The sequence below is a fragment of the Tautonia marina genome (assembly GCF_009177065.1).
Classification (GTDB): Bacteria; Planctomycetota; Planctomycetia; order Isosphaerales; family Isosphaeraceae; genus Tautonia; species Tautonia marina.
The window spans coordinates 57,672-115,202 of record NZ_WEZF01000008.1 but is presented as its reverse complement, the minus strand read 5'-3'; the positions used below and the strand labels follow the sequence as shown (position 1 = coordinate 115,202).

At 65.4% G+C, this 57,531-nt stretch carries 47 protein-coding genes (2 of these 47 running past the window's edge); 28 read left to right on the top strand and 19 right to left on the bottom strand.

Going from position 1 to position 57,531, the window contains the following annotated elements; translation table 11 throughout:
* The 9 genes from GA615_RS11630 to GA615_RS11590 all read left to right on the top strand — a co-directional run.
* Positions 1 to 339: the final stretch of a type I polyketide synthase gene (locus GA615_RS11630; protein WP_152051466.1), read on the top strand. Its footprint begins 4,641 nt before the window's first position; 339 of the gene's 4,980 nt are visible here — the last part of the coding sequence; its start codon lies beyond the left edge, outside the window; it ends in the stop codon at positions 337 to 339.
* On the top strand, positions 336 to 608 hold the full coding sequence (locus GA615_RS11625; protein WP_152051465.1) for an acyl carrier protein: 273 nt from the start codon (positions 336 to 338) through the stop codon (positions 606 to 608). The genes GA615_RS11630 and GA615_RS11625 overlap by 4 nt, the downstream gene beginning before the upstream one ends.
* 15 nt (positions 609 to 623) lie before the next feature.
* Positions 624 to 1,478 carry an alpha/beta fold hydrolase gene (locus GA615_RS11620; protein ID WP_152051464.1) on the top strand — a complete coding sequence of 285 codons (855 nt, stop codon included), beginning with the start codon at positions 624 to 626 and terminating at the stop codon, positions 1,476 to 1,478.
* Positions 1,475 to 2,263, top strand: a complete 789-nt coding sequence (locus GA615_RS11615) for an SDR family NAD(P)-dependent oxidoreductase (protein WP_152051463.1) — start codon at positions 1,475 to 1,477, stop codon at positions 2,261 to 2,263. Before GA615_RS11620 ends, GA615_RS11615 begins: the two co-directional genes overlap by 4 nt.
* Positions 2,264 to 2,297: 34 nt before the next feature.
* Positions 2,298 to 3,119, top strand: a complete 822-nt coding sequence (locus GA615_RS11610; RefSeq protein ID WP_152051462.1) for a class I SAM-dependent methyltransferase — start codon at positions 2,298 to 2,300, stop codon at positions 3,117 to 3,119.
* Positions 3,120 to 3,165: 46 nt separating this feature from the next.
* Positions 3,166 to 4,011 (top strand): methyltransferase domain-containing protein, encoded by an 846-nt coding sequence (locus tag GA615_RS11605; RefSeq protein ID WP_152051461.1) that lies wholly within the window; start codon positions 3,166 to 3,168, stop codon positions 4,009 to 4,011.
* Positions 4,012 to 4,056: 45 nt separating this feature from the next.
* The gene (locus tag GA615_RS11600; protein WP_152051460.1) at positions 4,057 to 5,175 is read left to right on the top strand and encodes an ABC transporter permease; all 1,119 of its coding nucleotides are present in this window, start codon (positions 4,057 to 4,059) and stop codon (positions 5,173 to 5,175) included.
* The gene (locus tag GA615_RS11595; RefSeq protein WP_152051459.1) at positions 5,168 to 5,860 is read left to right on the top strand and encodes an ABC transporter ATP-binding protein; all 693 of its coding nucleotides are present in this window, start codon (positions 5,168 to 5,170) and stop codon (positions 5,858 to 5,860) included. Before GA615_RS11600 ends, GA615_RS11595 begins: the two co-directional genes overlap by 8 nt.
* A gap of 389 nt (positions 5,861 to 6,249) precedes the next feature.
* Positions 6,250 to 6,552, top strand: a complete 303-nt coding sequence (locus GA615_RS11590) for a hypothetical protein (protein ID WP_152051458.1) — start codon at positions 6,250 to 6,252, stop codon at positions 6,550 to 6,552.
* 302 nt (positions 6,553 to 6,854) lie between these two features.
* Here GA615_RS11590 and GA615_RS11585 read toward each other — a convergent pair whose 3' ends face one another.
* The 7 genes from GA615_RS11585 to GA615_RS11555 all read right to left on the bottom strand — a co-directional run bounded on the left by GA615_RS11585 (position 6,855) and on the right by GA615_RS11555 (position 15,280).
* Positions 6,855 to 9,905, bottom strand: a complete 3,051-nt coding sequence (locus GA615_RS11585) for a PQQ-dependent sugar dehydrogenase (RefSeq protein ID WP_152051457.1) — start codon at positions 9,903 to 9,905, stop codon at positions 6,855 to 6,857.
* A 178-nt stretch (positions 9,906 to 10,083) separates the two neighbouring features.
* A complete protein-coding gene (locus GA615_RS11580; protein WP_152051456.1) occupies positions 10,084 to 11,634 on the bottom strand; it encodes a glycerol-3-phosphate dehydrogenase/oxidase in 1,551 nt (516 codons plus the stop codon).
* Between the two features lie 55 nt (positions 11,635 to 11,689).
* Entirely contained in the window at positions 11,690 to 12,646 is a 957-nt protein-coding gene (locus GA615_RS11575; RefSeq protein WP_152051455.1) for an SDR family NAD(P)-dependent oxidoreductase, read from the bottom strand.
* 95 nt (positions 12,647 to 12,741) lie between these two features.
* The gene (gene holB, locus GA615_RS11570) at positions 12,742 to 13,773 is read right to left on the bottom strand and encodes a DNA polymerase III subunit delta' (protein ID WP_152051454.1); all 1,032 of its coding nucleotides are present in this window, start codon (positions 13,771 to 13,773) and stop codon (positions 12,742 to 12,744) included.
* Positions 13,745 to 14,428 carry a dTMP kinase gene (gene tmk / locus GA615_RS11565; RefSeq protein ID WP_201750166.1) on the bottom strand — a complete coding sequence of 228 codons (684 nt, stop codon included), beginning with the start codon at positions 14,426 to 14,428 and terminating at the stop codon, positions 13,745 to 13,747. Before tmk ends, holB begins: the two co-directional genes overlap by 29 nt.
* Before the next feature lie 70 nt (positions 14,429 to 14,498).
* Positions 14,499 to 14,981, bottom strand: coding sequence for a bis(5'-nucleosyl)-tetraphosphatase (locus tag GA615_RS11560; protein WP_152051453.1), 483 nt, complete (start codon positions 14,979 to 14,981; stop codon positions 14,499 to 14,501).
* 2 nt (positions 14,982 to 14,983) lie between these two features.
* Positions 14,984 to 15,280: a biotin/lipoyl-containing protein gene (locus GA615_RS11555; protein ID WP_152051452.1), complete on the bottom strand. Its 297-nt coding sequence runs from the start codon at positions 15,278 to 15,280 to the stop codon at positions 14,984 to 14,986.
* Between the two features lie 572 nt (positions 15,281 to 15,852).
* On the opposite strand from GA615_RS11555, the gene GA615_RS11550 reads away from it, so the two are divergent.
* The 4 genes from GA615_RS11550 (at position 15,853) to GA615_RS11535 (ending at position 22,418) form a co-directional block, all read left to right on the top strand.
* Entirely contained in the window at positions 15,853 to 18,414 is a 2,562-nt protein-coding gene (locus GA615_RS11550; protein ID WP_152051451.1) for a response regulator, read from the top strand.
* A 232-nt stretch (positions 18,415 to 18,646) separates the two neighbouring features.
* Positions 18,647 to 20,623 carry a redoxin domain-containing protein gene (locus GA615_RS11545; protein WP_152051450.1) on the top strand — a complete coding sequence of 659 codons (1,977 nt, stop codon included), beginning with the start codon at positions 18,647 to 18,649 and terminating at the stop codon, positions 20,621 to 20,623.
* Positions 20,624 to 20,794: 171 nt separating this feature from the next.
* On the top strand, positions 20,795 to 21,256 hold the full coding sequence (locus tag GA615_RS11540) for a DUF29 domain-containing protein (RefSeq protein WP_152051449.1): 462 nt from the start codon (positions 20,795 to 20,797) through the stop codon (positions 21,254 to 21,256).
* Positions 21,257 to 21,386: 130 nt separating this feature from the next.
* On the top strand, positions 21,387 to 22,418 hold the full coding sequence (locus tag GA615_RS11535; RefSeq protein WP_152051448.1) for a tetratricopeptide repeat protein: 1,032 nt from the start codon (positions 21,387 to 21,389) through the stop codon (positions 22,416 to 22,418).
* A gap of 42 nt (positions 22,419 to 22,460) precedes the next feature.
* Here GA615_RS11535 and GA615_RS11530 read toward each other — a convergent pair whose 3' ends face one another.
* Positions 22,461 to 23,402 carry a hypothetical protein gene (locus tag GA615_RS11530; protein ID WP_152051447.1) on the bottom strand — a complete coding sequence of 314 codons (942 nt, stop codon included), beginning with the start codon at positions 23,400 to 23,402 and terminating at the stop codon, positions 22,461 to 22,463.
* Between the two features lie 202 nt (positions 23,403 to 23,604).
* On the opposite strand from GA615_RS11530, the gene GA615_RS11525 reads away from it, so the two are divergent.
* Positions 23,605 to 24,306, top strand: a complete 702-nt coding sequence (locus GA615_RS11525; protein WP_152051446.1) for a metallophosphoesterase family protein — start codon at positions 23,605 to 23,607, stop codon at positions 24,304 to 24,306.
* A 30-nt stretch (positions 24,307 to 24,336) separates the two neighbouring features.
* On the opposite strand, the gene GA615_RS11520 is transcribed toward GA615_RS11525, so the two are convergent.
* From GA615_RS11520 to GA615_RS11510, 3 genes are all read right to left on the bottom strand, one after another.
* A complete protein-coding gene (locus tag GA615_RS11520; protein ID WP_152051445.1) occupies positions 24,337 to 24,804 on the bottom strand; it encodes a hypothetical protein in 468 nt (155 codons plus the stop codon).
* 130 nt (positions 24,805 to 24,934) lie between these two features.
* Positions 24,935 to 25,318: a bifunctional nuclease family protein gene (locus tag GA615_RS11515; RefSeq protein ID WP_152051573.1), complete on the bottom strand. Its 384-nt coding sequence runs from the start codon at positions 25,316 to 25,318 to the stop codon at positions 24,935 to 24,937.
* A 152-nt stretch (positions 25,319 to 25,470) separates the two neighbouring features.
* Complete coding sequence (locus GA615_RS11510) at positions 25,471 to 28,371, bottom strand: valine--tRNA ligase (protein ID WP_152051444.1); 2,901 nt, start codon at positions 28,369 to 28,371, stop codon at positions 25,471 to 25,473.
* Positions 28,372 to 29,756: 1,385 nt separating this feature from the next.
* Between GA615_RS11510 and GA615_RS11505 the strand changes: the two genes are divergently transcribed.
* Complete coding sequence (locus GA615_RS11505) at positions 29,757 to 31,154, top strand: DUF1501 domain-containing protein (RefSeq protein ID WP_152051443.1); 1,398 nt, start codon at positions 29,757 to 29,759, stop codon at positions 31,152 to 31,154.
* Between the two features lie 90 nt (positions 31,155 to 31,244).
* Here GA615_RS11505 and GA615_RS11500 read toward each other — a convergent pair whose 3' ends face one another.
* On the bottom strand, positions 31,245 to 34,400 hold the full coding sequence (locus tag GA615_RS11500; protein ID WP_235905356.1) for a sigma 54-interacting transcriptional regulator: 3,156 nt from the start codon (positions 34,398 to 34,400) through the stop codon (positions 31,245 to 31,247).
* Between the two features lie 487 nt (positions 34,401 to 34,887).
* Between GA615_RS11500 and GA615_RS11495 the strand changes: the two genes are divergently transcribed.
* The 5 genes from GA615_RS11495 (at position 34,888) to GA615_RS11475 (ending at position 39,766) form a co-directional block, all read left to right on the top strand.
* The gene (locus GA615_RS11495) at positions 34,888 to 35,748 is read left to right on the top strand and encodes an alpha/beta fold hydrolase (protein WP_152051442.1); all 861 of its coding nucleotides are present in this window, start codon (positions 34,888 to 34,890) and stop codon (positions 35,746 to 35,748) included.
* A gap of 20 nt (positions 35,749 to 35,768) precedes the next feature.
* Positions 35,769 to 36,404, top strand: a complete 636-nt coding sequence (locus tag GA615_RS11490; protein WP_152051441.1) for an HD domain-containing protein — start codon at positions 35,769 to 35,771, stop codon at positions 36,402 to 36,404.
* 957 nt (positions 36,405 to 37,361) lie between these two features.
* Positions 37,362 to 38,375, top strand: a complete 1,014-nt coding sequence (gene aroF / locus GA615_RS11485) for a 3-deoxy-7-phosphoheptulonate synthase (RefSeq protein ID WP_152051440.1) — start codon at positions 37,362 to 37,364, stop codon at positions 38,373 to 38,375.
* A gap of 151 nt (positions 38,376 to 38,526) precedes the next feature.
* On the top strand, positions 38,527 to 39,078 hold the full coding sequence (locus GA615_RS11480; RefSeq protein WP_152051439.1) for a DUF421 domain-containing protein: 552 nt from the start codon (positions 38,527 to 38,529) through the stop codon (positions 39,076 to 39,078).
* A 229-nt stretch (positions 39,079 to 39,307) separates the two neighbouring features.
* On the top strand, positions 39,308 to 39,766 hold the full coding sequence (locus GA615_RS11475; protein WP_161602290.1) for a universal stress protein: 459 nt from the start codon (positions 39,308 to 39,310) through the stop codon (positions 39,764 to 39,766).
* Between the two features lie 139 nt (positions 39,767 to 39,905).
* Here the strand turns inward: GA615_RS11475 and GA615_RS11470 are convergent, their stop codons facing one another.
* Positions 39,906 to 40,262 (bottom strand): cupin domain-containing protein, encoded by a 357-nt coding sequence (locus GA615_RS11470; protein ID WP_152051437.1) that lies wholly within the window; start codon positions 40,260 to 40,262, stop codon positions 39,906 to 39,908.
* 4 nt (positions 40,263 to 40,266) lie between these two features.
* Complete coding sequence (locus tag GA615_RS11465) at positions 40,267 to 41,802, bottom strand: c-type cytochrome domain-containing protein (RefSeq protein WP_152051436.1); 1,536 nt, start codon at positions 41,800 to 41,802, stop codon at positions 40,267 to 40,269.
* A 236-nt stretch (positions 41,803 to 42,038) separates the two neighbouring features.
* On the opposite strand from GA615_RS11465, the gene GA615_RS11460 reads away from it, so the two are divergent.
* The 7 genes from GA615_RS11460 (at position 42,039) to GA615_RS11430 (ending at position 51,068) form a co-directional block, all read left to right on the top strand.
* The gene (locus GA615_RS11460; protein ID WP_152051435.1) at positions 42,039 to 43,037 is read left to right on the top strand and encodes a type I phosphomannose isomerase catalytic subunit; all 999 of its coding nucleotides are present in this window, start codon (positions 42,039 to 42,041) and stop codon (positions 43,035 to 43,037) included.
* 69 nt (positions 43,038 to 43,106) lie between these two features.
* A complete protein-coding gene (locus tag GA615_RS11455; RefSeq protein ID WP_152051434.1) occupies positions 43,107 to 44,279 on the top strand; it encodes a hypothetical protein in 1,173 nt (390 codons plus the stop codon).
* 113 nt (positions 44,280 to 44,392) lie between these two features.
* Complete coding sequence (locus GA615_RS11450; RefSeq protein WP_152051433.1) at positions 44,393 to 45,247, top strand: menaquinone biosynthetic enzyme MqnA/MqnD family protein; 855 nt, start codon at positions 44,393 to 44,395, stop codon at positions 45,245 to 45,247.
* Positions 45,189 to 46,322, top strand: a complete 1,134-nt coding sequence (gene mqnC, locus GA615_RS11445) for a cyclic dehypoxanthinyl futalosine synthase (protein ID WP_152051432.1) — start codon at positions 45,189 to 45,191, stop codon at positions 46,320 to 46,322. Before GA615_RS11450 ends, mqnC begins: the two co-directional genes overlap by 59 nt.
* A gap of 413 nt (positions 46,323 to 46,735) precedes the next feature.
* Positions 46,736 to 47,494 (top strand): ABC transporter ATP-binding protein, encoded by a 759-nt coding sequence (locus tag GA615_RS11440; protein WP_152051431.1) that lies wholly within the window; start codon positions 46,736 to 46,738, stop codon positions 47,492 to 47,494.
* A gap of 50 nt (positions 47,495 to 47,544) precedes the next feature.
* Positions 47,545 to 49,773 carry an ABC transporter permease subunit/CPBP intramembrane protease gene (locus GA615_RS11435; protein ID WP_152051430.1) on the top strand — a complete coding sequence of 743 codons (2,229 nt, stop codon included), beginning with the start codon at positions 47,545 to 47,547 and terminating at the stop codon, positions 49,771 to 49,773.
* Positions 49,770 to 51,068: an amidohydrolase family protein gene (locus GA615_RS11430; protein ID WP_152051429.1), complete on the top strand. Its 1,299-nt coding sequence runs from the start codon at positions 49,770 to 49,772 to the stop codon at positions 51,066 to 51,068. The genes GA615_RS11435 and GA615_RS11430 overlap by 4 nt, the downstream gene beginning before the upstream one ends.
* Positions 51,069 to 51,504: 436 nt before the next feature.
* Here the strand turns inward: GA615_RS11430 and GA615_RS11425 are convergent, their stop codons facing one another.
* The 4 genes from GA615_RS11425 to GA615_RS11410 all read right to left on the bottom strand — a co-directional run bounded on the left by GA615_RS11425 (position 51,505) and on the right by GA615_RS11410 (position 55,292).
* Entirely contained in the window at positions 51,505 to 51,636 is a 132-nt protein-coding gene (locus tag GA615_RS11425) for a 30S ribosomal protein THX (protein ID WP_152051428.1), read from the bottom strand.
* A gap of 184 nt (positions 51,637 to 51,820) precedes the next feature.
* Positions 51,821 to 53,533 (bottom strand): putative ABC transporter permease subunit, encoded by a 1,713-nt coding sequence (locus GA615_RS11420; protein WP_152051571.1) that lies wholly within the window; start codon positions 53,531 to 53,533, stop codon positions 51,821 to 51,823.
* 50 nt (positions 53,534 to 53,583) lie between these two features.
* Positions 53,584 to 54,411, bottom strand: coding sequence for an ABC transporter ATP-binding protein (locus tag GA615_RS11415; protein ID WP_152051427.1), 828 nt, complete (start codon positions 54,409 to 54,411; stop codon positions 53,584 to 53,586).
* Positions 54,411 to 55,292 carry a hypothetical protein gene (locus tag GA615_RS11410; protein WP_152051426.1) on the bottom strand — a complete coding sequence of 294 codons (882 nt, stop codon included), beginning with the start codon at positions 55,290 to 55,292 and terminating at the stop codon, positions 54,411 to 54,413. The genes GA615_RS11415 and GA615_RS11410 overlap by 1 nt, the downstream gene beginning before the upstream one ends.
* 415 nt (positions 55,293 to 55,707) lie before the next feature.
* Between GA615_RS11410 and GA615_RS11405 the strand changes: the two genes are divergently transcribed.
* Positions 55,708 to 56,922, top strand: coding sequence for a PEP-CTERM sorting domain-containing protein (locus GA615_RS11405; protein ID WP_161602289.1), 1,215 nt, complete (start codon positions 55,708 to 55,710; stop codon positions 56,920 to 56,922).
* Here the strand turns inward: GA615_RS11405 and dprA are convergent.
* On the bottom strand, positions 56,909 to 57,531 hold the 3' portion of the coding sequence (gene dprA, locus GA615_RS11400; protein ID WP_235905353.1) for a DNA-processing protein DprA. Its footprint extends 511 nt past the window's final position; 623 of the gene's 1,134 nt are visible here — the last part of the coding sequence; the start codon falls outside the window, past its right edge — the gene reads right to left on this strand; its stop codon occupies positions 56,909 to 56,911. The two genes, GA615_RS11405 and dprA, sit on opposite strands and share 14 nt — an antisense overlap.

Here is a 57,531-nt window from a genome sequence, read left to right as displayed (position 1 = left end):
GTTGTCCCCCGATCGGCGTCGTTCGAGGAGCTGGCCTTCACCGACCAGGAACGAAGGCTGCTCGACCAGATCGGTCGAGACGGCCGTTCGGCCTGGATCGCTCGGTTCTGGTGCGCGAAGGAAGCCGTGGGCAAGGTGACGGGGCGAGGAATGGTTGCCGGCCCCTCAAGTGCCGAGGTGGTGGCGGTAGATGCCCAAAACGGTTGGATCACCGTGCGTCTCAATACCGACCTGGCAGAGCTTCGACCGGACCTCGCAGACGAACCGTTCAGGGTCGGAACGGCAATTCGAGATAATTATGCCATCGCATGGTTTTCCAGGGCGGAGTGTCGCCGATGAATGAATCCGAGATCCTTGATGATCTGGCTCGTGTCCTCTCAGATTTCCAGGGACGAGAATACTCCGATCCCATTGGTTCCGAAACTCGGTTTTTCGCCGACCTCGGCCTCGCGTCGATCGACGCGGTGGTTCTCGGGGAAACACTCCAGGCACACTATGGCCGACCACTTCCGTTCGGAGAATTGATGGCCGAGCTTGGCCGACGCGAGAATCGCGATCTGTCGATGGGTGAACTTGCCGCGTTCCTGGCCCGATACCTCCACGATTGAGCGGAGTCCGATCCGATGCCACACCGAGCGGTCAATGGGCTCAGGCTTCACGTTCAGCAGGCCGGTGAAGGGCCTGATGTGATTCTGATTCACGGGGTCACGGGTGATCTTTCGATCTGGTTCCTTTGCCGGGCCATGCAGGCGCTTGCCGCCGATTATCGCGTCACCGCCTTTGACCTGAGAGGGCATGGCTACAGCGAGGTCACACCCTCGGGGTACACATCGGCCGATCATGCGGCCGATGTCCTCGCGCTGATGGATGAGATCGGGGCCGATCGTGCCCGGATCGTGGGGCATAGCTTCGGAGCGGTCATCGCCGCCCATACGGCCGTACTTGCGCCAGATCGAGTGGAGGCCGTGGTCCTGTCCGACCCGTATTTTCCGGCTCTGCGTCATCTGGAAGACGTGAGCCGCTGGGGCCACTGGCAAAATTTTCGTCGCGAGGCGGAAGATGCGGGAGTCATTCTTTCTGATGAACATTGGTACGATCTCGGTCAATTTTTTGATCAAGTTTTGCATTTGAGTGACGATGACATGCTGAAGTTCCGTCGGGCTGTCGGCTTGCCAGGAACGGAACGTTTGCTTCGCCTTTGTCAAACGACCTGTGGCGAGGATACGAAGGTGGAGGCAGGATTGACCGTTGACCGGATCGGTTCGATTCATGTTCCGGTGCTCGCGCTGTATGGGGAAGCCTCTCCGTTTCTGGCAACGGCCGATTATCTGGTGGAGCACTTACCCGACTGTCGGCGGGCTCTCGTACCCGGCGCGCGGCATCGGGCACCGGAAGAGAACCCCGAGGCGTTTCTGGCGGCCTTGACGAGCTTTCTGGAGTCGGTCGATTCCGCCCGGGCGATGGGAGACGCTCAATGAGCCATCGCCTGGCCGAGACGATCTATCTCACGGGAGCGGGCCGAGGAATCGGCCGAGCGACGGCGTTGGCACTTGCTGCGCGGGGATATCGTCTGGGTTTGATCGATCGGGACGCAGAAGGTCTCCGAGAGGTGGCCGAGCGGCTCGATTCGTCCGGGTGCCATCATGCGGTTCGATGTGCCGACGTCACTGATTTGGCTTCGGTCCGCGCGGCAACGGCGGAACTCGATTCCAAAGTTGGGCCGCCCGACGTGCTGGTCGCCTGCGCGGGCGTTGGGGGGCTGACCTTACTGCCCGACCTTCAGCCCGAGGCTTTGCGGACCATGCTGGATGTCAACGTGGTGGGGGTTGCTCATGCAATTGACGCGGTTCTTCCTGGTATGATCGCACGAAAACGTGGGCATTTGGTCGGAATTTCCAGCGTTGCCGGCTACCGCGGTATGCCCTGGATGGCGGCATACTCGGCTTCGAAAGCTGCGCTGACGACCTATCTTGAAGGACTCCGGCCTGCCTTGAAACGTCGAGGAGTGACCATCACCACGGTCTATCCAGGCTTCGTCCGCACGGCGATGACAGAGGGAACACCGTTTCGCCGCCCGATCCGGATGATGGAGCCTGAGCAGGCGGCAGCCTATCTCGTTCGGGCGATCGAACGGAGGCCTCGTGATGCGGTGTTCCCGTTCGGGACCGCGCTGGGCATGGGGTTCCTTCGACGAATGCCCGGTCGGGTTTACGACTGGATGATGGATCGTGCTGGTCCCGAAGCGTTGACGGTTGAGTTCTGAGCCGATCAAGACTCTCGGAAGCGAGTGCTGTTTCATGTTGCATGCGTCTCCGCCATCCTCCAACTCGGTGTCGAGCCTGGCGGGATTGCTGCGCTGTCTTGAGTGTCGATCGCCGCTCAACAGTCGGGAATCCTGCCCGACGTGTGGGCGTTCGTTTCCGGAACGGGAAGGGCTGATCGAGGCCATTGGACCACTGTCGGGACGAAATGCGATTACGGAAGCCTTTTACGGAGGGCAAGGCTGGCAACGATTTCGCCCGTGGGAACGGGCTTTCCTCGGTTTGCAAGGGGGAAACCATCGGGCCCGTAAACCGATCATTGCGCACCTGCCGCATGATGCCTCGATTCGCCTTCTGGAGGTCGGAATCGGCGACGGCGACAACCTGAAATTGCTTCCGAACACCTGGGAGGTCCTGGGGGTCGATCATACGAAGTCCCGGCTGGAGGCCTGCCTCCGAAGGTTCCCGAACATGTCGGGTCGACTCGTCCTGGCCGAGGCCGAGGCATTGCCGATCGTCGATGCAAGCGTTGATGCGACTCTTTGCGTGGGAGGCTTTACCATGTTCAGCGACCATGCCGCCGCGCTCCGAGAAATGCGCCGAGTGACCAAACCTGGTGGGCCGGTGGTGGTGGCCGACGAGGTCCCCTGGCTCTGCCGGTTTGGCATTGGGCACCTGATCGGGATTCCTCGAATCGATGCGGCGTGGCTTCGGTGGCTCGGGCTGGAGGATGCCTTTATCGACATGGTTTTTTCGCTTCCTCAGGACCTTGGCTCAATCGCCGAGGCCGCGCTTCCGGGAGTCGAACGGCATCGGATCTGGGGTGGCCTGGGGTACTGCTTTGTTCATCGAGGGTGACGATCGGCCCGGCGTGATCGGCTTTGACGAGGGGGGGGAGAGAGTGATGTCGACCGTGGTTTCCAGTCCAAAAACCGATTGGCATGCGCACGTGTGGCGATGCGTTTCCTGTGGGGCCGACGCCACCGATCCCGGAGACGGTGGCCCGATCGTCTGCCCCTCCTGTGGACATCAGTATCCGATCCGAGACGGGATCGTGGTGGTCAGGGAATCGGTCACGGCCAATAACGAGGTCGCTCAGTCGTTTTACAACAGTCCACTCTGGCCCAAGTTCCGCTTCTGGGAGTGGTTCACGTTTATCAATCTTGGTGGGGAACGACGGGCGCGTTCTCGCGTGTTGAAGCACTTGCCTCAGGGAGAGAATCTCAAACTTCTCGATATTGCGATCGGAGACGGTGTCTATCTCCCCTGGCTCCCCGAAAGCTGGTCGGTTGTCGGAGTCGACGTCTCGGACGTCCAGCTTGACGCTTGCCTGAAGAAGAACGCGGTCGGACGCGATGTCACCCTCGTTTTGGGAGAAGCCGAGGATCTGCCTGTCCGGGACAATCAGTTTGACGCCGCGTTAAGCATCGGGGCGTTCAACTATTTTAACGATCCCGAACAGGCCCTCCGGGAAATGGTTCGGGCCGTGAAGCCGGGGGGCTTGATCGTCGTTTCCGACGAGGTGCCCGACCTGACCGATTATCTTCCGTTCCGCAAGATCGGTCTGGCGGGCGTGGAGCGTTGGTTGGTTTCTCGTTTCATGAACCTCGGAGATGAATTCACCGAGATGGTCGAGCGGCACCGGGAACTCGACGTCGAGGCGATTGCCCGCCGCGTCCTGACCGATTGTCAGTTCGAGCGCATCTGGCGAGGGGTTGGTTATGTGTTCGTCGGTCGTGCGCCCGAATGATTCGGGGAACGAGGCCATCCGACATCGTGGTGTGAGGGCTCGTCGATGGGATACTTGCGGTTGATTGTCCGCAACTTGCGAGGCCGCCCGGCCCGGACGGTCTTGACGGTCCTCGGCCTGGCGGTCGCGGTTTCGGCGGTGATGCTGCTGACGGGCATTTCGTGGGGGTTTGAGCAGTCGTTCCTGGCGATTTATCGAGCGCGAGAAATCGACCTGATCGTCGTCCGCGCCGGGATCAGCGATCAACTTTCGAGCAACCTGGACCAGACACTGCAGCAGGAGATCCGCAAGATCCCCGGCGTGGCCTCGGTGGCTCCCTCGCTTATGGACGCTGTCTCCTTCGAAGAGGCGAATCTCGTCAGCGTCCTGGCCAACGGCTGGGAGCCGGGCGGATTACTGATCGAGGGTCTGAGGATTCTCGAAGGGCGGCCGCTCGATCCGTCCGATGGTCGGCAGGTTCTCCTCGGTCGGGTCCTGGCCTTGAACCTGAGCAAAGGCGTGGGAGACTCGGTCGACATCGCCGGAGAAACGTTTCAGGTGATCGGGATTTACGAAAGCGATAGTTTGTTCGAGTCGGGTGGTCTGGTCATGCCCTTGCCCGAGCTTCAGCGCATGATGGGGCGTGAAGGCCAGGTGACGGGGTTTGTCATTGTGGCCGACCCCAAGACCGACCCACGTGCCCTGGGCCGTGAGGTCGAGCGCCGGGTGCCTGGCGTGGCGGCGATCCCGGCCCGAGACTACGTGCAGGGGAATCTACAACTCCGGCTTGCCCGAGCGATGGCCAGCGCCACGACCATCATCGCCCTGGTGCTCGGGTCGATTGGCCTGTTGAACACGATGGCGATGGCCGTCACCGAGCGCACGGGAGAGATCGGCCTTTTGCGGGCCCTGGGCTGGCGACGGAGCCGGATCATTCTGCTCCTGATGGGAGAAGCGGCGGGGCTTGGCCTGCTCGGGGTGATGGGGGGAACCGTCCTTGCGATTGCGGGAGCCAGGGCCCTGGTGCTTTCGCCCACGTCCCGGGGCTTCATCGAGCCGAACCTGTCGCCAATGATCCTGGGGATCGGCGTGGCGCTCGGCATCGGATTGACCTTGCTCGGCGGCCTCTATCCGGCTGTCCGGGCTTCTCGGCTGGAACCGACCGAGGCGCTTCGCCATGACTGAGCACGATTCGAACGGCCAGACTGTCCCCCCCTTGCTCCGGGGCGATTCCTTGGTCAAGACCTACCCCGATGGTGACGTCCAGGCGCTTCGAGGGGTCTCGGTTGCGGTGGGATCGGGAGAGTTCGTGGCGATCACCGGGCCTTCGGGATGCGGCAAGAGCACCTTGCTGCATGTGCTTGGTGGGCTCGATCGGCCAACTTCGGGCACGGTCTATTACAAGGGGACCCCTCTTTCGGGGATCGACCTCGATCGGTATCGGGCGTGCGAGGTCGGCTTCGTCTTCCAGGCGTTTCATCTGATCTCGACCCTAACGGCCCTGGAAAACGTGCAGGTGCCCATGTTCCCTGGGGGCCGCCCCCGCTCCCAGCGCCCCGAAGTGGCTCGCAAGCTCCTGGACGAGGTGGGCTTGCCGCATCGGATGGGGCATCTGCCCCGAAGTCTTTCCATCGGAGAACGGCAACGGGTGGCGATCGCCCGAGCCCTGGCGAACGAGCCCGCTCTCCTCCTGGCCGACGAGCCGACCGGGAACCTCGACTCACGATCTCAGCAAGAAATCCTCGACCTGCTGGCAAGACTCCGGGCCGAGCGGTCGATTACCCTCCTGATCGTGACGCATAGTCCCGAGGTCGCCGCCGCGGCCGATCGTGAAGTTCGGATGAGAGACGGACAGATCGTCGAATCCTGATCGGATGGCCGATTCCGGTCACGCGAGACGAGCCGGTTCCCCCCCCTTCGAAGAAGTTCGTCGGGAACGTGTCGCCGGCGCTCGTCTGATTGCGAGTGACGAGGAAGACACCTTCAAGGAACTGCGTTCGTTCTGAGCGCCTGGCGTCGTAATTTTTTCAATGAGGGGCTTTTTGAACGGTGCGATCGAACAAATTCTTCGCACCGACGTAAAAAGCTCCAAAAGATTCACCCGTGCCGAGCGTATACACTGAGGGTGATCGACCTCAGCCGTTTCGAAACGCGTCTGAGAACCTGACGGCCCGTTGGAGTGTCTCTTGTTTCGAGCCAAGCGGCTTGCCCCATGTCGGGTGGTGTCGGCAAGGCTGAATCGTGTGAAGGACTGTTCCCATGCCAAAACAATCTTCTTTCAAAAACGAGGCTGATGCCCCCGCAGCCGCATTACGGAAGCTCGCTTCCCAGGCGTATCGGGTCTTGCGAGACGAGGCACCGCAAGACCGGTGCGAAGTCCTGTCCTTGCTCGACCAGATCGGCGAGGTCCGGCAGGTGTTCGAGTCCGAAGCCAACGCTCAGCTGCTCCACTGGTTCGACCAACTGGAAGTCCAGGTGGGCGGCTTGCTTGACGACAGCGATTCGGACGTGATGTATCCCTCGGCCGATCCCTCGCACTGTCATGGGGTTGGCGTCGCCTGACGCCCGGAGTCGGTGCCGATTCGATCGGCCTGACTCCGAAGCCCTTGCCACTGCGACAGCCCTGCCTTTGCCTTGCCTTGCCTTGCTCGTTTGCCTCGCCTTGCTCGCCCGCCTCAAGCTCCTTCCTCTCGGGTCGAACACGCCGGACACAATCCTTTGGACGGGTCGTTTTGAGTGGACCTGCGACCTCGGACCGCGCTCGGGAAGCAAGTGCGGTCCTCGGGGCCTTTCCCGTTGGCACATGCGATGCGGGATTGAGCGCTGGATCGGCTGAGTTGCTCGCCCCGGCCCTCGTCCGCGTGTCAGGGAGCCGGGCGCGTTTGCTCGGCGAGGAAGGCCAGCAGGTCGGCGGCTTGCTGAGGGGTGAGCGGGGCCAGCAGTCCCTCGGGCATCAGCGACTGTGGGACCGCGTTCAGCGCCTCCACCTCGGCGGCATCGACCCGAACCGTCTTGCCCTGGGCATCTTTCAACACCACGCCGAGGCGGGTGTTCTCGACGAGCATGCCCGTCTGCAGCAACCCGGCGGTCGTTTCTAGCAGGTAACTGACATAGGGCGGGTCGATCGTCACGGAGGGTTGCACGATGTGGTGCAACAGTTCCGGACGCGAATACTTGGCGCCGATGCCATCGAGATCGGGGCCGACCACTGTGCCCTCGCCGCCGATCCGGTGGCAGGTTCGGCACTGGGCGACGTTTCCTTCGACGAACAGGAGACGGCCGCGATCGGCGTCGCCGGTCAGGGCCAGCAGGGCGTTCGTATCGAACGACTCCCCGAGCCGCTCCAATCGCTCCGAGGCGGGGATGAACCGCTCGAACAGGTCGCGGACCTCGGCCGAGGGGGAATGATGGGCCATCGCCACCAGTTCCTCGACGACCGGAGGAGCGATCGCTCCCTCGTCAATCCGCCGAAGCAGTGCCAGGGCTCCGCGAATGCTCCCGGTGGCTTGCTCGAAGGCGGCGGCTCGGGCCTCGGGGTTGGTTCCTTCGGCCTGGCCAAGGATGGCGATGGCCTCGGTCACCTCGGCGGAAAGGGTGCGGAAGGGATCGGCGGGAGCGTTGACCTGGCCCTCGTCGTTCAGGCCGGCGATCCAGCGGTGCATCAGGTCGAGTGCCTGGACGTCCACCTCCGACGACCCAACACGGGGCATCCGCCCCGCTCCCAGCTTGGCCATGCGGAACAGCACGATCGACCCGAACGGGTCGCCCGGCGCCAGAATTCGGGCGTCGTCGAGGCCGAAGGTCCCCTGCACCGGCGTCATCCCGAGCAGCCCCGTCTCTGCAAGCGAACGATCGAAGACCAGATTCAGATTGGCCGATCCCCCGGCTCCGAAGCGGTGGCAATGGGCGCAATTGACCTGAAGGTACGAGCGCGCCCGAGTGTCGAGGTCATGCGTCTCGTCGTACGGGTTGGCCAGTCTCGGGAGTGCTTCGGGAGGTTCGGGGAGCGGTTCGTGAAACAGGCCAAGCTGTTCGAACGCGCGAAGCTGCTCCCTGGTCTGGCCCTCGTCGGAACCGATCGTGTTCAGTTGCAGCGTGTTGGCCGTCAAGGGGGTGGCCGATTGTCGACCGAACAGAAGCCCCTCGCCAGCCCAGGGATTATGGCAGAGCAGGCATTCCGACCTCGGGGCGATCCGGTGGGTGATCGTCCGGGAGTCGTCGAGCGGGATCGCCACCGTTGCCCCCTCGGGCTCGACAAGGGTGGCATCGGTCTGTTCCGCGTTCCATTGGTAGGAATAGGCCCGCCAGCGCCCCTCTTCGAGGTGAAGCACCTGGGTTTCCAGGCGCCTTGCCGGGGCTTTGGCGAGTCCAGAGTCCGTCTCCCCGTCGAACAGGACCGTCCGGGCGAAGACCGAGCCGTCGGGATACGCCCACAGGCCGTCTCGGGTCCAGGAGATGCGGTCGAGGTTGGGAACGGCCATCAGGCGGTCGGCGTCGAGCCCATCGCTCCAGCCTGGGGCATTGATCCGGTAGCGAAGCACGCCGGGGGCCGGTTCCAGATCGGCGACCGAGGTAAACAGCCCGGTGTCGCTCAATCGCCGGGGGAATTGCACGTTCGGCGCGGTGGCGTCGGGGTTCGGGACGAGGCGGTAGATGCGGTTCGTCTGCTCGTAATCGAGCAGGTAAAGCTCCCCCGATCGGTCCTCGCCGAAGGCAACAAGCCGCAACGGTGTCTCGGCCAGGACCTCGTGCCAGGTCACGACCCCGCCATCGACGCGAAGACCCCAGAGGGTGCCGGTCTGGAAGTCGCCGTAGATGTACGCCCCCCGAAGCTTGGCCAGGCGATCCCCTCGGTAAACAAATCCGCCGGTGACCGACGCCGCCTCGGAGTGCGGGTGATCGACGACCGGAGGAGAGATCGGGGTCGGGCCTCTCGGCGCGTCGGGCAGCACGGCCTGACGGCCTTCCATCACGCTCCAGCCATAGTTGCCCCCCCGCTCGATCCGGTGGACCAGTTCCCACAGTTCCCAGCCCACGTCACCGAGCCAGAGGTCGCCCCCCTCGCGGTCAAAACTCATCCGCCAGGGATTCCGGAAGCCATAGGCCCAGATCTCCGGCCGGGCGCCGGGCAGGTCCACGAACGGATTGTCCGGAGGGATCCGATAGGCGAGCCCCGGGTCCTGAGCATCCACGTCAATCCGCAAGACTTTTGACAGCAGGGTTGTCATGTCCTGCCCCGCCTGGAACGGATCGGGAGGACTCGGCGCCGCCCCGTCTCCGCTGGAGATGTACAGGTAACCGTCGACCGGGCTGAACTTCAGCGAGCCGCCGTTGTGGCCTCCCGAATACCAGGTGATGAGAATGCGCTCACTCGTCGGATCGATGCGAAAGGGATCGTTTGGGTTGACCCGGAACTCGGAGACGCGGGTGCCGTCCTCCTCACCGTGGCCGATTGTGTAGCAGACGAACAGGCGGCCGTTCTGTTCGAACTTCGGGTGAAAAGCCAGGCCGTAGAGGTTCGTGAACCTCGGATGACGTGGTTTCAGATCGAACATCAAGGCAGTTTCGACCGCCTTCGCCGGGTCGTCCGGGAAGGTCAGGATCTTGCCTCCCAGCTCTGCGATGGCCAGGCGATCGGTCCCCGGCACGACGACCAGCTCGACCGGCCGATCGAAGACCAGGTGCGGAAAGGCCACATCCACCACGTACGGTCGCGGGGGATCGGGCGACCCGACCATGCGGGAGGTCGTCCACGGAACCCGGTCTCCGGGAGGCTCGTCGATCGGAGCCGTCCGAGGGGCGTTCTCGATCTTGCCGGCAGGTTCGTTTTGAGCTTGAGGCGCGTCCCCCGCTCCGAGCAAACCGAGCGCAAACCAGAGGGGGACGATTCCAATCGGCCAGGTCCATCGTCGCATGGGGCTGGTCTCGCTCGGCCTCTGGATTCCCGGTGTCTCGGGAACGATCGACGACCGATTGGGAGGATGATGATCGGGGCGAGGACAGGCCCTCAATCGTACGAGGCGGCGCCCACCGCGTCGAGGCGGTGCAACCCGAAGCCCTTCATCTTGTTCGGGCGTCCCTTTCCCTGCCCGATCAGGGCAAGAGATACCCTTCGGCCAGGGATCGAAACGCCCGGACCTGATCGGCCTGCCAGGTTTCGTCGTGGCCGAGTTCCTCGGCCAGCACGGCGGCGACCTTCGGGGCGGCGTCGAGACTCGCTCGGGCGTCGAGCAGCAGGCAGCGGGATCGGCGGGCGAGCACGTCCTCGACCTTCCTGGCCATCTCGAAGCGGGCCGCCCAGGCCACCTCGCCGAGTCGGGTCGAAAGGCTCGGGTGAAAGGGCTTGTCCCAACCGGGTTTCGAGCGGAGCAAGGCCCGCAGTTCGGGGGCATCCGAACCGTACTCACCCAGCGAGTCCTCGGCCGGTGCGTCTGTCGCCCCTCGGAGCCGGAGCGAGGCCGTCTTGCACGGCCGATCCGGCAACTTGCCGACCTTCGCGGCCCGATCGACTGCGTTCGACGCCATCACGCGGTAGGTCGTCCACTTGCCGCCGGTGATCGTCACCAGCCCTGATTCGGAGACCAGCACCGAGTGTTCCCGGGAGAGCTTGGCCGTCGATTTGACCCCGGCGTGATCGATCAAAGGCCGAAGTCCGGCGAAGACACTCCGTACCTCCTCCCGCTCGGGAGGCTTCGCCAGGTAGCGCCCGGCGTGATCGAGCATGTAGGCCACTTCCTCGGCCGAGGGTTTCGGCTCGATCGGCAATCCCTCGACCGGCGTGTCGGTCGTGCCGAGGATTACCCGGTCGAGCCACGGAATCAGGAACAAGACCCGCCCGTCGTCGGTCTTCGGCACCATCACGGCGGTTGTTCCCGGCAAGACCGAGCGGTCCAGCACCAGGTGAGACCCTCGGCTCGCCCGGATCATCGGTCGGGCGTCGGGCTGGTCGAGGTGTCGGATTGTGTCGGCGAAGACCCCTCCGGCATTGACGACCACCCGAGCCGCGATGCGCAAGATCTCGCCGGTTTCCTCGTCCCGCGCCTCGACCCCCGCGACCCGACCGTGTTCGTGAACGATCTTCGTCACGGGAGCCCAGTTCAGGGCGATCCCCCCCTGATCAAGAACCGTCCGCATCAGGGCGATGGCCAGGCGGGCGTCGTCGAACTGACCGTCGTAGTAGAGAATCCCTCCGCGAAGGCCCTGGGTCCGCAACGAGGGGACGCGCTCCTTCGCCTCGCTCGCGCCGACCCACCGCGATCGGCCGAAACTCCGACTCCCGGCGAGCAGGTCGTAAAGCGTCAATCCGGTGCCATACTGCAAGAGGTCGAACCGGGAATAGGTCGGCACCAGGAACGGACTGGCGAAGACCAGGTGCGGGGCATTCTCGCGCAACCGTCCTCGCTCGCGGAGCGCCTCGCGGACGAGCCCCACCTGACCACCGGCCAGGTATCGGACCCCGCCGTGAACGAGTTTCGTGCTCCGGCTGGAGGTGCCCTGCGCGAAGTCTCTGGCTTCCAGAAGCAGGGTTTTGTAGCCGCGAGACGCGGCATCGAGGGCCGTTCCGAGGCCGGTCGAGCCCCCTCCCACGACGACCAGATCCCAGGTCGAGCCGTCTCGGATCGCGTCGAGCATCTGGCGGCGCATAAGGTTGCTCCTCAAGGTCCTGGAAGGCTCGGCCCTCGTCGGGCGAGCTTTCGGATCAAGGGGTTCGATTCCCCGAGTGTGCCCCGTTCCGCGGGCCGCGGCCACCGACTCCTCCCCGAACGGCGGTCAGTGCCGCCGCGGCCCGGGCCTCCTCGCGGTCGATCCGGCGGATCATGGCCGAGATGCCCAGGTCGGCCAGCCCCGGAACAATCCGGAAGAAGGCCCCCATCAGGCGAACCGGCCAGACGACCCGACGACGTAGCGCCAGCCGGGGGCAAGGCTGATCGAGCAATCGGGCGATCCGCCGCGCCGCCTCCTCGACCGGTGCCGAGAGAATCGCGGGGGGCCGATCCCTCATGGCGTTGTAGACGGTTCCGGGAGGCGCGTGATCGACCTGGCTGCCCGCTTCTTCTCCCAGCCGGCCGACCGCGTCGAAGAATTCGGTCTCGACCGGACCCAGCTCGACCAGGCAGACCCGAACTCCCTGCACCGCCAGCTCGCGCCGGAGCGCATCGGACCAGTAGGCCAGCCCTGCCTTGGTCGCCCCGTACGCCCCGAGCATCGGGTTGGGAATTTGCACAATGGCTGAGCCAATGGAGATGACCACCCCTTTGGATGCGATCAGGTGCGGCAAGGCCAGCCTCGTGAGCATCACGGGAGCGATAAAGTTCACCTCAAGCTGGGTCCGAAGGTTCGCCGGATCGGAGCGGCCGAAGTAGTGGGGCAGGCCGATGCCTGCGTTGTTGATCAGCGCGTCGAGGCGTCCGAAGTACTCAGTGGTTTGTGCGACGATCCGACCAGGAGCGTCGGGATCGGCCAGGTCGTCGGTGATCGCCAGGGCCGATCCTCCCCGGTCCTGAACGTCCCGAGCCACCTGCTCCAGCCGATCCGCCCTGCGGGCGACCAGAGCGAGTCGATGCCCTCCCCTGCCCAGCTCCCGAGCCATCGCGGCGCCGAGCCCCGACGAGGCCCCGGTGATCAAGATCGTCCTGGGCCTGTTGGTTGCCGTCATCCTTGACTCCTTGCCAATTGCCTGGCCTGGACCCGACACCGTGCATCATGACTCGACCCGCCCTCGATGGCCGATCGCCGCCGGTCACTGCCGCCTCAGCGAAGCCCGGAAAGCAAGCGTCCCAGGTCTCGCGCCAGGGCATCCACAAGCAAGGGGAGATAGACCCGCCTGCGCAAGTGATAATCGGCTTCCAGGCAGCGTTCGACCAGCAAGTAAACATCCTCGGGTTCGAGCCGATCGGCCAGAGCGGCGGCGGCTCGACGGTCGGACGGGTCGGGGGCCGGCGGATCGAGCCCGGCCCCTTGCCAGAGCACGACCCGGAAAAACCGGGCCAGCTCGCCGAAGATCGCGGCCGCTCGGGTCCGCTGGACGAGGCTCTCCTTCCCCGCGTCCTTGATGAACTCCTCCAGCCGTCGGGCGAGGTCGGGCGCATCAAGCGGCCTGGCGTCGGCCAGCTCGTCGACCAGGCGTCGGCGGAAGCTCGTCAACTCGGGGTCGGCCAGGCTGAGGGCTCGGGAGACACTCCCCTCCCCCAACCGGGCGAGCCGGTCGGCCTCGCTCGGGTCGGCCTCGGGGTCGCGATCGCGGAGGATCGCCGCCAGCTCCGCCTCGGGCAAGGGATCGAACCGCACGACCCGGCAGCGCGAGAGGATCGTATCAAGCTGCAACTCAGACGACGTACCGATCAGGATCAGGACCGCGCCGTCGGGAGGCTCCTCCAGGGTCTTCAGGAAGGCATTGGCCGCTTCTTCGTTGAAGTGGTCGGCGTCGTCGACGATGGCGACCTTGCGGGTGCCTCGCATGGGCTTGAGGCTCAGGTCATGGCAGAGGTCTCGGATGACGGCGATCGGCAGCTCATGCTTGTCCTCGGGGCGGCCGACCTCGTGCAGGTCGGGGTGATCTCCCGAGACGACCTGACGGCACGATGCGCACTCGCCGCAAGGGTCGAGCAACCCCTCGGCCTGTCGCTCGCAGAACAGGGCCTGCGCCAGGCGTCGGGCGAACGTCCGCTTGCCGATCCCCTCCGGCCCGACGAACAGCAGCGCATGCGGGAATCGCCCACTGGAGGCCGCCCTGCGCAGGTCGTCCACCACCCGATCATGACCGCGGACCGATCCCCAGGACACGCAGCACCTCTCCTTCGATCCGGCCGGCGACCTCGTCCGGTGTCCTCGCCCCGTCGATCACGACGATCGGCGCGGGATACGATCGGGCCGCCTCAAGAAATCCGTTGCGAACGCGGGAGCGATAGCCGTCCCCTCGGTCCTCGATCCGGTCCCTCGGCCCTCCGGTCCGGGAGCGAGCCACCGCCTCGGGCACGTCGATCAGGAGGGTCAGGTCGGGCATCACCCCGCCGATGGCCGCCCGGCCGACACTCCAGAGCTCCCCGACCTCCAGGCCCCCCGCATGGCCCTGGTAAACCACGTTGCTGAGCAGGTAGCGATCCGACACGACCACCCGCCCCGCCTCCAGATTCGGGCGAATAACCTGATCGACCATCTGAGCTCTACTGGCCATGTAAAGCAGCATCTCGGCCCGCATGCCCATCGGAACGCTGTCCCGATCGAGCAGGAGGCTCCGGAGCCGGTCGCCGAGCGGCGTGCCGCCGGGATCGCGGCACGAGACGACGGAAAGGCCGAGCCCTTGCAGGGTTTCGACCAGCCGAGCGGCCTGGGTCGACTTCCCCGCGCCGTCGGGGCCTTCGAGGCAGAGGAACATCCCCTTCGCATCGCGGCCGGGGCCGGCAACCGTCAGCGGATCGGGTTGGGCGGGCGTGTTCATGCGGAATTCAAGCTCGCGGCGACCGGGCTGAGGGAGACGAGGTGAAACCGAGGGATCACAGGCCGGGCCATTACCGTCCCGGCCCTCGAACCGGCTCGCCGGTCAGCCACTCGTGGGCGTCGGCAAAGAGCTGACGGATCTTTGCGTGGTAGAGATACCGGGAAATCTCCTCGAAGGTCCCCCAGTGGTGCCAGTGGCCGAACGGGTCGGCCGTATGCTCGGCCGAACAGGCGAGGGTCGAGGCGTCGTGCACCTCGACCATGTAATACACGACCGTCTTGAGAACCTTGCGCCCCTGGCGAAGATAGGTGTACGAGAGGCTCCGTTCGAACCCCTGGCGGAAGCTCCAGTCGGTCAGCGAGGTTTCTTCCTGGAACTCGCGCGCGGCGGTTTGCGTGGTGGTTTCCCCGGGGTCCATGCCCCCTTTGGGAAACTCCCAGCGTGCTCTCGGGTTACGGACGGTGGCCGAGTGGAGCACCAGATAGCGCGGGGTTCCGTCCTCGGCGATCCGGAACGGAATGACGCCGGCGGATCGCTCGAAGAAGGGACTCATGGTCAACGGGATCCGGTCTCATCCGACGGCGGCGCGTCGGGATCAGGGCCGTCATCGCCCACGGCAAGCAGTCCCAGGACCATCCCCGGCCAGACCCGATCGTCTTCATAGCCACGGATCTCGGCCAGGCGGCCGGAGCACGGCGCGGGAACATCAAAGGTGGCCGGGCCAACCAGCACTTCGACCAGCCGGTCCCCTTCCCAGACCTCGGCTCCCCGAGCCGCGAACCAGTGGCTAATAATGATCGGCTCGTCCGGGGCGGTCCCCAGATTGGGCAGGACGACTGCCTCCAGGCGCATTGACGAACCCTGACTGACGGTCTAGACAATTCCGCGAGCCGGGCGGCGACAGCATCGCTCTCCCGGTTCGCGACAGATTCTCTGACTGTACCACCGCCGGGGTCGCCTTGCTAGACATCTATGCCGATCGCCCGATCCGCCCTCCGAGTCGGATCGGCCGTTGACGCTGTTCCGGCAGCCCGATTAAAGTCCTGTTCAACCTCCCGCGTTCTGGACCCGAACCGATCAACCCCCAGGATCGAGACGGCCCCGGTGCTTCCGCTCCCGACCATCCTTCGTGTCCCGGTTCTTCGCTCTCGTACGGCTTCAAAATGCCTGACTTGCTCGAAAATGGTCCGAAAATTGCGAGGGTTTTTCCACCTGTTCGAGTCGATTCTCCGAGGCAGTGTCCCGAGGCCCGTCATGGGGGCACCGGGTGGGGCATGGCGCCCCCGTCGTCTCTCCGCCGAGGCCCAGGCTTCCATCGACCTGAGGTCCGCTCGAACACCCTCTCCGGTCTTCCCAACCCGAGAGGTGGGTTCGAGCCTCCAGTCGCGGTCTCGGACGCGATTTCAAGATCGAGCGTTTGAGGTATGGCCTTGGATCCGGACGCGTCCACTCTTGAAGCGCTGCAAGCAGCCCTCGACGCCGCCAACCAGCGGGCCGATCAGGCCGAGCAGGCCCTGGAAGCCCTCTACAGCGGGGCGGCCGACGCCATCATCATCCCGGGGGGAGGGACTCCCCAGGTCTTCATCCGCGATGGGGCCGATCGGTCGTACCGGGAGATCCTTGAGTTGATGGCCCAGGGCGTGGCGGTCTGCGATCTGCAGGGGCGAATTCTCCGCGCCAATCAAGCCCTGCTCGACCTGCTCGGCGAGCCGACCGACCGGCTCCTTGGTCAACGCCTGACCGACTTTCTTGAGATCGATTCCGTCAGCGATCTCGATGCGCTCATCGCCTCCGCTCGAGGCGGAACCGACCAGGCCGAGCAAGGAAACTTGCGGCTCAAGCAGCGTGGTCGCCCGCCGCTGCCTGTCCACCTCGGCGTCAGCCGTCTGACCGTTGACGATCTGGACGTGATCGTTGTGACCATGACCGATATGTCTCGTCATCAGCGCGACGAGGAGTTGCTGGCCTCCGAGCGTCTGGCCCGATCGATCATTGACCAGGCGGTCGATGCGATTATCGTTTGCGATCCGGCCGGGCTCGTCCTGCGAGCCAGCCGAGAGGCTCACCGCCTCTGTGGCGGTAATCCCTTGCGACAGCGGTTCGACGAAGCCTTCCCCTTGCAGCAGGCCGCGCCGGGTGATGTCGGCGTCTCTCCTGCTGAAGGGACCGATCCCGCTCACGGCTTGCCCCTCTCGATCAACGAGATTTTCGGCGACGTGCCGATCCGAAACCTTGAGGTCACGCTCCGCTGCGGCGATTCCCCCTCGGTTCTTTTGCTCAATTCCGGACCGATCCGCGACGAGGTTGGTCGTCGATTGGCCACGATCGTCACCCTGACCGACGTGACCCCCTTGAAGCAGGCCGAGGCCCGGCTGCTCGATGCCGACCGCCGCAAGGACGAATTCCTCGCCATGCTCGCCCACGAGCTGCGCAACCCGCTCGCGGCGATGGCCTATGGCGTCGCCTTGCTCCACAACAGCGCTCGCCAGGAGCCTCGGGACGAGGACGACGTCCTCCCGATCCTCGAACGCCAGGTCGCCCACATGCGATGGCTCGTCGATGACCTGCTCGACGTGGCCCGGGTCGAACGCGGCCGGATCGTCTTGCGAAGCCGGTCGATCGACCTGGCTCAGGTGGCCGAACAGGCCGTCCGGGTCGTTCAGCCGAGCATCTCCGAGCTTCAGCATCGGCTGGAGCTGACCATCAGCCCCCGGCCCCTCTGGGTCCAGGCCGACCCGATCCGCCTGGAGCAGGTGCTGGTCAACTTGCTGACCAACGCCGCCAAGTATACCCCCTCGGGCGGCCGGATCGTTCTGAACGGAAGGCCCGACCCTGAGCATCCCGGCCAGGTCCGCATCGATGTAATCGACAACGGCGTCGGCCTCGACGCCGAGATGCGAGAGCGGGTCTTCGACCTGTTCGCCCAGGCCGACCGCTCGCTCGACCGCCAGCAAGGCGGGCTCGGCATCGGCCTGACGCTCGTGCGTCGGCTCGTCGAACTGCACTCCGGAACCGTCGAGGTCGCCAGCGAAGGCCCCGGCCAGGGCAGTACCTTCACCGTCCGATTGCCCGCCGCCGAGGCTCCCGAGCCGGTCGAATCGGCCCCCTTGCCGATCGACGCCGACCAGAATCAGCAGCGTCATGTGCTTCTGGTCGAGGACAACCGCGACATGGCCCGCGCCCTGCAACGCCTGCTCGAAGATCATGGGCACCGGGTCGATACGGCCTACGATGGTCCTTCGGGCCTGGAGTCGGCCGAGCGGCTCGAACCCGAGGTCGTGGTCCTCGACATCGGCTTGCCGGGCCTCGACGGCTTCGAACTGGCCAGACGCCTCCGCAAGCTCCCCTCGCTGGCCGAAACGCGCTTGATCGCCCTTTCCGGCTACGGCGAGCGTCGGGACCGTGATCGCGCCATGGCCGCCGGCATCGATCACCACCTGACCAAGCCGATCGACGTGGCCGACCTCGACCGTCTGATCCGGGTGGCACCCTCCTCCCGGTCGGGGGCCGCAACCGAGCATCGTTCCCGGCCCGAGTTCTCCCCTCCCTCGCAATCGTCCGGAGGTTCCCCCGCGTTGCGGGCCATCGCCGAAGAACCGGACTTGACCCCGCCCCCGTCCTACCGAATCTTGCTGGTCGAGGATCAGCGAGCGCTCGCCGTCGTGGCCAAGCGCGTCCTGGAACGAATTGGCCATGTCGTTGAGCTGGCCGCCGACGGCCCGACCGCCCTGGAGCTGGCTCGATCATTTCGGCCCGATCTGGTCCTCTGCGACCTTCACCTCGACGGCCCGATGGACGGGCACGAGATCGCCCGCACCCTCCGAGCCGACCCGGACCTGGCCGACATCCCCTTGATCGCCGTCACCGCCCGCGATGGTGAGACGATCCGCCGTCGAAGCCTCGACTCCGGATTCGACCTCCATCTAGTCAAGCCGGTCGACTACACTGAGGTTCATCGCTACGTGGCCGAGGCCCGCCGCCCGTAAGCAAAATCGGTCTCTCAGGAGCGGCCCGAGCCTTCGAGCTGACCTGATTCGCCTTTTGGGCGAAACCAGGGCCAACACGACCGGGTAATTCTCTAGGGGCCGCTCGGACGCTCTGGGCCGGGTGCGACACCCCCCCATCGGTGGCATCCGGACGTGATGCGGCCGGATTGCCGGAACCAACCGCTGGATTTGATCTTCCGTCCCCTCTCCGCACGATTTCGAGGAGCGCGACGTGAGTCTGCGAGTGCTTCGATGGTCCCTGGTGGCCCTGCTGATCGCCCCGGCAATGACTCCGACCGGCACCGCGACCGCCGCCGAGGAAGTGCTCGGGCGCGGCGTCGGTGATCGCGTCCCCAATTTCACCCTGCCCGACGCCCGCACCGGCGATCCCGTTTCGCTGTACGACTTCCGGGGGAAGAAGGCCGCCGTCCTCATCTTCACCGGCATCGACTGCCCGATCGGCGACCTCTACATGCCCCGCCTGGTGGCCCTGGCCGAGCGCTACGAACCCAAGGAAGTCGTCTTCCTGGCCATCAACTCCAACCGCAGCCAGTCGATCGGCGAGATCGTCGCCCAGTCCGACGAGTTCGGCCTCTCCTTCCCCAGCTTGAAGGACGAAGGGAACGTCGTTGCCGACCAGCTTCTCGCCGAACGGACCTGTGAAGTCCTCGTCCTCGACGAGAAGGCTGTGCTTCGCTACCGAGGAGCGATCGACGACCAGTACGGCCTCGGCTTCGCCCGAGACGAACCGACCCGCGCCTACCTGGCCGATGCGATCGACGCCGTGCTCGACGGCCGACGCCCGGACAACTCGGCCACCTCGGTCGTCGGATGCCCGATCGAACGGGAGGAGGTCCGCGAGCAGGTGACCGACCTGATGAGCCTCGACATCGCCGATCGCGTCACCCGCCTGGTTGCCGCCGCCGACCGTGTCCGCCCCCCTTCGGCCGACCTCGAAGCCGCCTGGGCCGAGATCGCCCCCAACGCCGACGCCCTCATCGACGAGGTCGGGCCGGTCACCTATAGCAAGCACATCGCGCCGATCATCCAGGCCAAGTGCGAAGCCTGCCACCGTCCCGGAGAGGTCGGCCCCTTCTCCTTGACCACTTTCGAGGAGGTCGCCCGCCGCACCAATGGCATTCAGGAGGTCGTTGACCTGCGTCGGATGCCCCCCTGGCACGCTGACCCCCGCTTCCCCGAAGGCAATCACTTCGCTAACGACCGCAGCCTGACTCCCGAGGAACGGGCCACCATCCTCGCCTGGATCGAGCAAGGGGCTCCCGAGGGGGACCCGAGCGACCTGCCTCCTCCCGCCGCTTGGCCCGAGGGCTGGATCATCGGCGAGCCGGACATCGTCATCGAGATGCCCAAGCCGTACACGATCAAGGCCGAAGGCTTCGAGCGCTACCAGCGCTTCCGGGTCCCTTTGAATTTCGAAAAGGATGTCTGGGTCCAGGCCGCCGAGGCCCGACCGACCGACCGCGCGGTCGTTCACCACATCATCGCCTACATCATCCCGCCGAACGGCGATCGAGGGGGCCGCGATCGCATCCACCTTTGCGGCTACGCCCCCGGTGAGATGCCCTCGCGCTACCCGACCGGCACCGCCAAGCGCATTCCGGCGGGGTCCGAGTTGCTGTTCGAGCTGCATTACACGCCCATCGGCAAGGTCCGCATCGACCAGTCAAAGGTCGGCCTCGTGCTGGCCAAAGAGCCGGTCGATCGTGAAGCCGTGACCATCGGCGTGGCCAACCCCCGCTTCGAAATTCCCCCCGGCGCGGGTCCGGACGCGAAGGAGGAAGCCGCCAACTACCCGGTTCCCTCCCGCTTCATCTTCCCCCGAGATGCCGAGCTGATCGCCTTCATGCCGCACATGCACCTGCGCGGCAAGTCGTTCCGCTACTCGGCCACCTACGCCGACGGCACGAGCGAAACCCTGCTCGATGTCCCTGCCTACGACTTCAACTGGCAAAGCTACTACGAGCTTGCCCGGCCCGTGTCCTTCCGCGCCGGCGAACGGCTCGACTGCCTGGCCCACTTCGACAACTCGCCCGGGAACCCCGTCAACCCCGACCCGACCTCTCCCGTCCGCTGGGGAGATCAGACCTGGGAAGAAATGATGATCGGTTACATCGACGTCACCTTCCCCCTCTCCCCTGAGGAACGTCCCCAGATCGGCGACGTGGCGACCCTCGGCTCGTCTGAGTAACCGGCGATTTCGCTTCGATCCTCGGCGAACGATCCTACCGACGACCGGCCGGCCGTAGCCTTTCGCAACGGCCTGAGCCGGTCGTCTTGCGTTGCCCCCTCGTCTCTCGGATCGTACGATTGAGTATAAGGGAACTCTCAAGGCCCGATCGAACCGGAGGCAACCTCGTCCATGTCCACGGCGACCCCGGCCCACCTCTCTGCGCTTTACGAGCAGGATGAAACCGCCTGGCTCGACGCCAACGCTGCCTTGATCCGCGAGGGGAAGCTTGACGAAGTCGATTTCGCCCACCTGGCGGAGTTTCTTGAAGACATGGCTCAACGAGATCGTCGTGAGGTCAAGAGCCGGTTGACCGTCCTGATGATGCATCTCTTGAAATGGCAATTTCAGACGGAATTTCGGTCGAGGAGTTGGTACTCGACGATCATCCTGCAACGTGCGGAACTTGTCGACTTACTCCAGTCGAAGCTCCTTCGTCATCATGCGGAAGCGATCTTGATGGATGCCTATGCTACGGCCACGCTCAAGGCATCGTCCGAGACCGGTTTGCCACGATCAACCTTTCCCGCCTCCTGCCCGTACTCGATCGACGACCTCTTGACCGTTTCGGAACAGGCGGACGACCTCCCGTGAGTTCCCGGCCTAGAGGGACCGTTGCCTCTCACGCTCCGCTCGAAACGCCGGGAATCCCCCTTCGTCGCAACGGAACCAGATCGTCAGGCCCGCCTCCTCCACGACGCAGCCGTATCCGGGAGTCCGATTTATGAGTGTTCGTGTCCTGATGATCTTGGTGTTCGCGTTCATGCTCGTTGATCCGTCGAGGGCCGCAATGCTCCAGGAGGATCGCGCTGCGTCCGAATCCGAAGGGGTTGAGCCGTCGGTCCCGCCGGCCTTCGAGCCGTACGCACCGCTCATCGGACGCTGGAAAGGGCAAGCCGTCCCGGCCGAGAATCCCCTGCGTGGCTGGCGGGAAACACACGAGTGGGCCTACGCCTTTCAAGGCGGCGAGACGGTTGGCCTGACCCTGACCATCGAAGGGGGCAAGGTCCTTGACTCTGCCCGGATCACCTTCGACGAGGCTTCCGAAACCTACCGCCTGGAAGGGACCGATCCCGACGGGTCGCCGGTCGTTTATGTCGGTTCCCGAGATGAGAAGACCAACGCCCTGACGCTCGACCGCTCCAGCCCTGCCGGTGACGATCGCCTGACGATCCGGCCCAACGCCAACGGTATCCGCTCTGACTTCTGGTTCGACCGCAAGGAGCCCGGTTCCCCTCAGTTCGACCGCCTCATTCGAGCCAACCTCGGCAAGGAAGGAGAGAACTTCGCTGGAGGGGCTGCCGTCAAGGGACCTGAGTGCATCGTCACCGGCGGCGCGGCCACGATCACCGTCTCGGCCGGTGGCTCGACCTTCGCCGTCTGCTGCTCCGGATGCCGCGATGAGGTCCTCGCCAACCCCGCGAAGTACGCCCGGAAGCTCCGGGCTTCGCTCACCTCCTCGCGGCCGGCTGACGAACCCGCTCCGTCACCCGAGCCGACCGACTCCCCTCGCCCCGACCGCGCGGAGACTCCTCCGGCGCCGAGGCCGACGCCGCCGACCGACGAGCCTGCTCCCTCCGACCCCGAAGCACGCCGCAAGGCCGCTTCGCTGCTTCGGCTCGGCCAGTCGCTCGAACGCCAGGGGAAGGCCGACGGCGCCCTGACCTTCTATCGGCGAGTCGTCGCCGAGGCCCCCGGCACGCCCGAGGCCGCGACTGCCGCGGCCCGGATCAAGGCCCTCTCGGGTGACGAGTGATTCCAGTGTCTGAAGGCTGCGTTCGAGACTCGGGCGCGGCCTTCAGCTCTCCTTCTTCGTCCTCGATTTTGGCCTCGCCTTTGACTTCGATGTGCCTTTCGAGGATCGGGAGGGTTGGGCTTGGGAGGATGAGTCCTCCTCGGCCTGGGCTTCGGCTTCGGCCTGGACTTCGGCTTCGGCTTCCGCTTCGGCCTGGGCCTCAAGGGCGGCGCGGCGGGCGCGGGCCTTGGCGTGTTCCTTGGCCTCGAGTTCGTCGAGGATGTCCTGGGCGGGGGTGACTCGGATGTCGAGGCCGATCCGGGTGGTCCGGATCTTCCAGTCCCCTCGGTTCCAGCCGTCGATGATGCCGGAGGCTTCGAGCCGGTCGAACATCTGCTCGACGTAGGCCGGCACGCGGTCTTCGTACTCGGTGACGAGGTCGAGCTTGCGGCCGAACAGGTTGAGGATGCCTCGGAGCGTGGCCGGGCCGTTGCTCTGAATCCTTCGCTGGCCTTCGGGGCTGGCCGGGTCGGGGCCGTCGAAGGTCAGTTGCATCGACCGCAAGAGCTTGCCGAACTGGCTGAACCAGGACTTGCCGAAGCCGAAGTACTCCTTGTGAACGATCCGAAGCTCGTCGTCGTAGACGATGGCGGCCTGGTAGACGGCTTCGAGGTAGTTCTCGCCGTAGTCAGTCTGGAAGGCGATATTGACCCCCTTGGCCAGGTGCTGCAAGGCGGCCGGCAGGCCGACGGCTCGGGGATCGACGCTCAGGCCCACGTCGCGCAGGCCGCCGGCCTTGCGGGCGGTGATCGTCCCTCCTCCCGACTCGGCCGACGCGGCAATGGCGACGTTGACCTCGTCGTTGTCTCGGGGGGCGTTGACCGGCGGCGTCGGCGCCATGTCGGTTCGGGACCGCCGCGTCGATCGAGCTGCGGTGGCCCCAGACGAAGGATCGGCCGGTGGTGTGCTGTCGGTTGCGGGATCGTTCGATCGGGTGCGGGCCATGCGTCCGGCTCCGGTCAGCGGGGTTCGGTTCGGGTCGGTTCAAGAGCGTGCTGATGCCGCTCGGGGGCGATTGTCCTAGGCTATGAGAACGGCCACGGGCATTCCAGGGTGCCCCCGGCGTCACCAGCAGTTCGTTGGGCCGTAGGAAGGATTGAGCGTCGATCCGCAATTGCTGCCAGGGACGTGCCAGCCTGAGACACCCATGCCCGGACGCCTTTTCGCCCTCGGAGACATCCACGGCTACCCGGCCCCACTCGACGCCGTGGTCGAGGCCGCTCAGATTGGGCCGGACGATACCCTGGTGACCCTCGGCGATTATGTCGACCGCGGACCCAACAGCCGACGGGTCATCGACCGCCTGATCGCCCTCGAATCCCGCTGTCGGCTGGTCCCGCTGAGGGGAAACCACGACCTGATGTTCATCGAGGCGCTGAACGTCCTCGACGATGACCCGAAGCGGCTCGTCGAGTTCTGGAATGAGCCCTTGCTGCGGGTCTGGGCCCAGTGCGGGGGCCTGGAGACGATCGAGTCGTACGGGGCGCTTGAGGATGTGCCGCCGGAGCACCGGGCGTTTCTGAACCGGCTGGTCAACTGGCACGAAACCGATCAGCTCCTGTTCATGCACGCCAACTACGACCCGCGTCTGCCGATGGCCAGTCAGCCGACGGACCTGCTCTACTGGACCTCGTTGCACCACCATGTCCCCGATCGGCACCACTCGGGAAAGACGGCGATCGTCGGCCACTCCTCGCAGAAGGACGGCGAGGTGCTCGACCTGGGCCATGTGGTTTGCATCGACACCTACTGCTATGGCGGGGGATGGCTGACCTTGCTCGATCTGCACTCGGGCCAGCTCTGGCAGGCCGACCGCCGGGGCCAGCTTCGCTCCGTGCCGGCCACCTGAGCGGGGCGAGGCCAGTCGATCGACGACTGCTTAAATGTGCTCGCCGATGAGCACGGGCATGCGCCGGCTGCGGGTCATGATGTGGTAGTAATGGGTGGCCGGCTCGCAGATCATGTAGGCCACGGCGAACCCGCGCTCGTCGGGGACGAGGATGCCGCGGACCCCCTGGCGGATGCGGAACCAGACCCCTTGCTCCAGGCCGAGCGTGGCGGGGATGTCGATCAGCACCGGCTCGGCGTGCCGCCAGCCGCCGGATTCGACCGTCTCGCGCCAGGTCCAGCCGGTCCGGGGAAGGAAGCGGCTCTGGCCTCGGGAGTTGCCCCAGCGGACGATCTGCAAGCGGCCGTCGCGCCAGATGGGCAAGCGGGGATCGCGGTCGCGGAAGAGGAACTGGACCTCGCGCTCCCCCCCACGCTCGTGGGCTCGACGCTCCAGCCGATGCCGCCCGATCAACTCCGTGGGCAGTTCGCTCCATGCCAGGGCAATCCCGACGCACATCGCCAGTGACGAGGATCCTCGCGGAGTCCTTCCGGGCGGCCCGCATCCACCAGCGGTGCGGGGCCGATCCAATCGACCCCGTGATGATCGCATGAACAGGATGGCGTGTCCAGGGGGTGCCGCCGAAGGCTCAGCGGCCGGCCTCCTCGATCACCTCCTCCGAGACGTAGATCGGCGCATCGACGGTCACGGCCACGGCGATCGCGTCGCTCGGGCGGCTATCGACCTCGATCAGCTCCCCCTCGTGGCGGATGCGGAGCTGGGCGAAATACGTGTGATCGCGGAGATCGTTGATGTAAATGTCCTGGATCTCGCCGCCCAGTTGCTCGACCGCCTTGGCCAAGAGGTCGTGCGTCAGGGGGCGAGGGGGGACGATCCCCCGGACGCGGCGATCGATGCTGGTCGCCTCGAAGATGCCGATGACGATCGGAAAGGTCCGTTCGCCGCCGACCTCCTTGAGGTAGATGATCTGCTGCTCGCCGGTTTCGCTGATGATGATGCGCGACAGCGCCATCTGAACGGCCACGGCAAATGCCCCGTTTGGCCTGTGCGGGTGGGTTGGGCCAACGTCGGACCCTGACCGCCGCGTGTCCCAATCCGTTCCTGGTCGATGATACGGGCGCTCCCCCCGCCGGTCAACGAGGAGGCTCGCGTGCTTCTCGGCGATCATGACCCGCCCCCCAGCTCGGCCATCCGGGCGACGAGCGCCGCGTGCTGCGTTTCCAGCTCGGTCAGGCGCGTGCGCTGCTGCTCGACGACCTCGGCCGGGGCCCGCTCGACGAACGAGGCGTTGCGGAGCTTCGACCGGATGCCGCCGAGCTGCTTCTCCAGGTCGGCCTTCGCCTTGGAGAGCTTGGCCAGCTCGGCCTTCGGGTCGATCAGGCCGGCCAGCGGCAGGATGATCTCGGCGTCGGACAGGACGGTGACGGCACTCTCGCCCGGACGATCGGCCGAGGGGGCGACCGTGACCGATCCGGCCCCGACGAGCGATTGAATGTACGAAGCCCCCCGCGTCAATGCTTCGGCCGCGCGACCCTGGGCAATGAGAATCGGCTCGATCTTCGCGGCCTTGGGCACGTCACGCTCGGCGCGGAGGTTCCGCAGGGCGGCGATCTTCTCCTGCCACTGGGCGATGTCGTACTCGGCCTCGGGGTCGTCCCAGGAGTCGGGGTACGAGGGCCAGGAGGCGATGCAGACGCTCTCGCCCGCCTCGGCCGGCTCGGGCAGGCCGCGAGACTTCGCCACGCCGCCGAGGGCCTGCCAGACCGACTCGGTCACGAACGGCATGACCGGGTGGAGCAAGCGGCAGAGACCGTCGAGGACGGTCGCCAGCACGCGCTGGGCGGCCGGTTTGGTGGCCTCGTCGCGGAGGCGGTTCTTGATGAACTCGACGTACCAGTCGCAGAACTCGTTCCAGGTGAAGTCGCGGAGCCCCTTGGCCAGGTCGGCGAAGCGGAAGGCGTCGAGCTGGGCGGTGGCGTCGGCGGCGGCGCGGCGGAGGAGGCTGAGGATCCAGCGGTCCTCGACCGCCAGGTCTTCGGCACGAACCGGGCCGGGGGTGTAGCCTTCCAGGTTCATCAGGGCGAAGCGGGCGGCGTTCCAGAACTTGTTGGGGAAGGTGCGCCCCTCCTCGAACTTCTTCGAGGTGTTGACGAGCTGCTCCTTCGGCAGGTCCTTCGCCTCGTCGGCCGGGACGAACGCGATCGGCTGGCCGGGGCCTTTGCGGGTGGCGATGCGCCCCTGGTCGTCGGTGATGCGCTCGACGGGCATCCGCAGGTCCTGGGTCTCGGTCGCCGAGGAGGCGAGGGTGAACCGCAAGGCGTCGGCGCCGTAGGTCTCGATGATGTCGACCGGGTCGACGCCGTTGCCGAGCGACTTCGACATCCGCTTGCCGTCGCCGTCCTGGATCACGGAATGGATGTAAACATCCTTGAACGGCACGTCCCCCATGTTGAACTGGCCGAAGATGACCATGCGGGCGACCCAGAGGGTGATGATGTCCCGAGCGGTCGAGAGGACGCTGGTCGGGTAGTACTTCTGCAGCTCCGGTGTCGCCTCGGGCCAGCCGAGGGTCGAGTGCGGCCAGAGGGCCGAGCTGAACCAGGTGTCGAGGACGTCGGGGTCCTGCTCGATGGCGTGATCGGGGCCGAGGGCGTCGGGGGCCAGGTCGGCCTCGGAGCAGATGAGCCAGCCGGAGCCGGATTCGTCGGGGCTCCAGAAGACGTCGGGGCGGTCGCCGAAGGCGTGCTGCAGGTCGGCCTCGGAGCAGGTGCCGCAGTGCCAGATGGGGATGCGGTGGCCCCACCAGAGTTGCCGGCTGATGCACCAGTCGCGCTTCTCGCCGAGCCAGTCGAGGTAGCTCTTGGCGTAGCGTTCGGGGTGGATCTTGAGGCGGCCGGAGGTGACGGCGTCCATGGCTTGCTGGGCGAAGCCGGGGGAGCCGGATTCGTCGTCGGCCATGCGGACGAACCACTGATCGGAGAGGTACGGCTCGATCGGGGTCTTCGAGCGGTCGGAGTAGCCGACGCGGTTGGTGTAGGGCTCGGTCTTGGCGAGCAGGCCCTGCGCTTCGAGGTCGGCGACGACGCGCTTGCGGACCTCGCGGCGGTCGAGATTGGCGTAGGGGCCGGCGTTCTCGTTGTAGGTGCCGTCGGGGTTCAGGAGATTGATCTGCGGGAGGTGGTTACGCAGCCCGGTCTGGTAGTCGTTCGGGTCGTGGGCGGGGGTGACCTTGACGCAGCCGGTGCCGAACTTCGGATCGACCAGGATGGCGTCGGCGATGACGGGGATCGGCCGGCCGATCAAGGGGAGCGTGACCGTCTTGCCGATCAGGTGCTTGTAGCGCTCGTCCTCGGGATGGACGGCGACGGCGGTGTCGCCGAGCATCGTCTCGGGGCGGGTGGTGGAGACCTGGAGGGACTCGGAGTCGGAGCCGGTGACGGGGTATCGGATGGTCCAGAGGTGCCCGTCGGTCTCCTTGTACTCGATCTCGTCGTCGGCGACGGCGGTGCGGAGCTGGGTGTCCCAGTTGACCAGGCGCTTGCCGCGGAAGATCTTGCCCTCCTTGAACAGGCGGAAGAAGGTCGTGCGGACGGCCCGGGCGCAGATGTCATCGAGGGTGAACCGGGTGCGCGACCAGTCGCAGGAGCATCCCATCAGGCGGAGCTGGCCGAGGATGCGGGCCTCGTACTCGTGCTTCCAGGCCCAGATGCGGGAGACGAGGGCCTCGCGGCCGATGTCGTGGCGGGTCTTGTGCTCCTCGGTGAAGAGACGCTTCTCGACGACGGCCTGAGTGGCGATGCCGGCGTGGTCGGTGCCGGGCATCCAGAGGGTGTCGAAGCCTTGCATCCGACGCCATCGGATGAGGATGTCCTGGAGCGTGTTGTTCAGGGCGTGGCCGAGGTGCAAGGCGCCGGTGACGTTCGGCGGGGGGATGACGATGGTGTACGGAGGCGCATCGCGGCCGGGGTCGGCCTGGAAATAGTTCCGCTCGACCCAGAAGGGATACCAGCGGGCCTGGGCGTCCTGGGGGTCGTACTGCTTCGGGAGTTGCTCGGCGATACTCATGGACGGTCGAGGGGGTTTCCAGGCGAAGGGAGCGAGCGGCCGCGCCGTTGGCGACCGGCGGTTAATCAGAAGCTTGGAGACGGTTCAATACACTGCGGTGCGCCATCCGGTGCGCGTGCAGTGCGCTGCGGACACAGCCGGGCGAGATGGCGGAAGGTGTTTGTAGGGAACGGGTTTGCTGATGCGGTTTGGGTAGCGGATGGGATCGTTTCGTCACACGCTCGGGCGATGATTCCAGACCCGGAGCGAGGCGAATGGGTTCGTTTCGTCAGGCAGGCGGTTGAGCGGGCGGATCGGGGCACATTGTGCGGTTGATGCGCCTCAGGTGCGCGGGCCGGTGCGCCTGCGGTGCGCTGGAAATTGCGGGAGGGTTGAGACGGAAGCGATTGTCCATTCTGGGTTTGCGCGAAGTTGTCTCGATCCGTTTCGTGAACAGAGAACGCGGCAAGGGGCGATCGTCTCGAACGGTCCGGCACGCGTCGGGGTGGCTGTCGGGTGGCACTGGTGGCGTGCCACCAGTGTTCCTGAGCCCCGACGCCGCGTCTGGCGCTCGTTTCTGGGCGACGGAACCAAAGGTTGCGGTTCCGATCGACTCGGCCGATGGGCCTCTGGGGCGTGCCGGGTTTGGAACCGTCTGCCTGGCTGAGACACTGGTGGCACGCCACCAGTGCCACCCGGCCGGGGTCACCCGAGGTCGAGAGGGTTGATCGAGGCGCGGTGCGCGGTTGGTGCGCCTGCGGTGCGCGACCCGGTGCGCCAACAATCGGGAGGGGGGAAAAACGGAAGTTCTTGAGAATGTTGGGGTTATGCGAGGATCGTCCGGTTCGATTCGTCAGGAGTGCGCGCAGCAGTTGCGATCGTCTCTCCCAGAAGCCTGGCCCGGCGGGGAAGAGGTGCGCGACGCTCGGCTCGCCTCGACGCGAAGCGGGAGAGAGGGGGCTCAAAGAAGGGCCAGGGATCCATGAGTCCATGATTGCGTTCAGCTGGGAGCGGGTCATGGTGGACATCGACAGGGGTTGGCTGCGCGGTCCAAGGGAGGTTGGGTGGTGGTTCCAGGTTGGAGTCGGGGATCCCAATCGTTGGTGTTTTGATTAGAGGGCCGGGCGAGTGGATCGAGGCTCGGGGATGCTCGGTGCATCGAAGCACAACCATAGTATCGAAGGAAGGGGTCAGTCGAGTCACAATTTTCGGCCGAAACGGGCGCGGGGAGATCGAAGATCGAGGGGGTGAGCGCCCGCGGCGAGGGCGGACGGGGGTTTTCCGCTTGTCGGGGCGGGTGGGTCGGGCTACGCTCAACACGAGTTGAACATCGTGTTGAGACGGCGTCGGGGCCGATCGGACGATGGATCGGGAGGATGGGCGGGGTTGTCCGGGGAGGAATCGCCATGCCATTCGGGCATCAGCACCCGTACGGGGTCGTTCGCCGAGAGTTCTTGCAGGTGGGGTTCTCGGGATTCGTGGGGCTGGGGCTCTCCGGGTTGCTGGCGGCGCGGGCGAGGGGGAATGACGACGGATCGCCGTCGACTTCGCCCTCACGGAAGGCGAGAGGCGTGATCCTCATCTTCCAAACCGGCGGGGCGAGCCATCACGAGACGTTCGACCCGAAGCCGGAGGCCCCGGCGGAGATTCGGGGGGAGTACGGGACGATCCCCACGAGCGTACCGGGCATCCACTTCGCCGAGCACATGCCGAGGCTGGCCGAACGGGCGGACAAGCTGGCCGTGGTTCGGACGATGTCGCATAAGCATAACAACCACCTGAACGCGACCCACTGGGTGATGACCGGCCAGGAGCAGCCGGGGGCGTTTTTCGACAAGGTGGCCTCGCGGGGAGATTACCCGTGTTACGCCTCGGCCATGTCGTATCTGAGGCCGAACGCCGACGGCCTGCCGGGCGGGGTGATGCTGCCGACCTATTTGATGGAAGGCCCCTTGACCTGGCCGGGGCAGCACGCGGGGTTCCTCGGCCCGAAGTACGACCCTTGGCAGTTGACCCAGGACCCGAACCGAGACGATTTCAAGGTCGAGAACCTGGCCCTGCCGGAGGGGTTCAGCGTCGAGCGCTTAGGAGGACGGCGGGCGCTGGCCGAGGCGTTGGCGAGGGAGACGGAAATCTGGCAGGCGAAGGCCGAGGCGGAATCGTTCTCGAAGCAGCGGGAGCAGGCGTATACGATGCTCCAGCGCGGTCAGGTGGGCCGGGCGTTCGATCTGACCGAGGAGCCGGATCACCTGCGAGACCGTTACGGGAGGCATATGTTTGGTCAGTCGCTCTTGCTGGCCCGGCGGTTGATCGAGGCGGAGATCCCGATCGTGCAGGTGAATCTGGGCCGGGTGCAGACGTGGGACTCGCACGCGGATATTTTCCGACGCTTGCGCGAGGACCTGCTGCCGCCGACCGATCAGGGGGTGTCTGCCTTGCTCGATGATTTGCAGGCGAGAGGCTTGCTGGATGAGACCCTGGTGGTGCTGGCCGGCGAGTTCGGCAGGACGCCGAAGCTGTCGATGCTGCCGGGTCAGACGATGGTGGGGCGCGACCACTGGCCGCAGGTGTTTTCGGCCGCCTTTGCGGGAGCAGGGGTGAAGGGGGGCCAGGTGATCGGCCGGTCGGACAAGTCGGGAGCCTATCCGGCCACGATGGCGTTCACCCCGGCTGACCTGGCGGCGACGATCTATCGGGCACTCGGCATCTCAGGAGAAACCGAGGTGATTGATATGCTGGGACGGCCGATTCAACTGGTGACGGGTTCGCCGATCGAACCGCTGTATACGGGGTCGGCGGTGTAATCAAGGAATGTAGACAAGAGGAATTCTCGGGGTGGCTGGGGGCCGCACAGCCACCCCGAGAATCATGTCTCCAGGCTTCTGGAGTGAGGCTCAGGAGGGGTCGTTCTCGGGACTCATCAGGCCGTACTTCTTGAGCTTGCTGACGAGGGTGCTGCGGGGGAGGCCGAGGAGGCGGGCGGCCTCGGACTTGTTGCCGCGGGCCTCGGCGAGGGCGTCACGGAGCTGGTGTTGCTCGAAGGCGTCGAGCTCGGGGTCGTCGAGTTCCGGAGGAGGAGGAGCGGTCCAGGAGGACGGGGAAGGGAGGCGCCGGGGTCGGCCTCGGCGGCCGGTGGAAACGGTGGCGGGGCGTCGGCGGAGGGAGGAGGCGGCGGCGAGCGGGCCGAACAGGTCGTCGGGCAGGTCGTCTCGGGTGATGGCGGGGCCTTCGGAAAGGACGACGGCGCGTTCGATGACGTTTTCCAGCTCGCGGACGTTTCCGGGCCAATTGTAGGCGGTGAGGGCCTCGATGGCGTCGTCGTCGAGGTGGGTGATCGGCTTGCCCGATCGGCCGGCAAACTGGCGGAGGAAGGAGACGGCCAGCTCGAAGACGTCGGCGCGGCGGTCGCGGAGGGGAGGGACGACGATGCTGATGACATTCAAGCGATAGTACAGATCTTCACGAAAGCGTCCGGAGCGGATGAGCGCGGGCAGGTCGCGGTGGGTAGCGGCGACGATCCGGACATCGACGGTGATCGGTTGCGAGCTGCCGACGCGCTCGAAGGTCTTCGTCTGGAGGACGCGGAGGAGCTTCGTCTGGACGTCGAGCGAGATGTCGCCGATCTCGTCGAGCAGCAGGGTGCCGCCGTCGGCCTGCTGGAAGCGGCCGACGCGGTCGCGGTCGGCCCCGGTGAAGGCGCCTCGGACATGGCCGAACAGCTCGGATTCGAGCAGGCCGGGGGCCAGGGCGGCGCAGTGGACCTTGACGAAGGGCTTCGAGGCGCGAGGGCTGCCGGCGTGGATCGCCTCGGCGAGCAGCTCCTTGCCGGTGCCGCTCTCGCCGAGGATGAGGACGGCCGAGGGGCTGGCGGCGGCCTTGCGGACGGTGTCGAGGACGCGCTTCATGGGGCCGCTGGTGCCTCGGATGCGGCCGAGGGCGGGGGTGTCGAAGGTAGGGGAATCGGTGGCGTTGGGATCGGATGGAGAGGGGAGGCTCCGGCCGTCGTGGGGGGAGGAATCGTGCTCCTCACCGTGCTGGCCGATGAGTTGATCCTGGAGAACGAGAATGCGGCGCTGCTGTTCGGCGATCTTCTCGACCTTGTCGCGCAACTCGTGGTTGAGTTCTTCGAGGGTCCGGTGGATCGAGGCCGAATGCAGGGCCAGGACGGCGACCGAGGAGAGTGCGGCGAGGAAGACCATCTCCTCGTCATCATAAGGGAGTCCGTTGCGTTTCGGCCCGAGGACCAGGACACCGGCCAGCTCGCCGTCGGAGGTGAGGGCGGCGGCGACCTCGCCGCCGAGAGAGATGAGGGCGTCGGCCGTCGGGTCGTGCGAGCCACGGGCCATCGAGCCGGGAAGGCGGACGGTGGGACGGGAGCGGAGGCGTCGGAGGATCGGGCTGTCGTCGGGCAAGGTGGTTTGATCGGGCTCGGGCCCGAGGCTGGCGACGACGGAGAGGGGCCGATCGGGAGAGGTTCGGAGGTAGATGGTTCCCCAGTCGAGGCCGAGGACCTCGGCCGCGGCTTCGAGCAAACGACGGCCCAGGGTGCCGCGATCGACGAGGCGATCGACGGCCTGGCTCATCTTGCGCATCGCTTGATCAAATTTGTACTTTTCGCGGAAGAAGCGGCGGTCGATGGCCTGCTCGAAGCGACGGCGAACGCCTCCGGAGAGGACGAGAATGATCAGGGCCGTGACCATCACCACGGTGGCCTCGCGGGAGGTCTGCTCGTCCTGGAGCGAGTAGCCGACCGCAAGCGCCCCGACGACCAGCACGAGCGAATAGAGCAGACCCAGGCCGACGCTGACGAGTAGGTACCGGACGCTGCGGTTGAAAATCTCCTCGGCCTGCATGAGCTTGTATCGGGTGATGCTCACCGCGTAGGCCGAGGTATAAAGGAGTGAGACGGTATACATGGGCCAGGCGGCGCTATCGAGCCCGAGAACCGAGGTGTCTTCGGCGGCGAGCAGGAGAAGGTAGCCGATGAAGACGGTCGAGAGGAGGGAGGCGAGCAAGATCCAGCGGACCTGATTGCGCTCGATTGGGTTGCGGGCGCGGCGATAGCTGTAAAGCAGGCAGGCAATGCAGAGGGCGAAGATCAACACCGAAAAGCCGACATGGCCCAGCGCCACCCACTTGATGAGCCGCTGCGCCGCCAGGCGAGGGCCGAGGGTGGCAGGGGTGGGCTCGCCGGTCAACGAAATCCAGAACATGGCCGCCCAGAGGATCGCCAGGTTCACGGTGAAGACCCCGTAGAGCCCGAGCATCACCCAGCGCCGGTGCAGGAGCAAGAGCGGGTTGGGCCTGGGGAATACCAGGAAGAAGTGCAGGCTGGCAATCGGCACGACCATCGCCAGGGGGACGAACGGGAAGATCAAAAGGCGATCGCTGACGATCTCGGACCAGTGGTACCCCCCCATGAAGGCCCCCACTGTGAAAACGCAGAGCCAGAAGAAGACCCGCGCCGATCGGTCGTTGGGGCGTCGCCACAGAACGATCGCGCCCAGGGCGAAGATGACCATCTCTTGCGCGAACCAGACGAGCGACCAGACATACATACCGAAGGGCCGCAGCCGAACCTCGGCCAATGCCTGGATCGGGCCGCGATCGGAGCGATCCCCTTCCCAATCGAGGGGAAGCCACTCGACCAGCAAGGTTGACCCCGGCGCTGTCTGGCCGATCTGGCGTTGAGCGCGGATGACGGCGGTGTAGTCGTTGTCGGCAAGCTCGATGCTCCAGGCCCCATCGGCCGAGGCGATCCGGGTCAGGCGGTCGCCGACCTTGGGAGCCTGGCGGACCTCAGGCCCCTGGACCGGGTCGAACCAGGTATAGCGCGGGCTGATCGGCTCCTTCTGCGACGTGCCGAAGACGCAGCGGATGCCGATGTCTCCCGAGGTCGCGACCACCCAGAGGACCGAGAGGGAATAGATGACCACGGCCACCGTGGCGAGAATGACCGCCAGCCGATGGGAGTGCGCGGGCCACCACGATCGAAGGGGCGGCCAGTCCCATCGTCGCAGTCCAGAAGCAGCGGTGAAGAACGCAGGCACCAGGGAAGACTCGTCGGTGTGAATCAATGAGGAGCGTTGAGTTCACGATAGCGATTCGGCGCCGAAATGCAACGAACAATCGATCGCCACCTTGATTCACGAAAACGGATTCTCGGGAATTGTCACGGCGGTCGCGTTTGGGTGTCTGGGGATTTTGACGAGTTTTGGGTGTTTTGTGAGTTTTGGATATTTGGGTTAAATGGGGTTTTTTGTGTCGCAAATAGATTAATCAATTAAGTTTGCGTTGTGTCGCCATTGGGTCGTCAGTGAATTGTGTGTGGTGAATGGCTGGCGATCAAGTTCGGCGCCGAAAGTCGCTAGCGAAATGTCGATGGGGTGTTCGGGCGAAGTGACGGAAATGAGTGTGTCGGTGGCGTGATCTGATGTTCGGGCATGGCAGGTGCAACAGAACGGAGATCAAGCCTCTGGCGGATGGGTCGTCAGGTTTTGAGAAACCGATCCTTCAATCCTGGGAATGTGAATCACGATGCGACGATCGGCGAAGTACAGCGCGATCCCGAGCTGGGAGACGGAGTGGAGCCCGATCACGCGATGGCAGGTCGAGGGTCAGGGGGGGGCTCACGAGGCAATCCGATTGGGTCAGGGAGAACCGATCGTCTTGCTTCCGGGGCTGGCGGGTGGCTGGAAGATGGTGATGCCGCTGGCTCGTCGGTTGGCGAGGCGGCATGAAGTCCACCTGATCGGGCTCTCGGGAGACGGGGCGTTGTTGCCCCGATGCGCGGGGGTCGGGGTGGTGGACGAGGCGAAGTCCTTGCTCTCGGCGATTGATCGGCTCGGGCTGGAGCGGCCGGCCCTGATGGGGGTTTCTTACGGCGGGGCCGTGGCCCTGGAGATGGCGATCGAGGCGCCGGGGCGGTTCCATCGGCTGGCCCTGTTCGGGGCCGAGGCACAGTTCGGGAGGAAGTGGGCGGCGACGATCGCCCGCAGGGCGCTCGAACGGTTCCCGATGCCGAGCGACAGCCCGTTCATCAACCAGTTTTTCAACTTGCTGCACGGCGGGAAGCCCGAGTCGGGGCCGCTGGCCGACTTCGTCGTCCGGCGCTGCTGGGAGACGGACCAGGGGGTGATGGCCGACCGGCTCCGGGCGCTCGAACTGTTCGACGCGAGCGACCGGCTCTGGCGGGTCGAGACGCCGACGTTGATCCTGGCCGGGACTCGGGACGTGATTGTGACGAGCGAGCGGCAGAAGGCGCTGGCGCGGTCGATCGCGCCGTCGCGGTTCGTCACGATTGAAGGGGCGGGACACCTGGGCTTCCTGACGCACCGGAAAGAGGTGTCGGCCCGGATTGCCCGTCACCTGGGTGTGGCGCGGCGGACGGTGTCTTGAATGGAAGGGCAGCGACGACGATGACCGATCCGCTGTCCCCTCGGTTCGAACGGGCCTTGCGGTGGGCGACCATCTGGCATGATGGTCAGCACCGCAAGGCCAGCCCGACGCCTTATGTGCAGCACCCGATCGCGGTGGCCTGGATTCTCGATCGCCTCGGGTATGACGAGGACGTGGTGATCGCCGCCCTGCTCCACGACGTGGTGGAGGATACGGAAGCGACGCTCGACGACATCCGGGAGCGGTTCGGCGATCGGGTTGCGGACCTGGTGGCCCATTGCTCGGAGCGGAAGACCGACGACGAGGGGCGGCAGCGTCCCTGGATCGACCGCAAACGGGACCACCTGGAGGCCCTGATGGCGGCTCCTGAGGCGTCGAAGGCGATCGTCCTGGCCGATTGCTTGCACAACATGCGGAGCATGGTCGACGACCTGGCACAGGAGGGTGAGCCGTTCTGGAATCGCTTCAATGCGAGGCGTGATCAAATTTTCACGCGATTTCGGATGGTTCTGGAGCGGCTGGGTGAGGGGGAGGACGATCGGCTTCGGGAGCTGGCCCGGTTGGGCCGGTTGACGCTTGCCGAGCTGGGAGGCCCGTCACTCGTTGAGGAGCCGTCGGGACCTGGGCAAGGCTCGGGGCCGGATCAGTTGGCCTGAGGACGTGCCCGCAACCCAGGGACGAGCGTCTCGGGAGCCGTCGTGCGGAAGGGGGGCGGACGGCTCGGCGTGACCGCCTCGCCACCATCGAACATGAGGCGTGGGATGGCTTTTGGGATTCCAGGGAAAAGGATGGCGCGGGTGGAGTTGATTCGGGGTTGCCGCGCGGCTATAGTTACCCTGTCGACCCAAGGCGGACACACGCAGGGTCGGCCTCTACGGGCCGCGTGAACGTGGCGCGGCGAGACTGGAGCTCTGAACCGTCCGAGGCTGGACTCCGGCGGCGATCAGGGGGAACCGGTTTTGAAAGGAGGTGATCCTGTGTGTAGCAGCGACAACCAGAGGCGGCTTGCCTAACGGCAGCCGACGGGTGCCCGTCGGGCAGCCGCACCCTGAGACTTGCCGTTCAACGCGGCGAGTGAGGCCGGATCCGGGTCGCCGGGTCCGGCCTCTTGCATTTCGGGAATCAGGTCTGGTAAGTTCAATTGCTCAATCCCGAGTGCTTTCGGGCGGTGAGCGTTGCGGTTGACGCGACGCGGTCTACCCCCCTACTCTTGTCTTCCTGATTGGTTGGAGCCGGAGACTCTTGGATCAGCCTGTTGCGACGTTTGGCCGCGCCTCCTATTCCTTTACCTTCGGGTATTGGTGGTGGGCCCGCTCGTTTACCGAGTGGACGGCCGCAGGTCGCCGGGCAATGCTGGGATTGTGACTCGACATGAAAGGTCGAGCCAGACGAATCACCCCAAGCCCCGAGACCTTCGCAGGTCTCGGGGCTTTTTTTTTTGATTTCGTTGTTCTCGTTCTCAACGTCGTTCCGTTTCGGACCCGTTTGATTCGATTCGATTGGTTTTCGAGCCAGGGAGTGAAGGTGCCGAAGGGTCGTGAGCGGTCGGTCCCAGCGTGGGGTCGGCAGACCGATCGGAGACCTTGATCCCACCAAACAGAGGGCGGATTGCCGTGATTGTCGTGATGAAGCCGGACGCGACCGAAGCACAGATTTCCCACGTGCGCGATCATATTTCCTCGCTCGGCTTGCAACCGCAGGTCATTGTGGGAGAACACCAAACAGTGATTGCCGCCATTGGTCAGGAGCGACCGGGGTTGGTCGAGGCCCTGGAGCCGGCCGAGGGAGTGGTCAAGGTCTTGCCGATCATGGCGCCCTACAAGCGGGCGTCGTCGGAACTGAAAACCGAGCGGACGGTGGTCCGGGCCGGATCGCTGGAGGTGGGCGGGAAGCGGATCGGGGTGATCGCCGGCCCGTGCTCGGTCGAGAGTGAGGAACAGATTGTCAGCATCACCCGGAAACTGAAGGAGCTGGGGGCGACCGGCCTTCGGGGCGGGGCGTACAAGCCGAGGACCAGCCCGTACAGCTTCCAGGGGCACAAGGTGGATGGCCTGAAGATGCTGGCCACGGCTCGGGCCGAAACCGGCCTGGCCATTGTGACTGAGGTGATGGCGCCGGAACACGTGCCGGTCGTGGCCGAGTACGCCGACGTGCTCCAGATCGGGGCGCGCAATATGCAGAACTATCAGTTGTTGCAGGCTGTGGGAGACTCAGGGAAGCCGGCCTTCCTGAAGCGCGGCATGAGCGCGACAATGGAGGAGTTTCTGCTGGCGGCCGAGTATATTCTCGATCGTGGGAATGAGAATGTGATGCTCTGCGAGCGCGGGATTCGAGCGTTTGAGGATCACACGCGCTTCACCTTGCCGCTGGCGTCGGTCCCGTATTTGCAAATGAAGACGCACTTGCCGGTCGTGGTCGATCCGTCGCACGGCACGGGCAAGGCGGCGCTGGTGCCCGCGATGGCTCGGGCCGCAATTGCCGCCGGAGCCGATGGCTTGATGGTCGAGGTGCACGACGACCCCGAACACGCCATGAGCGACGGCGCCCAGACGATCACCCCCGAGGCCTTCGCCAAGATGATGGCCGAGTGCCGACGGGTGGCCGAGGCGGTCGATCGCATTCTTTGAGTCGAGGGCTGAAATGCCCTCCGTGGTTTTTTTGTCAAGGCTCGGAACCCGATCTCGGCCTGATCGCTTCACCCGTTGGTTCGGTGTGTTGTCACCAAGCGAGGGGAGGCGGCTTGGGCCGGGGGGTTGCCGAGGCGGAGGGCTCGCAACGATGAACGACGTTCCGGTGGTCGATTGGTTTTACCAGGGCTGGGATGGTCCAGTTCGGATTGGGGTCGTGGGCACGTTGGCGTATCTGGCCTTGATCGTGCTGATGAGGATCACCGGCACGCGAACGTTGTCAAAGATGAACGCCTTTGACTTCGTGGTGACGGTAGCGATTGGTTCGACCCTGGCGACGGTCTTGCTTTCGAGGGACGCGGCGCTGGTCGATGGAGTGGTGGCGCTGGCCTTGCTCATTCTGTTGCAATGGCTGATTACCTGGATGGCGACCCGATCGGAACGGGTGACGCGCCTGATCAAGGCCGAGCCGAGGTTACTGGTTCGAGACGGTCAGATGTTACATCAGGCGATGCACAGCGCTCGCGTGATCGAGTCTGACATTCTGCAGGCGGTTCGTCAGCAGGGGAAAGGATCGCTCGACGAGGTGTCGGCCCTGGTGCTGGAAACCGACGGCTCGTTTTCGGTAATTCCGAGCCCCATCGACGGCGAGCCCTCGGCCCTGGCGAACGTGGATCGAGACGTGGTGGCGAGACGGTCGTGAGTCGTTCGAGTCCGATGAACGAGGGGCGATCGCGCGGCCCCGGCGCGAGACTCGACCAAGGGGGCGCGTCAGGGCAAGCGCTCGGCGAGTTTGAATCATGCCAGCTCATTGACTGGCTGATGATTCGGAGCGATCATTGAGCGAGAGGACGGTCAGTCCTTTGGAGCCAGATTGAGGCTTGTGTGGAGCCTTGAGCCGTTCTCCTGTGCGGATGCAGAGGAGAAGTCAGATGAAAATCCTTGTGCCGATTGATGGTTCGGCCTGCCGCCATGCGGTGATCGACGCAGTGTGTCAGCACCCGTGGCCGGCCGGAAGCGAAATCAAGGTGATGACGGTCATCCATGTGCGAGGCATGGAAGCCTTCGACCCGATGATGATGGTTCCGTCGTTTCACTTCGACATGCTCGCCGAGGCCCGGAAACACGCGCCGAAGCTGGTCGAGGAAGCGGCCGAAACAATCATGGGGCGAACAGGGGATGTGAAGGTCACCTATGAGGTTCTGGAAGGCGTTCCCAGAGACGAAATCATCAATCAGGCCGAACATTGGGAAGCTGACCTGATTGTGTTGGGATCGCACGGTCATGGACCCGTGGGCCGATTCTTCCTTGGATCGGTCTCGCACGCGGTCACCCAGCAGGCACCGTGTTCGGTGCAGGTCGTTCGGCCGCGTGCCGAGGCGGACGCTTGAGCAATGAGCCTTGGTCGGGGAGGGAGATTCCTCGGGATGTGGGGATCTCCCTTCCGGATGCGCTGGCGCGTGGGTGGCGGTCGATCGCCCACGAATTAGGTGGCCGATCGGCCAGGAAACGGGCGAGAAACGGCAGGAATTAGAGGTAGTCTTCGCGAATGGGGTGGAAGACGTCGAGGGCGACGGCGGGGCCGTCGAGGGCGACGACGCGGTGAGGAACACCGCCGGGAATGCGCCAGAGGTCGCCGGGTTCGAGGATCCGGGTGATGCCGCTGACGGTGAATTCGAGGCGGCCGGAGACGAGGTAGCCCATCTGCTCGTGCGGGTGGGAGTGTTCGGGGACGACGCCGCCGGGTTGGAACTCGACGACCGAGAGCATGATTCCCTGGCCAGCGGTGACGCGGAGATCGACACCGGGGAACAGGGGATGGTGCTTGCCGGAGCCGGCGGAGATGAAGTAGGCGTCGGCCGTCGGTTCGGAGGGGGTGTCGGACATCGAATCAACGTCCTCGGGGGTATCGGGCCATGACCCACTGGCCCCAGGCGGCGAGGAACTGGTTGCGATCGACCCCGAACAGTTGTTGCACCCCGGCGTCGAGCTGCTGCTTGCCGCCGAGCATCCCTCGGACAAAGGGGCCGAAGGCGCGAGGATTGGCGGTCGAGAGCCATTCCAGAAGACTGAACCCGAGGGCCCGGGTGTCGTCGGGGGGGAGTTGATCGCCGAGGGCCTCGGCCGATTTGGTGGTCCAGCCGAGCTGCGAGGCCCGGACGGTGGCCGTGCGGAGACGAGCGACGTAGGGGCTTCGCGGTTCGAGCTTCGAGGCCAGGAAGGCTCCGTAGCCGAGCGCGAGCCATTGCGGGGCGTTGGCATCGCTTCGGGCGACGGCACCGGCGGCGAGTTGCTCGACGAGGAGGAAATCGAGGCTGCGATCGACGGCGGCATCGCTCGCCTCGCCGCCGCCGAAGGGGTCAAGGGCGACGAGATACGGGGTTTCGTCGCGCAGGTCGGCGCGGCCTTGTTCGCTATCGAGCGGTTCCTGGCGGGCGACGGTGCGGACGAACTCGGCGTAGTGGTTGCGATCGGTGAAGACGTAAACGCTGACCTGCAACGGGCCGAAGGGGGCGGTCTGTCCAGGCCGGGTCAGCATGGGCTGGATGGTTTCGGCCGCCTTGTCGAGGGTCTTGACCGTGGCGTTGCTTCGGGATTCGGGCAGGCCGCCAAAAAGGAGGAATCGCTTGCCGGCGGTCGGCTCGGGAAGTTCGCCGGCCCCGGCCTGGGCCCAGCGGAGCGTCGCGGTTTCGGTGAGGCGCTGCCGACGTTCTTCGGGAGAGAGGCGAGCAAGGGCGGCGGCGCGGAGCTGGTCGGGAGAGACGGCGACCTCGGTCAGCGGAGCGCCGGGATTGGCTCCGGCGTCGAGCAGGGCGCCGGCGGCGATCCAGGCCTCGATTCGGGCGATCGTCTCGGGAGCGAGGTTCGTGTTGCCGGGGGGCATTTTGGGGGTACTCTCCCCCTTGACGCGGAGGAGCAGTTCGCTGGCGTCGGGATTACGGGCCTCGATGACGGCGCCGGACTCGGCCCCGGTCATCAAGGCGCGGAAGGTGCTGAGGTCGAAGCCGCCTCGGCGATCCTCGGCATTGTGGCACCGGATGCAGTTGGCCACGAGAACCGGGGCGACGTCGGTCGAGAATTTCGGAGCGTCGTCGGGGGCCTGTACAGCGGCAGGGGCGGGAGCGGGTTCGGGCGAGAACAGCGAGACGTTGCGAATGATCTGGTTGGGCTTGCAGGTCCGACAGGAGCGGAAGCCGGCAGCCTCGGCCGCGCCGAGAGTGGGGAACGAGAGGCGGTTCGACGGCGTCAGGCGACGGGCCGAGGAGCAATCGGGCTCGTGGTAGACCTTTGAGTTTTTGGAACCGACGACCAGACCGCCGCCGGTCTGCGCCCGAAGGCCAGAACTCGGGCCGGTGATAAGCAAGAACACGAGGGCGGCGGCGATCGAGGGGATCGAGATCGCCAACGTCGGGAGTCGTCGCCGCATTTGCGCACGCTCCGGGAGAGCCGACGGGTCGGGGATGATTGCATTCGATTTTGGCCCATCGGCCGGAGCAACGCAAGGCCGAGCCGACACGGCTCGGGGTTTGTGATTGGCGGGTCCTCCGCGGCGGTTGCTGGACAAAGGGGGGCGGCTGGCGTAAGAGTTGGGCAACACACCGTTCGATTTCCTGGCCGGGCGATTGAGTACGCTGATCGGCTCCCGAACCGAGGCAGACCGCGATGGACGCCGATGGACCGCTGACCCCGTTGCGATTCACTCCGATCTTGAAGCGCCTGATCTGGGGGGGGCGTCGCCTGGGGTCGAAGCTGCACAAGGACCTCGGCCCGGAGGATGATTACGCGGAATCGTGGGAGTTGTCGGACCATCGGCACGGCCAGAGCGTCGTGGCCGAGGGGCCGCTGGCCGGATCGACCCTGCACGAGCTGGTCATCGCGCGCGGGCCGGATCTGCTGGGGGAGGCCGTTGGGCCTCGGGAGCAGTTCCCGCTGCTGGTGAAATTTCTCGACGCGCATCAGGTGCTGTCGGTGCAGGTTCATCCGGACGATGCGCAAGGCCGACGCCTGGCCGACGACAACGGCAAGACCGAGGCGTGGGTGGTGATCGACGCCGAGCCGGGCAGCCTCATTTACGCGGGCCTGAAGTCAGGGGTCGATCGGGCCGGGTTTGCCGAGGCCCTGGAACACGGTCGGATTGCCGAGGTGCTGCACGCCTTCGAGCCGAAGGCGGGAGACTGCATTTTCATTCCGGCCGGCACGGTGCATGCGATCGGCGCGGGGGTCTTGCTGGCGGAGGTGCAGCAGATGTCCGACGCGACCTTCCGCGTGGATGACTGGGGCCGAGTCGGGCCGGACGGCTCTCCTCGGACGTTGCACCAGGCCGAGGCGCTGGAGGTGACCGACTACGAGCGAGGCCCGGTTGATCCGGTCCGATCGCGGCTTGATCTGATCGACGGTGGGACGCACGAGCCGATGATTCGATGTCCGTACTTTGCGATCGATCGGTATGTTTTGACTGGGCCGTCTCGCATCGGCGATCCCCAGAAGGGACGGTTCACGGCCCTGATCGGTCTGGGGGGGAAGGTGAACGTCTCGCACGAGGGGCAAGGGTATCCGATCGAGCTGGGGCAGACGTTGCTCTTGCCGGCGTCGGTCGGAGCCTGCCCAATCGAACCGAGCGGCGAGGGTGAGGCGATCGTGTTAACCTGCACCGTCCCTTGAGCGTGCTCCTGACTGGCTGCAACGCTGAGTCGGCGGGATGGGATTGGTTGGGAGTGGAGAGACGCGATCGTGTCAGCCTTGCCTGGGGAGCCCGGATCGATCCCCCCTGCCCTGGTGAATCGGCCGTCGTCCTGGCGGTTTTTGCTCGGAGCGATCGGCGCCGCCGGATCGTTCCGGGCGCTGGTTCTGGCGATTGTCGGCCTGCAACTGACCGTCGTCGGCTGGGGGGCGATCGACGGGATGAGCCGCAACGAGCTGGGGACGATCCGACGCGCGATGCTCGGCCCTCGGCCGGAGATCGAACGGTTCGAAGGGCGGGATGCAGTGCAGGTGGCGCTGGCACGATCGGCGAGGACGATCCTCGACCCGATCCGGGTGGTTTCGGGGCCGGTCGGCAGCCTGCTGGCGATTGATCCGGGGCGGACCGGGCCGGGGCGATCGATCGGCGCGGCCCTCTGGGGACTGGTGGTCTGGGGGGTGATCGGCGGGGCGATCGGACGGCTGGCGGTGGGACGTCTGAACCCGGTGGGTGAGCCGGTCGGGGTCTGGTCGGCCGTCCGGTTCATGGGGCGTCGGCTCCGGAGCGTGCTGGCGGCGCCGCTGGGGGTGATGGTCGTGGTCGGCCTGCTGGCGATTCCGGCGGTGCTGATCGGCCTGATGATTGCTTTGGGAGGCGCGGGAGCCGAGGCGATCGGGAGCCGGTTGCTGGTCGTTCCCCTGCTGCTGGCGATTCCATCGGCCTTGCTGGTGATCTTGCTGCTCGTCGGCTGGCCTCTCATGGTGCTCACGGTGGCGGTGGAGGGGGAAGACGGTTTCGAGGCGGTGAGCCGAACCGTGAGCTACCTGAGGCAACGGGCGGGCGTGTTCGTCGGCTCGATTGTGCTGAGCGGCGCGGCGGGGGCCGTTGGGTTGGTTCTGGTGTCGCAATTGGCCCGCCTGGTGGTGCATCTGGCGGGATGGGGCCTGGCGATCGGTGGGCCGAGCGACCGGATCGCGCCGGGCTTTGCGTGGTCGGGGAGCGGTCTGGGATCGTGGCCGGCGGGGTGGAACGGGTGGCGAGCGGGGATCGGTCTGGTGCTGCACGGCTGGGCGTTTAGTTTCGTCTGGTCGGCGATGGCCCGGATTTACGTCGTTTTGCGTCAGGACGTGGACGGCACCCCCTGGCCCGACCTGTACCGACCCGAAGCCGAAGATGCCGAGCCGTTCGCTCCCGAGCCAACGAATCCTGCACCGTCGGCGTGAGATCGACCGATCTTGTTCGCCGTGGCGATCGAGCCTATAATCCGTTCAGAAGTTTCTGAAATGCCGCGTCGGATGGTCGTTCCGGGAGAGGTCTGGCTCGGAGTGGTCGGTTGATGAGCCGCGTCGATTCCAGTGCTGGTTCGCTTCGCGTGGGAGCCGTGAGGTACCTGAACGCGAAGCCGTTATATTTCGGGCTCGAACGCCTTGCGCCCGGGATCCGGCTGGAGATGGACTTGCCGAGCCTGCTGGCCGATCGCCTGGCGGGCGGGTCGCTGGACGTGGCCTTGATTCCGTCGGTCGAGTACCTGCGGGGTGCGACGTTCGGCTACCGGATCATTCCGGGGCTGGCGATTGCCTCGGGGGGGCCGGTGCGGAGCGTCAAGCTGTACAGTCGGGTGCCGTTTTCCCGGATTGATCGGCTGGCCTTGGATGAAGGGTCGCGAACGAGCCAGGCGCTGGCCCGCGTCTGGCTGGATGAGGCGCACGGTGTCCGGCCGTCGATCATCGAGAATCTGCCGATGGGCGTGCCGGTGCAGGAAAGCACGGCCGACGCGGTGCTTTTGATCGGCGATCGCGCCATGCGAGACCCCGACGAGCGGTTTCATGCGGTGGTGGATCTGGCCTCGGCCTGGCGATCGTTGACCGGCCTGCCGTTCGTGTTTGCCTTGTGGGTTGCCCGATCGGGGGTCGACCTGGGAGACTTGCCCGAGGTGTTGCTGCGCTCCCGAGCCGAGGGGCTGGCGCACGTCGATCAGATTGCCGAGCAGATTGGTCCCGGGCTCGGCCTGACGCGAGCCGAGTGCATTGAGTACCTGACCCGGAATATTTCGTACGATCTGGGGGAACCGGAGGTTGCCGCCCTCCGCCTGTTCGCCCGGAAAGCCGCTGCGCTGGGGCTCGCCCCGGAGGATGTGGATCTTGCCTTCGCCAACACCCAACGTCTCCCGGATTTTGCAGCGCGCCGTTGACGGCGAGCGTCTCTCGTTCGAAGACGGGGTCACCCTGTTGAAAGAGGGGGACCTGCTGTCGCTCGGCCGCGCTGCCGACGCCGTGTGCAAACGGCTCCATCCCGAGCCGTACCGCACGTACAACATCGACCGGAATATCAACTATTCGAACGTCTGCGCGGCGATCTGCCACTTCTGCGCCTTCTACCGGAAGGTCGGCGATACCGACGCCTATGTGCTTGATCGCGAGGTCCTGCTCGACAAGATCCGGGAAACCGTGGAGCTGGGCGGCGATCAGATCTTGATGCAAGGGGGGCTGCATCCGGAGCTGCCGTTCGACTGGTACATCGACCTCTTGCACGACATCAAGGCGGCCTATCCGCAGGTCAACGTGCACGGCTTCAGCCCGCCGGAAATTCACTTCCTGGCGAAGAAGTTCAAGATGCCCGTGATTGAGGTCCTGCGCCGGTTCAAGGAGGCTGGTTTGGGGAGCCTTCCGGGAGGCGGCGGCGAAATTCTGGTCGATCGCGTTCGGAAGATCCTGACCAAGGGGAAGGTGCTGAGCGACGACTGGCTGGCGGTCCATCGCGCCTGGCACGAACTGGGTGGGATCTCGACAGCGACGATGATGTTCGGCCACGTCGAGACGCTGGAAGAGCGGATTGAGCACCTGGAGCGCTGCCGACAGCTTCAGGATGAGACCGGCGGGTTGACGGCCTTCATCTCCTGGACCTTCCAGCCGGACAACACCGAGATGGCCGACGTGCCCGCGCAGGGGGCGTTTGAATACCTCCGCGTGCAGGCCGTGACCCGCTTGTATCTCGACTCGATCCCCAACATTCAGTCGTCCTGGGTGACGCAAGGCCCGGCGATCGGCGGCCTGGCGCTGTACTTCGGCGCGAATGACATGGGCAGCCTGATGATCGAGGAGAATGTCGTCTCGCAGGCCGGCACGGTCTTCCAGCTTTCGGTCGACGAGATCAAGCGGGCGATTCGGGAAGCCGGGTACATTCCTCGCCAGCGGAACGTCTATTACGAATACATCGACGCCGACCCGAAGACGGAGCTGGCCGGATCGCCGTTGACGGTGGTGTGACGCGGTTTCCGTCCGACTGGATCGCCCCTGCCGGAAATCGGGGACTTCCTCCTCTCGTCGTAGACCTTCCACTTACAAATGGTGGGTGTTTCCTGGGTGGCCCCGGTTGCTCGCCAACCGGGGTCGCGTAGCGACGAGCGGTCTCGGTGCGGCCTCCCGTCGCCTCTTGCGGCTGCGCCGCCCCGGTTGGCGAGCAACCGGGGCCACCCAGGCCAAAGGGGCGACGCATCATTTGAGGGTGGAAGCGGTACTCACCAAAAGTGCATCGCCGGGACGTTGTGATCCTCCCGTCCGGACCGGTCATCTCCTTTCCCGGCCTACCCGGTCTGGCTAGAATGGCAGAGATTGTCAGAAGTGGGCGGTGTTGAGCCGCGCTTCTCTGGTGGTTCTTGCGCCCAGGTCGAGCCGTCCCGATGATTCAGGTCGAGCAGCTTTGCAAGGCGTTCCTCGACTACCGACGGGGCTGGATCCCGGCGGTGCAGGACGTGAGTTTCGAGTGCGTTCCCGGTCAGATTTTCGGACTGCTGGGACCGAACGGAGCGGGGAAGACGACCACCCTGCGGATTCTGAGCACGGTCTTGCGGCCGACCGGAGGCCGGGCGATCGTGGCCGGGCACGATGTGGTGAAGGAGCCGGAGGAAGTTCGCACGAAGATCGGCTTCATGTCGTCGGGCACGGGGGTCTACGACCGGATGACCGCCTGGGAGCTGGTGGCGTACTTCGGCGGCTTGTACGGGATCGAGGGGGCGACGCTGAAGGATCGGATGGAGCAGATCTTCGACTGGCTCCAGATGAACGACTTTCGGGACGTGCTCGGCTCGAAGATGTCGACCGGGATGAAGCAAAAAGTCTCGATCGCCCGGACGATCATTCACGACCCGCCGGTCTTGATCTTCGATGAGCCGACCTCGGGCCTTGACGTGCTGGTCGCCCGCGCCGTCCTGTTGAAGATCATGGAGCTGCGGGACCGGGGAAAAACGATCATCTTCTCGACCCACTCGATGCAGGAAGTGACCAAGCTCTGCGATCGGGTCGCCATCATCTACAAGGGGCGTCTCCAGGCCGACGGCCAGCCCGGCGAACTGCTGGAGCGCTTCGGGCAGCCCGACCTGGAGGAGCTATTCTTCCACCTGGTCGAACGTGCCGATGCCGAGGCGGTGGCCTCGGCCTGAGCGGCAAATTCTCACGTCATTGATCCACAAGGCCCCGAGCCCAACATCCCATGCGATGGTCCCGCATTCGTTTGATTTTCGGCCGAGAGCTGCGTGATCAGCTCCGCGACCGCCGGACCCTCTTCATGATCTTCGGGCTTCCGGTGTTGCTCTATCCGATCCTCGGCTTCACGGTGAAGGAGCTGACGGCGGCCTTCGAGCAACGGCCGAGGCGGGTGGTGGTTGTCGGCGCGGAGCACTTGCCCGAGGAACCGCCGCTGCTGGTCACGATCGAGACGGATGAGCGGGAGGTCGTCCAGTTCAATCCGGTCTTCTCGGATGGGGTGTCTCAGGGGTTGCTCTTGGTGGAACAGGTCCCCTCGGACTCGTACCTGTCGGACCCGTCGGCCCAGCTTGAGGCCATGAGACAGGGACAGGCCGACGTGATCGTCGAGATTCCGGCCGAGGTCCGCCAGCAAATTGAACGGCTGGAGCAGCCGACGTTCCGCATCGCCTTCCTGAGGGCCGACGAACAGAGCCTGGCCACCTATCAGACGGTCGAGGCGATCATCAAACGCTGGCAAGACGCGATTGTCGCCCAACGGCTCGCGGCCGACGAGAAGCCGGCCGAGTACATCGCACCGATCGACGTGCAGGGGGTGGACCTGGCGCGGCAGGTGCTCGGCTCATCGACCTCGGGGGCGAGTGTCTGGGCTCGACTCTTTCCGTTCCTGCTGGTGATGATGGCCCTGACGGGGGCGTTTTACCCGGCGGTGGACCTGTGCGCCGGCGAAAAAGAGCGGGGGACGATGGAGACCCTGCTCATCAGCCCGGCGTACCGCAGCGAGATCGTGGTCGGCAAGTTCCTGACGATCATGGCCGCCAGCGTGGCCACGGCCCTGCTGAACCTGGCGAGCATGGGGGTGACGATGGGCTTTCTGGCCCGTCAGCTCGGCGCGGGGCTCGGCGGCGATGGAGGGCCGGGGATCGGCTCGCCCATGGACGAGCTGAGCCCGCCGTCGATCCTGGCCCTGGGGTGGATCATCGTCCTCCTGATCCCGCTGTCGGCCTTCTTCAGCGCGATCTGCCTGGCGTTGGCGGTTCTGGCGAGAAGCATGAAGGAGGGGCAGTATTATATGACCCCTCTTTATCTGATCGCCCTGCCGTTGATTTTCTTGACGTTGATGCCGGGGGTCGAGCTGACGCCGTTTTACAGCCTCGTGCCGATCACGGGGGTCTCGCTGCTGCTGAAGAAGCTGATGCTGGAACAGTATAACGAGGCGTTCCAGTACTTCTTGCCGGTGATGCTGTCGACCATCATTTATGGATTGCTCGCGCTGCGGTGGGCGGTCGGTCAGTTCCGATCGGAGGAGGTCCTGTTCCGCGAGGCGGAGCGGTTTGACCTCGCCTCGTGGTTCCGCCACCTGATCCGGGACCGAGGCCCGACCCCCACGGCGGGCCAGGCGATTGCGTGCTTCGTGATTATCCAGGCATGCGCCTGGTATACGTCGATGCTGCTGTTCGGGACGAATCCGCTGGTGGCGCTGGTGATTGGGCAGCTGGGGTTCATCCTGCTGCCGCCGCTGGTGATGACCTTCCTGTTCACGTCGAGCCCGAAACGGACGCTTCGGTTGCACTGGCCGGGCTGGGGAGCGGTGGCGCTGGGGGTTGGGCTGGCGTTGACCCTGAACCCGCTGACGGCCGAGCTGCGGCCGATCGTGATGGAACTGTTCCCGATGCCGAAGGCGATGGAACAGGCGCTCAAGGGCCTGGAAGCGGCGATCCCGAACGTGGCCACGGCGCTCCTGCTGTTTGCGATCATCCCGGCCATTTGCGAGGAGGTGGCCTTCCGGGGTCAGATTCTCTCAGGGCTGGAATCGACGCTGGGGAAATGGTCGTCGATCTTGCTTTCGGCCTTTTTGTTCGGGTTTTTGCATGTCTTGATCAGCTTGTTTCAGCAATTTTTCAACGCGACGTTGCTTGGGGTGGTGCTCGGCTGGTTGGCGATTCAGACCCGGAGCCTGCTACCGGCCATTGCCTTTCACCTGACGAACAATGCGCTGGCGGTGGTCGGCCCGTCGTTGGCGGTGGGCTGGCTCTACCGCGATCAGACGTTGTTCCTGTATCAATGGCACTGGGTCGCCCTGGGGGCGGTTGGTTCGGTCGCCTTGCTGGTCGTGCTTTCCCGGATCGATGCAGCGAGGCCCTCGGTCGTTGCGGCAGAACCGGTGATCGAAGCTGGAGAGACGGTCTCGGTGGGAGCCGGAGAGGTACGTGACCCCGATCGTGAGAACCGATGAGCACGACCGACCTGATCCTCGGCGCTCGCTATGTCTTCCCGGTCGAGGGAGATCCGATTGCCGATGGTCGCGTGACGATTCGGGAGGGCCGGATCGCGGCGGTGGGGCCTCCCGGCAATCGTTCGCCGGATGTCGAGCTGGGCAACGTCGCCATCATTCCGGGGCTGGTGAACGCTCACACGCATCTGGAACTGTCGTCGATTGATCCGGCGCGGGACGATCCGGCGTCGTGGCCCGAAGATGAGATCGAATGGCTGGGCCGGGTGATCGCGCACCGGAGGGAGAACCCGCTGGGATCACTCCGCGACGCGGTGGATCGGAACCTCGACGAGGCCTTGCGGGCCGGCACGACGATGCTGGCCGATACCACGAGCGCCGGGTTGAGCTGGGAGGCGATCGCCGGCGCGCCGGTTCGGGCGATCGTCTTCGCCGAACTGATCGGCCTGAAACGGATGCGGGGGCTGGAGACGAACCGGCAGGCGTGGGACTGGATCGCCTCGATCCAGCCCGCCGATCAGGTCTTTGCCAATGCGAAACCGGGGCTCAGCCCGCACGCGCCGTACAGCACGGCAGGCTGGCTCTACCACCGGGCCGCCAGCACGAGGATGCCGCTCTCAACCCATCTGGCCGAGCTTCCCGAGGAGCTGGAACTGCTGAAGGATCGGCGCGGTCGGCTCCGCGAATTTCTGGAAGACCTGGGCGCCTGGGATGACGATTGGGAGCCGATCAGCCCCGAGCCGGCCGACTATATTCGCCGCGGAGCGCTGCGGGAGGCCGACTGGATTGTGGCGCACGGCACCTATCTGGAGCCTGACGACTTCTGGCAGCTTCGCCCCGAGGCCGCGGCCGACGGCCACCGGGTCGCCGTGGCGTTTTGCCCTCGGACGCATGCCCGGTTCGGTCATCGGCCGCACCCGTACCGGGAGATGCTGGAGCGCGGGGTGGTGGTGTGCCTAGGGACCGATAGCCTGGCCTCGACGCCAAGCCTGAGCATTCTGGACGAGATGCGGTTTCTTCATCGGCTTGACCCGAGCCTGGGTGGTCCCTTGCTGTTGACGATGGGGACGTTGTTCGGCGCCTGGGCCTTGCGGGCGGAGACGGTGACGGGCAGCCTGAAGCCGGGCAAATCGGGGGATCTGGCGATCGTCTCGCTGCCGGATCGGGAGAGCGACGATCCGTACGCCCTGTTACTCGACTCGGACTTGCCAGTGGTTGCCTCGGCCTTCGAGGGGCGGTTTCGGGCCGATCCCGACTGGCGAGTCGGAGCGGAGTTGCCTGAGGGCAGGCTCGGGTAATGCCGTGTGATTGTCCAGGAGTCGCGCTCAAGGCGTCGTCCTGGACTGAACTCCGAGGATGACTCCCGGGTGACATCGCACCGCGATATGGTCGGTGAGGTCAACCTCGACCTCATGTCGGAGCCGCAGGGCGCGGCGCAAGTGGTCGCCGACCGCGTGAAGGCGTTCGGTCATGAGCCCAAGGTGGCAACCCGGCTCGCCGCAGCAAAAAGGCGAGCCCTCGGGATGCAAGTGCAGCGTTGCCCAGACCGCGAACCGGTGCGGAGGACGGCCGAGGGCCTCCACGGCGTCGACGCAGAACCAGAGGCCGGGGAGAGGCAAGCCGCAAATCTCGGTGATCGCCTGTTCGACGAGTCGCGTCAGTTCGCACCGCGAACGCTTGCCCACCCTTGCGGGGGGATATTGTTCGAACGATCCGTGGAACGGGGGAGGCGGATCAGGACTCGCTGGAGGCGGAGGCTGCCGCGGCGGCCTTGTCCTGGCGGATCTTGCGGGGTTTCGGGCGGCTCTTGCCATACGATTTTCGGAACAGCTTGCCGCGCTTGGAACGCTTGTCACCCTTGCCCATCGGCGGGTCGTCCTTTCGAGGATCAAGGCTCAAACGATCGACGCGCCGGCCGTTCGGTGGCAGAGGAGCGTCGAGCATCATCACGATTGGGATGGAAACCCTTATCATACCGGCACGTCACGAGCGATTCCAGGCCGCTCGGTGGGGGAAATTGAGGCGAAGACGGTTCTCGGGGAGAATCGGCTCAGAATTCCATCTGCTCGAAGGCCCGGATGCCGATGCGCATGGGGACAATGGTGGCGACGGCCCCCACGATGAGGCTGAACGAGACGGCGAGGAGGAGCCGTCGGTAGAGGACCTCGTGCGAGCCGCCGAACATCAGGGCGACCTCGCTGCCAATCCCGGCGAAATAGAGGTGGCTGAGGATCGCCGGGGGAGCGATCACCAGGACGATGAAGGCAAGGCTGACCAGCAGGTTCAGGGTACCACCGAACCCGGCGGCGATCTTCGACGGGTCGTCCTCGCGGAGGTTCGGCAGCCGAGCCCCCAGGCCGACACTGATGGCCGAAAGGCCGAAGCAAAGCACGGCCACGATCGCCGCTTGCAGCAGAAGCATCACGAGACCGACCTTGAGCATCAGGCCGCTCAGGAGGATGAGAAGCTCGGTCGCCACCAGCGAAATTCCGGCGGCGAAAGCGAACTTGCCCCAGATGATCGACGACCGCCGAACCGGAAAGAGCCCCAGGAGCCAGAGGTTCCGCCCTTCGAGCGAGAGCATCGGGAAGATGAACCGGCTGGTGAAGGTTGAAAGGATCAGCGCCGTGACCGCCAGGTTCAGGAAGCTCAACAGGTTGCGGAAGTAGGGGCTCTGGACGTCGTAGCCGAGCCGACGGATGTTGATGAAGTAGAACGCAAGGAGGCCGAAGAAGATGAGGAACTGCGACCACTGGGTCGGGTCGCGGCGGAAGGTGCGAAGGTCCTTGAGGATCAAGAGGCGGATCGGCTCTCGGATGAAACCAAAAAGGCGGTGGAAGGCGGCGTCGATGCCGTACCAGCCGAAGTGGCGGCGGGCCGATCGGCCACCGAGAACCCGACTGTAGCCGGTCCGGTAGAGGTCTCGGGCGACGACGGCCGCGGCCAGGTAAGCCAGGCCGGCATGGGCGCAGATGACCATGAGGTAAAAGAGGCCGTCGCGCCACTGCCCCTCGGCCGACCGGAGCAGGCCGGCGGCCATCCATCGGCTGGGCAAGAGCCGGTTGGTGCTGAATTCGAGCCGACCGAGCAGGGCGTTCATCCACTCGTACGAGAGGGTCGAACCGGGAGTCGTCCAGACCCGAGCGGCGGTGTAGACGAGTCCGCCGAGCATCAGGGCGATCGTGCCGAGCAAGACCGACTTGCGCTGCCGGGGCAAGAGATTGGCCAGCAAGATCGCGCCGATCGCTCCGACTCCGCCGGGAATGATCACGAAGGCCAGGTGATAGGCCAGCGCGATCAGGTAGAACGGCCAGGGAGCCATCGACCGGATGCCGTAAGCGACCATCATCGGACTGCCGAGGAGGAGGAATCCCCAGCTCGAAAAGACCATCGCTTCAAGAAATTTATGAGCGAAGACACGGTCCTCGGTCGCCGGGGTGGCGAGCAAGAAACCGGCCTCTCGACTGCGAAACAACGCGGCGTAGAGGATGATGCCCGTCGAGACGAGCAGCATGATCAGGAGCGAGAGGAAAAAGAGGCTGAACAGGTACTCGACGATCTCGCCGGTGACCTTCAGGTACTCCTTCAGGAACCCGAACCCTTCGAAAAAGAGCAGGAACAGCCCTGACCAGAAGATCGCCGAGCAGATGAGGATCGTGATGAGCCTCAGCCGAGACTCGGCCACGAGCGAGTCGAGCAGGTTCACCAGCAACCGGCGCCGGAGGAACCCGAAGCCCCGCGAAACGCGCAGAGCGGTCGCCATCGGCGGAGGGGAGGGATCGGGGGCGGATCGGCTTCGAAGTCGGCCTCGGATCACGGCAGACGGTCCCCCAGCTCGATGGCCTCGGAAGGGGAATGGGCGGTCGATCCGGAACCGGAGTCGCCGTTGGAGTCACTCGGAGCCGAGGGAGCCGAGAGCCTCGGCCGGTCGCCGCTGGTGAGCTTCAAGAACAGGTCTTCGAGGGGGCCGTGCATCTGGGCTCGCTCGCGGATCTCGGCCAGCGAGCCGGTCATGAGCATCTTGCCGCGGTCGATGATGCCGATGGTGTCGGCCAGCTCCTCGGCGATGGCCAGGAGGTGGGTCGACATCAGGACGGCCACGCCGGAGCGGGCCTGAGAAACGAACAGGTCCTTGACGATCCGGCCGCTGCGGGGATCGAGCCCGACCAGGGGCTCGTCGACGATCAGGACCTTCGGCTCGTGGACCAGGGCCGAGGCGAAGACGACGCGCTGCTTCATGCCGTGCGAGTAGTTCTCGCAAAGTTCGTCGATGTAGTCGCGCATCTCGAAGATGTCGATCAGTTCCTCGATCTTCGCCGAGGCGTGGCGGCGGTCGAGGCCGTACATCTCGACCACGAACCGGAGGAACTCGCGTCCGGTGAGCTTCTCATACAGATACGGCTGATCCGGTACATAGGCGATTAATTGCCGGGCCTCTCGGCTACTGCTGGGGAAACCGCCGATGCGGACCGTCCCGGAACTGGGGGTCAAGAGGCCGCAGAGCATCTTGATGGTGGTGGTCTTGCCCGCGCCGTTGGGTCCGAGGAAGGCGAACAGCTCTCCGGCCCGGACCTGGAGATCGAGCCCGTCGACGGCTTTCTTGCGTCCGAAGCTCTTGGTCACGCCGATCAGCTCGATCATCACCGGCCCCCCGGGATGTTGCCGGATCGGTTGCCGAGGGATTCGGGAGCCGCGGGAACGCGCTCCATGACGAGGTTGACGATCATCAAGGGCACCTCTTGGCGGATCACGAGGCCATCGGAGGCCCTGGCCCAGGTGCGGGCTGTGAGGCCCCGCATCCGGGTCACGACGAGATAGGTCGGCACGAGGCTGTCCTGCCAGGGGATCATGACGTTGCGGTTGGTAACCTCGACGTGAACCGTCTCGACCCGACCGGTCAACGGGCTGACAACCCGACTCTCCCATCGTTGGCCAACGTGCAAGCCGGGAATGCGCTCCAGCGGTGAGAGCGAATTCTGGACCATGCCCCGCGCCTGATAGGGGAAGGTGAAGGTCCGCTTGCCGAAGATCAGGAGCGGGCCTCGGGCGGTGATGACGATCTCGTCGCTGGCCACATGCCCTTCAAGCACGAGCAATTCCGTCTCGTCCCCCTCGATTCGAACCGATGATCGCAGGACGTTGAGATTTCCGGCCGAATCGACCCCGATGACGCTGCGAATCTCCAGGCGCTCGTTGCCGGCCGACTCCAGGGGAGTGCGATCGAGCAAGGCGCCGGCGTCGAGCGTCACGACACTCTCGAAGCGGACGTGGCCGTCGCGCTGGCGCTTCGTCTCGGTCACGGCCTGGCCGACGGCCGTCAGGTCGTCCGGCCCGTCACTCTCGGGGTCGGGAACCATCAGGTTCCATCGGGTCGGTCCTTTTGTGTCGTCGGCCTGCGCGATGTCTCGCATGTCCGGAGGAGGACCGACGAGCAGATCGGGCAAAACATCACGGACCAGCAAGGCCGACGCGGCGACCGACCAGAATACGAGCATTCCGAGCGAGACGAGTCGAGGGGGCATGGTGAAGGGCTCCGGCTCCGTCCGCGATCGTTTCGAGCGGAATTCAGCACGGCGGCAGGACAGCCCTTTGCATCATACGAACCCCCCTCCCCTCCGAACAAGGGAGCCCTTCACCTGGCTCCTCGACCCTCGCCGGCCGGCGTTTGCCGCCTCGGACGACTCCCTCCACCACGACATTCGCGCAACCTCGGCACCGGCCGATTTCTCCCCAGAGGCGGGAATCCTGCTCGACGTTGCCTGAAACAAACAGGTTCACACCATCAGATGGCCGAACAATGCGTGGTTGCATGTCGAATTTCGCGGAATCACGCGATTTTTGATGGTCGGACGGTTGATCGATTGGCTATCCTGGTTGACAGCACGCGTTGAGATTGACCTCGTTGCGAATGGTCCTTATGACTGGGAATCGCGTCTGATGCGAGCCCTTGCGTTGGCACCGCCGACTCGGTGGATGCGTCTGGTTTCGGGCATGCTGGCCTTCCTGCTGCTGGCGGGAGTGTGCCCCCGAGCCGAGGCGGAGTCGTTACCGATCTATAAGGTGGTGGACCTGGGGCCGATGGATGCCTCGGCCTGGAGCACGGGCGCGGCGATCAGCGCGACGGGCCAGGTGGCCGGAACGGCGCAGACTCCGGGATCGTCGCAGGCGTTTCTGGGATCGCCCGGGGGCTCGGTGCAGATTCTCGGCTCGCTCGCAGGAGAGCGGGGCAAGAGTCAAGGGCTGGGGATCAGTGGCAGCAATGTGGTGGTCGGGGTCAGCGACTTCGGCGAAGGATCTCGCCGCGCCTTTCGATCCAGCGGCGGAGCAATGGTGAACCTGGGGACCTTGTCCGGCGGTTCCTGGAGCGAGGCGGTGGCCATCAACGCTGCTGGCGAGATTGCCGGCCACGGCGATCGAGAGGATGGTCGAACCGTGGCGTTCCGGATCACGACCGACGGCACCTTCGTCGAGCTGGGAACCCTGAACGGGGGCCTGTCGAGCCGGGCTTACGGCATCAATGCGAGCGGTCAGGTCGTGGGAGAGTCGGTCGATTGGTTCGGCGTGCGGCGGGCCTTTCTGGCCGATGACCTGGGGATGCACGCTGTCGGGACGCTTCCGGGAGGCGGGGGCAGCGTGGCCCGGGCAATTAATGACGACGGGTTGATTACGGGGTACGCGACCGACGCCTCGGGCCGCGACATGGCCTTTCTGGGGCGTCCCGGCGGCCTCGTGTCTCTGGGGCTTCTGCCCGGTGGTCGGTCGAGCTATGGCATGGGTATCAACGCGCGGGGAGACGTGGTCGGCCGAGTCTCGGGAAGTCTCGGCGCTCGGGCCTTCCTGTGGACCGCGACCGACGGAATGGTGGACCTGAACCACCTGATCGATCCCAATTCGGGATGGCTCCTGCAAACGGCCTCGGGCATCAACGATGCGGGAATGATTGTCGGGACCGGTTTGAAGGACGGGGTTTCGCGGGCCTTCTTGCTCGAATTGAGGACTTCGGGATCGCCGGACCCGGGAGGGGGATCGACCGTCCATGCGACCCCCGAGCCCGGCTCAATCGTGCTGGTGCTGCTGGGGGCCTCGGGCGCAGGAGCCTGGACCTGGCTTCGTCGGCGAGGGTCGAACCGCGGGCGGATCAGATCCGGGTGAACTGATTGCCGGCGTTGCGTCGGATCAGGCGACGCATCTCCAGAATCGCCATGGTGGCCATGACCTGAGACGGGGCCAGGCCGGTTCGGACGATCAGCTCGTCGATACCCCGAGGGAGGTCGTCGAGGTGGCCGAGGACCGCGCGCTCGTGGTCGGTCAGGGAAAGCTCGGCCGGATGGCGGACCTCGGGGGCTTCGGGCTCGCTGGAGACGGAGACGGCCCGGGCGAGCGGCCCGAGTTCTTCGAGGATGTCATCGACGGTTTCGACGAGCCGGGCACCGTCTCGGATCAGGGCGTGGCAGCCTCGGCTGGTGATGCTGTCGATCGGGCCGGGGACGGCGAAGACCTCGCGGTTCTGCTCCATTGCGTGGTGAGCCGATGAGAGGGAGCCGCTGCGAGGGGCGGCCTCGACGACCACGACCCCGAGGCAGAGCCCGGCAATCAGACGGTTGCGCTGGGGAAAGAGCCCGGCGAGGGGCTTCTGTTCCATCGGCTGTTCGCTGACGACCGCCCCCGAGGCGGCGACCTCGGCCGCGAGTTCGGCGTGCTCGGGAGGGTAGATCGAGCCGAGGCCGTTGCCGAGGACGCCGATCGTTCGGCCCCCGGCGC

Coding starts and splice junctions, on each gene's coding strand:
- GA615_RS11625 (WP_152051465.1), top strand. CDS start 336: ATGAATGAATCCGAGATCCTTGATGATCTGGCTCGTGTCCTCTCAGAT.
- GA615_RS11620 (WP_152051464.1), top strand. CDS start 624: ATGCCACACCGAGCGGTCAATGGGCTCAGGCTTCACGTTCAGCAGGCC.
- GA615_RS11615 (WP_152051463.1), top strand. CDS start 1,475: ATGAGCCATCGCCTGGCCGAGACGATCTATCTCACGGGAGCGGGCCGA.
- GA615_RS11610 (WP_152051462.1), top strand. CDS start 2,298: ATGTTGCATGCGTCTCCGCCATCCTCCAACTCGGTGTCGAGCCTGGCG.
- GA615_RS11605 (WP_152051461.1), top strand. CDS start 3,166: ATGTCGACCGTGGTTTCCAGTCCAAAAACCGATTGGCATGCGCACGTG.
- GA615_RS11600 (WP_152051460.1), top strand. CDS start 4,057: ATGGGATACTTGCGGTTGATTGTCCGCAACTTGCGAGGCCGCCCGGCC.
- GA615_RS11595 (WP_152051459.1), top strand. CDS start 5,168: ATGACTGAGCACGATTCGAACGGCCAGACTGTCCCCCCCTTGCTCCGG.
- GA615_RS11590 (WP_152051458.1), top strand. CDS start 6,250: ATGCCAAAACAATCTTCTTTCAAAAACGAGGCTGATGCCCCCGCAGCC.
- GA615_RS11585 (WP_152051457.1), bottom strand. CDS start 9,905: ATGCGACGATGGACCTGGCCGATTGGAATCGTCCCCCTCTGGTTTGCG.
- GA615_RS11580 (WP_152051456.1), bottom strand. CDS start 11,634: ATGCGCCGCCAGATGCTCGACGCGATCCGAGACGGCTCGACCTGGGAT.
- GA615_RS11575 (WP_152051455.1), bottom strand. CDS start 12,646: ATGACGGCAACCAACAGGCCCAGGACGATCTTGATCACCGGGGCCTCG.
- tmk (WP_201750166.1), bottom strand. CDS start 14,428: ATGAACACGCCCGCCCAACCCGATCCGCTGACGGTTGCCGGCCCCGGC.
- GA615_RS11560 (WP_152051453.1), bottom strand. CDS start 14,981: ATGAGTCCCTTCTTCGAGCGATCCGCCGGCGTCATTCCGTTCCGGATC.
- GA615_RS11555 (WP_152051452.1), bottom strand. CDS start 15,280: ATGCGCCTGGAGGCAGTCGTCCTGCCCAATCTGGGGACCGCCCCGGAC.
- GA615_RS11550 (WP_152051451.1), top strand. CDS start 15,853: ATGGCCTTGGATCCGGACGCGTCCACTCTTGAAGCGCTGCAAGCAGCC.
- GA615_RS11540 (WP_152051449.1), top strand. CDS start 20,795: ATGTCCACGGCGACCCCGGCCCACCTCTCTGCGCTTTACGAGCAGGAT.
- GA615_RS11535 (WP_152051448.1), top strand. CDS start 21,387: ATGAGTGTTCGTGTCCTGATGATCTTGGTGTTCGCGTTCATGCTCGTT.
- GA615_RS11530 (WP_152051447.1), bottom strand. CDS start 23,402: ATGGCCCGCACCCGATCGAACGATCCCGCAACCGACAGCACACCACCG.
- GA615_RS11525 (WP_152051446.1), top strand. CDS start 23,605: ATGCCCGGACGCCTTTTCGCCCTCGGAGACATCCACGGCTACCCGGCC.
- GA615_RS11520 (WP_152051445.1), bottom strand. CDS start 24,804: ATGTGCGTCGGGATTGCCCTGGCATGGAGCGAACTGCCCACGGAGTTG.
- GA615_RS11515 (WP_152051573.1), bottom strand. CDS start 25,318: ATGGCGCTGTCGCGCATCATCATCAGCGAAACCGGCGAGCAGCAGATC.
- GA615_RS11510 (WP_152051444.1), bottom strand. CDS start 28,371: ATGAGTATCGCCGAGCAACTCCCGAAGCAGTACGACCCCCAGGACGCC.
- GA615_RS11505 (WP_152051443.1), top strand. CDS start 29,757: ATGCCATTCGGGCATCAGCACCCGTACGGGGTCGTTCGCCGAGAGTTC.
- GA615_RS11495 (WP_152051442.1), top strand. CDS start 34,888: ATGCGACGATCGGCGAAGTACAGCGCGATCCCGAGCTGGGAGACGGAG.
- GA615_RS11490 (WP_152051441.1), top strand. CDS start 35,769: ATGACCGATCCGCTGTCCCCTCGGTTCGAACGGGCCTTGCGGTGGGCG.
- GA615_RS11480 (WP_152051439.1), top strand. CDS start 38,527: ATGAACGACGTTCCGGTGGTCGATTGGTTTTACCAGGGCTGGGATGGT.
- GA615_RS11475 (WP_161602290.1), top strand. CDS start 39,308: ATGAAAATCCTTGTGCCGATTGATGGTTCGGCCTGCCGCCATGCGGTG.
- GA615_RS11470 (WP_152051437.1), bottom strand. CDS start 40,262: ATGTCCGACACCCCCTCCGAACCGACGGCCGACGCCTACTTCATCTCC.
- GA615_RS11465 (WP_152051436.1), bottom strand. CDS start 41,802: ATGCGGCGACGACTCCCGACGTTGGCGATCTCGATCCCCTCGATCGCC.
- GA615_RS11460 (WP_152051435.1), top strand. CDS start 42,039: ATGGACGCCGATGGACCGCTGACCCCGTTGCGATTCACTCCGATCTTG.
- GA615_RS11450 (WP_152051433.1), top strand. CDS start 44,393: ATGAGCCGCGTCGATTCCAGTGCTGGTTCGCTTCGCGTGGGAGCCGTG.
- mqnC (WP_152051432.1), top strand. CDS start 45,189: ATGTGGATCTTGCCTTCGCCAACACCCAACGTCTCCCGGATTTTGCAG.
- GA615_RS11440 (WP_152051431.1), top strand. CDS start 46,736: ATGATTCAGGTCGAGCAGCTTTGCAAGGCGTTCCTCGACTACCGACGG.
- GA615_RS11435 (WP_152051430.1), top strand. CDS start 47,545: ATGCGATGGTCCCGCATTCGTTTGATTTTCGGCCGAGAGCTGCGTGAT.
- GA615_RS11430 (WP_152051429.1), top strand. CDS start 49,770: ATGAGCACGACCGACCTGATCCTCGGCGCTCGCTATGTCTTCCCGGTC.
- GA615_RS11425 (WP_152051428.1), bottom strand. CDS start 51,636: ATGGGCAAGGGTGACAAGCGTTCCAAGCGCGGCAAGCTGTTCCGAAAA.
- GA615_RS11420 (WP_152051571.1), bottom strand. CDS start 53,533: ATGGCGACCGCTCTGCGCGTTTCGCGGGGCTTCGGGTTCCTCCGGCGC.
- GA615_RS11415 (WP_152051427.1), bottom strand. CDS start 54,411: ATGATCGAGCTGATCGGCGTGACCAAGAGCTTCGGACGCAAGAAAGCC.
- GA615_RS11410 (WP_152051426.1), bottom strand. CDS start 55,292: ATGCCCCCTCGACTCGTCTCGCTCGGAATGCTCGTATTCTGGTCGGTC.
- GA615_RS11405 (WP_161602289.1), top strand. CDS start 55,708: ATGCGAGCCCTTGCGTTGGCACCGCCGACTCGGTGGATGCGTCTGGTT.